Origin of the sequence: Shewanella sp. SP1S2-4 (genome assembly GCF_031932075.1) — a bacterium.
Lineage (GTDB): Bacteria > Pseudomonadota > Gammaproteobacteria > Enterobacterales > Shewanellaceae > Shewanella > Shewanella baltica.
Map to the genome: position 1 here is coordinate 57672 of NZ_JAUOET010000004.1, position 57671 is coordinate 115342.

44 protein-coding genes (2 of these 44 cut by a window edge) are annotated in these 57671 nt (G+C 43.4%); 10 read left to right on the forward strand and 34 right to left on the reverse strand.

What is annotated here, in order from left to right; all coding sequences use genetic code 11:
- From Q4Q52_RS06330 to pseB, 19 genes are all read right to left on the reverse strand, one after another.
- On the reverse strand, window positions 1–551 hold the 5' portion of the coding sequence (locus tag Q4Q52_RS06330; RefSeq protein ID WP_311990112.1) for a hypothetical protein. The gene continues 457 nt to the left of window position 1, outside the view; only the first 551 of its 1008 coding nucleotides appear in the window; the start codon lies at window positions 549–551; its stop codon lies off the left edge, out of view.
- A complete protein-coding gene (locus tag Q4Q52_RS06335) occupies window positions 548–1282 on the reverse strand; it encodes a sugar phosphate nucleotidyltransferase (RefSeq protein ID WP_311990113.1) in 735 nt (244 codons plus the stop codon). The genes Q4Q52_RS06330 and Q4Q52_RS06335 overlap by 4 nt, the downstream gene beginning before the upstream one ends.
- Window positions 1283–1293: 11 nt before the next feature.
- On the reverse strand, window positions 1294–2766 hold the full coding sequence (locus tag Q4Q52_RS06340; protein ID WP_311990114.1) for a B12-binding domain-containing radical SAM protein: 1473 nt from the start codon (window positions 2764–2766) through the stop codon (window positions 1294–1296).
- Window positions 2766–3827, reverse strand: coding sequence for a transketolase C-terminal domain-containing protein (locus Q4Q52_RS06345; RefSeq protein WP_311990115.1), 1062 nt, complete (start codon window positions 3825–3827; stop codon window positions 2766–2768). Before Q4Q52_RS06345 ends, Q4Q52_RS06340 begins: the two co-directional genes overlap by 1 nt.
- On the reverse strand, window positions 3814–4764 hold the full coding sequence (locus tag Q4Q52_RS06350) for a thiamine pyrophosphate-dependent dehydrogenase E1 component subunit alpha (protein WP_311990116.1): 951 nt from the start codon (window positions 4762–4764) through the stop codon (window positions 3814–3816). Before Q4Q52_RS06350 ends, Q4Q52_RS06345 begins: the two co-directional genes overlap by 14 nt.
- The gene (locus Q4Q52_RS06355; protein ID WP_311990117.1) at window positions 4757–6109 is read right to left on the reverse strand and encodes a glycosyltransferase; all 1353 of its coding nucleotides are present in this window, start codon (window positions 6107–6109) and stop codon (window positions 4757–4759) included. Before Q4Q52_RS06355 ends, Q4Q52_RS06350 begins: the two co-directional genes overlap by 8 nt.
- A gap of 14 nt (window positions 6110–6123) precedes the next feature.
- Window positions 6124–7119, reverse strand: a complete 996-nt coding sequence (locus Q4Q52_RS06360; RefSeq protein WP_311990118.1) for a GDP-mannose 4,6-dehydratase — start codon at window positions 7117–7119, stop codon at window positions 6124–6126.
- Window positions 7116–8060 (reverse strand): NAD(P)-dependent oxidoreductase, encoded by a 945-nt coding sequence (locus Q4Q52_RS06365; protein WP_311990119.1) that lies wholly within the window; start codon window positions 8058–8060, stop codon window positions 7116–7118. The genes Q4Q52_RS06360 and Q4Q52_RS06365 overlap by 4 nt, the downstream gene beginning before the upstream one ends.
- Window positions 8057–9220, reverse strand: coding sequence for a DegT/DnrJ/EryC1/StrS family aminotransferase (locus Q4Q52_RS06370; RefSeq protein ID WP_311990120.1), 1164 nt, complete (start codon window positions 9218–9220; stop codon window positions 8057–8059). Before Q4Q52_RS06370 ends, Q4Q52_RS06365 begins: the two co-directional genes overlap by 4 nt.
- Before the next feature lie 87 nt (window positions 9221–9307).
- Window positions 9308–10369, reverse strand: a complete 1062-nt coding sequence (locus tag Q4Q52_RS06375) for a putative sugar O-methyltransferase (protein WP_311990121.1) — start codon at window positions 10367–10369, stop codon at window positions 9308–9310.
- A gap of 7 nt (window positions 10370–10376) precedes the next feature.
- Window positions 10377–11480 (reverse strand): FkbM family methyltransferase, encoded by a 1104-nt coding sequence (locus tag Q4Q52_RS06380; RefSeq protein ID WP_311990122.1) that lies wholly within the window; start codon window positions 11478–11480, stop codon window positions 10377–10379.
- Window positions 11480–13072, reverse strand: a complete 1593-nt coding sequence (locus Q4Q52_RS06385) for a class I adenylate-forming enzyme family protein (protein WP_311890033.1) — start codon at window positions 13070–13072, stop codon at window positions 11480–11482. The genes Q4Q52_RS06380 and Q4Q52_RS06385 overlap by 1 nt, the downstream gene beginning before the upstream one ends.
- Window positions 13072–13329, reverse strand: coding sequence for an acyl carrier protein (locus Q4Q52_RS06390; RefSeq protein WP_311890034.1), 258 nt, complete (start codon window positions 13327–13329; stop codon window positions 13072–13074). Before Q4Q52_RS06390 ends, Q4Q52_RS06385 begins: the two co-directional genes overlap by 1 nt.
- A 35-nt stretch (window positions 13330–13364) precedes the next feature.
- Window positions 13365–14414 carry a pseudaminic acid synthase gene (gene pseI, locus Q4Q52_RS06395; RefSeq protein ID WP_311990123.1) on the reverse strand — a complete coding sequence of 350 codons (1050 nt, stop codon included), beginning with the start codon at window positions 14412–14414 and terminating at the stop codon, window positions 13365–13367.
- A gap of 13 nt (window positions 14415–14427) precedes the next feature.
- Window positions 14428–15549 carry a Gfo/Idh/MocA family oxidoreductase gene (locus tag Q4Q52_RS06400; RefSeq protein ID WP_311990124.1) on the reverse strand — a complete coding sequence of 374 codons (1122 nt, stop codon included), beginning with the start codon at window positions 15547–15549 and terminating at the stop codon, window positions 14428–14430.
- A gap of 5 nt (window positions 15550–15554) precedes the next feature.
- Window positions 15555–17189, reverse strand: coding sequence for a UDP-2,4-diacetamido-2,4,6-trideoxy-beta-L-altropyranose hydrolase (gene pseG / locus Q4Q52_RS06405; protein WP_311990125.1), 1635 nt, complete (start codon window positions 17187–17189; stop codon window positions 15555–15557).
- A gap of 1 nt (window position 17190) precedes the next feature.
- Entirely contained in the window at window positions 17191–17889 is a 699-nt protein-coding gene (pseF, locus tag Q4Q52_RS06410; RefSeq protein ID WP_311890038.1) for a pseudaminic acid cytidylyltransferase, read from the reverse strand.
- Window positions 17889–19034 carry a UDP-4-amino-4,6-dideoxy-N-acetyl-beta-L-altrosamine transaminase gene (gene pseC, locus Q4Q52_RS06415; RefSeq protein WP_311990126.1) on the reverse strand — a complete coding sequence of 382 codons (1146 nt, stop codon included), beginning with the start codon at window positions 19032–19034 and terminating at the stop codon, window positions 17889–17891. The genes pseF and pseC overlap by 1 nt, the downstream gene beginning before the upstream one ends.
- Window positions 19034–20029, reverse strand: coding sequence for a UDP-N-acetylglucosamine 4,6-dehydratase (inverting) (gene pseB, locus Q4Q52_RS06420; RefSeq protein WP_311990127.1), 996 nt, complete (start codon window positions 20027–20029; stop codon window positions 19034–19036). The genes pseC and pseB overlap by 1 nt, the downstream gene beginning before the upstream one ends.
- A gap of 540 nt (window positions 20030–20569) precedes the next feature.
- On the opposite strand from pseB, the gene Q4Q52_RS06425 reads away from it, so the two are divergent.
- The 3 genes from Q4Q52_RS06425 to Q4Q52_RS06435 all read left to right on the forward strand — a co-directional run bounded on the left by Q4Q52_RS06425 (window position 20570) and on the right by Q4Q52_RS06435 (window position 24497).
- Complete coding sequence (locus Q4Q52_RS06425; protein ID WP_311990128.1) at window positions 20570–23071, forward strand: 6-hydroxymethylpterin diphosphokinase MptE-like protein; 2502 nt, start codon at window positions 20570–20572, stop codon at window positions 23069–23071.
- Between the two features lie 82 nt (window positions 23072–23153).
- Window positions 23154–23633, forward strand: a complete 480-nt coding sequence (locus Q4Q52_RS06430) for a DUF2947 domain-containing protein (RefSeq protein WP_311990129.1) — start codon at window positions 23154–23156, stop codon at window positions 23631–23633.
- Between the two features lie 303 nt (window positions 23634–23936).
- A complete protein-coding gene (locus Q4Q52_RS06435; protein WP_311990130.1) occupies window positions 23937–24497 on the forward strand; it encodes a chalcone isomerase family protein in 561 nt (186 codons plus the stop codon).
- Between the two features lie 12 nt (window positions 24498–24509).
- On the opposite strand, the gene Q4Q52_RS06440 is transcribed toward Q4Q52_RS06435, so the two are convergent.
- Together Q4Q52_RS06440 and Q4Q52_RS06445 are read right to left on the reverse strand one after the other, a co-directional pair.
- Window positions 24510–25454 (reverse strand): DUF6268 family outer membrane beta-barrel protein, encoded by a 945-nt coding sequence (locus Q4Q52_RS06440; protein WP_006082463.1) that lies wholly within the window; start codon window positions 25452–25454, stop codon window positions 24510–24512.
- Window positions 25455–25577: 123 nt separating this feature from the next.
- A complete protein-coding gene (locus Q4Q52_RS06445) occupies window positions 25578–26204 on the reverse strand; it encodes a TetR/AcrR family transcriptional regulator (protein ID WP_006082464.1) in 627 nt (208 codons plus the stop codon).
- 139 nt (window positions 26205–26343) lie between these two features.
- On the opposite strand from Q4Q52_RS06445, the gene Q4Q52_RS06450 reads away from it, so the two are divergent.
- Together Q4Q52_RS06450 and Q4Q52_RS06455 are read left to right on the forward strand one after the other, a co-directional pair.
- Window positions 26344–27450, forward strand: a complete 1107-nt coding sequence (locus Q4Q52_RS06450; protein WP_311990131.1) for an efflux RND transporter periplasmic adaptor subunit — start codon at window positions 26344–26346, stop codon at window positions 27448–27450.
- Between the two features lie 2 nt (window positions 27451–27452).
- Window positions 27453–30521, forward strand: a complete 3069-nt coding sequence (locus Q4Q52_RS06455; protein ID WP_311990132.1) for an efflux RND transporter permease subunit — start codon at window positions 27453–27455, stop codon at window positions 30519–30521.
- On the opposite strand, the gene Q4Q52_RS06460 is transcribed toward Q4Q52_RS06455, so the two are convergent.
- Window positions 30518–30763: a YdcH family protein gene (locus Q4Q52_RS06460; protein ID WP_311990133.1), complete on the reverse strand. Its 246-nt coding sequence runs from the start codon at window positions 30761–30763 to the stop codon at window positions 30518–30520. The two genes, Q4Q52_RS06455 and Q4Q52_RS06460, sit on opposite strands and share 4 nt — an antisense overlap.
- Window positions 30764–31022: 259 nt before the next feature.
- On the opposite strand from Q4Q52_RS06460, the gene Q4Q52_RS06465 reads away from it, so the two are divergent.
- On the forward strand, window positions 31023–33026 hold the full coding sequence (locus Q4Q52_RS06465) for a methyl-accepting chemotaxis protein (RefSeq protein WP_311990134.1): 2004 nt from the start codon (window positions 31023–31025) through the stop codon (window positions 33024–33026).
- Between the two features lie 652 nt (window positions 33027–33678).
- Here Q4Q52_RS06465 and cydX read toward each other — a convergent pair.
- The 4 genes from cydX to purL form a co-directional block, all read right to left on the reverse strand.
- Window positions 33679–33795, reverse strand: a complete 117-nt coding sequence (cydX, locus tag Q4Q52_RS06470) for a cytochrome bd-I oxidase subunit CydX (RefSeq protein WP_006082469.1) — start codon at window positions 33793–33795, stop codon at window positions 33679–33681.
- Window positions 33796–33814: 19 nt separating this feature from the next.
- Window positions 33815–34954, reverse strand: coding sequence for a cytochrome d ubiquinol oxidase subunit II (gene cydB / locus Q4Q52_RS06475; protein WP_106651105.1), 1140 nt, complete (start codon window positions 34952–34954; stop codon window positions 33815–33817).
- 15 nt (window positions 34955–34969) lie between these two features.
- Entirely contained in the window at window positions 34970–36526 is a 1557-nt protein-coding gene (locus tag Q4Q52_RS06480; protein WP_106651106.1) for a cytochrome ubiquinol oxidase subunit I, read from the reverse strand.
- A 1272-nt stretch (window positions 36527–37798) separates the two neighbouring features.
- Window positions 37799–41680, reverse strand: a complete 3882-nt coding sequence (gene purL, locus Q4Q52_RS06485) for a phosphoribosylformylglycinamidine synthase (protein ID WP_311990195.1) — start codon at window positions 41678–41680, stop codon at window positions 37799–37801.
- A 280-nt stretch (window positions 41681–41960) separates the two neighbouring features.
- Between purL and mltF the strand changes: the two genes are divergently transcribed.
- On the forward strand, window positions 41961–43391 hold the full coding sequence (gene mltF / locus Q4Q52_RS06490) for a membrane-bound lytic murein transglycosylase MltF (protein WP_311990135.1): 1431 nt from the start codon (window positions 41961–41963) through the stop codon (window positions 43389–43391).
- Between the two features lie 445 nt (window positions 43392–43836).
- Here the strand turns inward: mltF and tadA are convergent, their stop codons facing one another.
- The 3 genes from tadA to guaB all read right to left on the reverse strand — a co-directional run bounded on the left by tadA (window position 43837) and on the right by guaB (window position 47680).
- Window positions 43837–44364 carry a tRNA adenosine(34) deaminase TadA gene (gene tadA, locus Q4Q52_RS06495; protein WP_311990136.1) on the reverse strand — a complete coding sequence of 176 codons (528 nt, stop codon included), beginning with the start codon at window positions 44362–44364 and terminating at the stop codon, window positions 43837–43839.
- Window positions 44365–44516: 152 nt separating this feature from the next.
- Window positions 44517–46094: a glutamine-hydrolyzing GMP synthase gene (gene guaA, locus Q4Q52_RS06500; protein WP_311990137.1), complete on the reverse strand. Its 1578-nt coding sequence runs from the start codon at window positions 46092–46094 to the stop codon at window positions 44517–44519.
- A 119-nt stretch (window positions 46095–46213) separates the two neighbouring features.
- Window positions 46214–47680: an IMP dehydrogenase gene (gene guaB / locus Q4Q52_RS06505; RefSeq protein WP_106651111.1), complete on the reverse strand. Its 1467-nt coding sequence runs from the start codon at window positions 47678–47680 to the stop codon at window positions 46214–46216.
- A gap of 120 nt (window positions 47681–47800) precedes the next feature.
- Here guaB and xseA point away from each other — a divergent pair, with 120 nt between their 5' ends.
- Complete coding sequence (gene xseA / locus Q4Q52_RS06510; protein ID WP_311990138.1) at window positions 47801–49147, forward strand: exodeoxyribonuclease VII large subunit; 1347 nt, start codon at window positions 47801–47803, stop codon at window positions 49145–49147.
- Between the two features lie 153 nt (window positions 49148–49300).
- Here the strand turns inward: xseA and Q4Q52_RS06515 are convergent, their stop codons facing one another.
- Window positions 49301–50974, reverse strand: coding sequence for a diguanylate cyclase (locus tag Q4Q52_RS06515; RefSeq protein WP_311990139.1), 1674 nt, complete (start codon window positions 50972–50974; stop codon window positions 49301–49303).
- A 246-nt stretch (window positions 50975–51220) separates the two neighbouring features.
- Here Q4Q52_RS06515 and Q4Q52_RS06520 point away from each other — a divergent pair, with 246 nt between their 5' ends.
- Window positions 51221–52072 carry a DMT family transporter gene (locus tag Q4Q52_RS06520; protein WP_311890051.1) on the forward strand — a complete coding sequence of 284 codons (852 nt, stop codon included), beginning with the start codon at window positions 51221–51223 and terminating at the stop codon, window positions 52070–52072.
- 60 nt (window positions 52073–52132) lie between these two features.
- Here the strand turns inward: Q4Q52_RS06520 and Q4Q52_RS06525 are convergent, their stop codons facing one another.
- The 3 genes from Q4Q52_RS06525 to Q4Q52_RS06535 all read right to left on the reverse strand — a co-directional run bounded on the left by Q4Q52_RS06525 (window position 52133) and on the right by Q4Q52_RS06535 (window position 54852).
- Complete coding sequence (locus tag Q4Q52_RS06525) at window positions 52133–52672, reverse strand: YfaZ family protein (protein WP_311990140.1); 540 nt, start codon at window positions 52670–52672, stop codon at window positions 52133–52135.
- Window positions 52673–52837: 165 nt separating this feature from the next.
- Window positions 52838–53341 carry a GNAT family N-acetyltransferase gene (locus tag Q4Q52_RS06530; RefSeq protein ID WP_311990141.1) on the reverse strand — a complete coding sequence of 168 codons (504 nt, stop codon included), beginning with the start codon at window positions 53339–53341 and terminating at the stop codon, window positions 52838–52840.
- Window positions 53342–53481: 140 nt separating this feature from the next.
- Complete coding sequence (locus Q4Q52_RS06535; protein ID WP_011846297.1) at window positions 53482–54852, reverse strand: magnesium transporter; 1371 nt, start codon at window positions 54850–54852, stop codon at window positions 53482–53484.
- Between the two features lie 150 nt (window positions 54853–55002).
- Between Q4Q52_RS06535 and Q4Q52_RS06540 the strand changes: the two genes are divergently transcribed.
- Entirely contained in the window at window positions 55003–55488 is a 486-nt protein-coding gene (locus tag Q4Q52_RS06540) for a glutathione peroxidase (RefSeq protein WP_311990142.1), read from the forward strand.
- Window positions 55489–56106: 618 nt separating this feature from the next.
- Here the strand turns inward: Q4Q52_RS06540 and Q4Q52_RS06545 are convergent.
- Window positions 56107–57671, reverse strand: partial view of a M1 family metallopeptidase gene (locus Q4Q52_RS06545; RefSeq protein ID WP_311990143.1) — the 3' portion only. It continues 307 nt past the right edge of the window; only the last 1565 of its 1872 coding nucleotides appear in the window; the start codon falls outside the window, past its right edge; the stop codon is at window positions 56107–56109.

The following is a 57671-nucleotide window of genomic DNA, read 5'->3' on the forward strand; positions in this document are numbered from 1 at the left end:
AGCGAAGTTATTGTTTCATTGTTCATTATTAGAGGATGAATGTTTATTTCACCGTTATTTTTAAATTCAATAAAGTTAGTACCGCCATACGCAGCCCAAACTTGATCTTGAGATCCTACATTTTCTTTAATTACATCTTGCTCTATTCTTATAGCTTCAGAAGCCAAATACTGGGGAGAAGAAATTAATCCTTTTTTAGCTCTAACTGCATTAATCAATCCAACAGTAAAGGAGGAACTTGAACCTAAACCCGAACGAGCAGGCAAATCTGCTTGATGCTGAATCTCTATACCTGAATGCTCATTCATTTCAGATAATACAGCCCTTACTGAAGGATGCTGAATTTCAGCAACAGATGAAGGAAGTTCCACTTTTGAATATACAATTCTATGTTTATGTTCGAAGAAAGGTGGTAAATCTCTTATTGTAAGATAGCAATATTTGTTTATTGCAGTACCGATTACAGCTCCACCATGATGAGAGTACCAACCAGGATAATCAGTCCCCCCACCAAATAGCGAAACCCTAAATGGCGTTCTAGAGATAATCATAAATAACACCCTAATATTTTAAGTGAATTATAAAAACTGCTTGGCGTACCTATATCAATAAAAATATTGCAATCAAACTTTGAATAGCCCAATTTCACATCAACTCTACTAAAATAGTCATGTTCAATACTTCCATTGCTTAAAGACTTTATAATATCAATGGAAGATGATGAGAAATAATAAATTCCGGTATTAACCCAGGGCATTTGAACAGTTGATAAAACCTTCTCCTCAAAATCATCGATGATATTTTCATTCAAAAATGTAACGCTCCCATATCTAGAAGCATCTTCGACTTGAGTAACGATTATTGCAGAATTTGAGCCTAATTTACGATGTTGAGAGACAAATGAAGTTAGATTTACATCAGCAATAGTATCCCCATTAATGACTATACACTCATTCATTTCTTCATTATTTAATACTAAACTTAATCCACCAAGTGTACCGAGAGGAAAATCTTCTACAAAAAAAGATATATCAATTGTCGATTTTTCAGGTAGCATGCTTAATGCTGAGATGACTTGTTCGGCTTGGTAGCCTAAAGAAAAGATTACCCTTACTGCCCCCTGTTCTTTAAGCCACATCATTAAAATAGAAAGAAAAGACTTACCTCCAATCGGCGCAAGTATTTTAGGCAAATTTCCAATTTCACTCTTTAGACGAGTACCTTGCCCTCCAGCTAAAACAACAACTGTTGGTAATTTTTTTTCAACATCAGCAGCATTCATAATATATAACCCTAAACATTATCAAGAAGCAGTCGTTTAAGTCTTTTAGAACTCATTTTCTCAATATGTAATCGAGTCTCTAACCCAAACTTTTTTTCTATGAACGTCAAATAACCTGGAGAGGAAAAAAATTCATGAAATGCATCATCTCTAAACTGCAATACCGTTTTAGCTGTTTCAAATTCAGTTTTCAATGGTAAACAATCATAGCTATGCTGTGAAAAACCACTCCATTTCTCAGGTAACTCGGTTCCATTTTTTAATGCTTCAACATATAATTTTGATCCCGGATAAGCCATTGCAGAATAGAAGTTAGCAAATTCACAATTAAGCGAATGTGCTAAAGACAAGGTATCCCTCATTGTGCTAACAGAATCATGAGGTAATCCAAAAATAAAATTACCAATGACACTAATATCTGCGGCTCGAATCTCACTAACTATATTAATAATATCATTACTGTCTAATGACTTATTGGATCCGTCTCGCACACTTTCATCAGCGGATTCAATCCCTAATGCTAACCATTTTATGCCTGCCTTTCGCATTAAAGTTAATGTATCGACTTTAACAGTGTCGACACGAGCATAGGCCCAAATATTGAGTTCATGCGCATAAGGCTTTTCGGCTAAAAGTTCACAAATAGGGATGTAATGATTTTTCTTTAAAACAAACATTTCGTCTATAATTTTAAAAGTTTTTACCCCATAGGTGTGATACAACATATCTATTTCTGCAACCACATTCTCTGGGCTTCTACAACGATATTTATTATCGACAAATGGGGCATTAATACAGCAAAAAAAACACTTAAAAGGACAGCCAAGCGAAGTATATATTGATGCATAAGGCTGACGCTTTGCAAGGTCACCGAAACACTGCCAGTTATGCGCACGATATTTTTCCATTGGTAATAAATGCCACACATTACCATGCAGATTTTGATCTAAATCATTTATAAGTGGTGGATTGGGATTTCTCTTTATTTGCTTAAATTCATCTTGCCATACTAGCCCAGGAATAGTGCTAAAAGTCTCCCCTAGTGCAAGAGCTCGAATAAGCTGATGACAAGTCTCTGGTCCTTCCCCCGCGCAGACAAATTCTACCGGTTCTTCTGCAATAGTTCTTTCTGGTAAAGCAGCAACATGTCCTCCGACTAATATTATTTTTTGACTCGGATTCACTACTTTTATTTGTTGGCATAGAATTCTTGCAGCCATCATAGTCTGTGTCGAAGCTGAGGGTTGGTGACCATATACAACAATAATAACTAAGGCTGGCTTTACATCGTTAATTATCTCTGCGGTCATTTGTGGAGTAATACACAATGCTTCGGTATCAATAATGTTTATGTGATGATCTCTATCGATAAGATAACCCGCAATTAACCTTGCCCATAAAGGGGGTTCTATTGCAGTAAGCTCTATTCCTAAATCTTGATAGATGTTTTCCCTACCACCTGGGGTAACAATTAGAGCATCCATTAAAAAGGTCCTTTAAACTGCATTTGATATATAAGTGTAATTTCGTCGTCGGTTGGCGGCCAATTATCACTGGCAATCTTTTCTATCAGCAACATAGCTGCCTGAGTAATATTGAGTGGATTAGGATAAAATTCAGCTTCAAGTGTAGGCGTTGTTGGACATGTTGTCGCAGCAAATCCAAGTCTTTTTACTCTTAATCCCGAAATATTAGCTTCGCTTGCCTGCGCAACAATCTCAGCAGATGCACCACAATTCAACCAACCATTATCGACGACCAACAGTCGCTTAGTCTTAGTGATAGAATCAATAATTGTTTGCATATCTAAAGGAGCTAGAGTGACAGGATCAATTACTTCAACACTAATGCCTTGTTTCTCTAATAATTCAGCAGCTCTAAGTGTTTCCATTACCATGTTAGAAATGGCTACAATGGTAATATCAGTTCCTTTGCGTACAATTTTGGCTCTACCTAATTCAACTTTATAAGCTTCTGCTGGTACTTCGGCATAAGTATTGTAAAGAAGACGGTGCTCCATAAAAATAACCGGATTAGGATCATCTATTGCAGCAAGAAGCAACCCCTTAGCGTCGTAAGCATTCGATGGAGCAACAACTTTAAGCCCCGGAATATGCATAAACAGACTATGTAATGCTTGGGAATGCTGTGCGCCTTGTCCCCATGATTTACCGATAATACAGCGCACAACTAAAGGTACATGTACTTGGCCTCCGTACATGTAATGTGCTTTAGCGGCAATATTAATTAGCTGATTCATACACAACAGTAAAAAATCCATTCGAATATGCACATGCACGGGCTTCATTCCCGCCATTGCAGCACCAATTGCAATACCAGTCATAGCATCTTCGGAAAGAGGAGTAGTAAATACTCTATCGGCACCATATCGTTCAGCTAAACCCTTTGTTGTTCCTAAAATGCCTATGTGGTCATCAACATCTAAGCCCATTACAAACACGCTACCATCTGAGCCCAAAGCATGATCTAGACCTTGGTAAATAGCCTGACTAAATGATAATAAGTTTTTATCATCGGTAAACATAATCGTATACCTCACTTGCACTGGGGAACGCGGCATTTTCTGCAAACTTAAAAGCTTCCTCAATTTTCTCATTCATCTCAGTTTGAATCTGTTTGCATAGTTTCATGTCAAGAAAGCCTGCAAGTTTATCTAATGGATCTATAAGCTTTGAATTCTTAATTTGCGACACATCTCTGTAATCAACATCACTCTCATCTAATGGCCCAACATGCTGTAACCAGCGACAGCAACTAACCTCTAATAAAGCAGGACCATGCCCCGATCTAATAGATTCAATAACACGCGTTGCTAATGGAACTAATGTCAACAAATCACCATCACTGTGTTGATAGGCTGATACTCCAAAACTTTCAGCGCGGTTTATCAAGTCTGTATTAGCCCAACGTTTTGATAAAGGCTCATGAATTGCGAAGCCATTATTCTCGACAACAAATAAGATAGGTAATGACTTAAGCGCGGCAAAATTAAGACTTTCATAAAAGCACCCTTCCTCCGTCGCACCATCGCCGATGAAACATACAACAATCTGGGGGGATTTTCTCATTGTCATAGCAAGAGCATGGCCAGTCGCTACAGGTATACCAGTAGCAACGATTGCAGAAGTGCCTAGAAAATTTACATTAGGCTCAATGAGATGCATTGAGCCTCCTCTGCCTTTTGCACACCCCGCTGATTTGCCATAAAGCTCTGCAACAAATGCATTTGCTGAACCGCCTTTTGCTAAATAAGCTGCATGTCCGCGATAAGTAGCACAAACAAGATCATCTTGATTCAATGCTTCACAAACACCGACACTGACAAACTCCTGTCCTACCGACAAATGTACTGGGCTTTTAATATTATCTTTGGGATATTCAGCAGCCACTTTCAACTCAAGCAACCTAATGAACAAAAGTTTCCGATACAGTTTTTCTACATCATACATTTTGTTATTCATCCATTACACTTGATAAAATTCCCAAATAATTCAAAATACTTAGGGTCCAGCTATTAGTATTCAGATTGTTTAAGCGGAAACGCTCTGCATTCTGATAGCAACAATCAAAGTAGCTAGGTTCTGCAAGTAATCGATCAATTTTAGAACAAAGGTTCTCAAAATCATTAAAAAATAAACACGCTTGAGAATCGTTAATAAATAATCTCGTTTCACTATTATCTTCCTCAAGCAATATGGCACCACAAGCGATAGTTTCTCTAACTTTCCCTTTACACTGTTCCCTGAACGAATAGGTTTGCGTATTGACACAAATTCTTGTTTTCCTCATGGCATGAGCATAGTTTTCTATTGATAATATATCACTACCATGCACAAAACCGCCAATATGATGGAACTTGTCCCCGTATTTTTCGTTTAGCTTTTCAATCCAGTACCCTCTATTACCAGCTGCCGTACCAAAAATAGCAATATCGTATTCCTTAGGTGTGGACTTATCCTCGTAGAAGAGGCTTGGATCAAATACGCTCGGTAAAAATTTTACTTTATCTGTGTTCTGGTGTAATTGATAAGGAGCGGCAGCATCATTCATTTTTATTAAGCGGCTACCATTACTATTTTCAATACACAAATCAGCCCATTGCAAACAATCCCTTTCAAACTGTAAATAAGGACTGCCCTGTTCATCTTCATCATAATCCCACCATAAAGTCACATACTTGATATAGGGATACTTCAGTTTAAGCTCGAGCCAGTATGATAAAGGCAAACAGTCATTAGGCTGAGTTGGACTATAAAATAGGACATCAGGCTCAACTTGCTTAATTTTTTTTTCTATATCTTTATATAAATCTTCGAAATAAACAGCTTCACTCTCTTGATCTTCATAAAGCTTAAAAACGTAACTATCTGGATATAATACCGTTAAGCTATCATAAATTTTACGCTCAAACGCCTTACTTGAAATAAGGATATTTTTGCTATATTTTTCAATATCTTTAGGAGATATTACAGGCAAAGAGCAAACCTTTTCGCCCCATAATTTAGGATCTTGGTCAACTATGGCAACTACATTAAAATCTTCAAATAGTGAAAAATTATTTTTAGTATGTAGACCTGCTCCGTAAATGACGCAAGGCTTGTTTCCAACTTGTAGTTTAATTCGCTCAATACTTTTTAAAGCTATCGGCTTAAAATAGCTTTCATAAGTTCTGTCTGAACAGAGAAGATCATACTCGCTTACAAAATTAGAACTCAAAATTGGTTCAACAATTTCTATTCGTGCGCAGCTATCTGCATAATTTTTTAACTCAAAATTTTGTACAATGAATAACCAACGAACAGACATAATCAAACCTCACCTTAACAATTGCTACGTATATTTACTCTTCTACGATAATCCAAGAGATGGTTCAAACTATCTTCAAATAAATATTTAGGCTTCCAACCTGTTTCAAGCAAAAATTTAGATGAGTCAGGTATTTGCAAAGTAATATCAGTCGGCCTTAATAACAATGGGTCCAGCCGAGACTTAATATCCCCACTAGATTTCGACTTAAGAATTTCTAAAATCTCTCCAACCTTATAAATATTTTCACCTCCAATGTTATAAATCTCCCCTATTCGTCCTTTAGTCAGTGCAACCCAATAGGACTCCATCGCATCACGAACATCAATAAGTGTTCTGGTAGAGTCTAAGTTTCCATGAAATAACTCATCTTGCAATCCAAGTTCAATTCTAGAAATCTGATCAGCAAAAGAAGTTGCAAATAAGTCCAATCTTCTAGGATTTATATATGTAAACATTCGAGTACGAATAATTTTCATACCATAACTTAAAAAGTAACTTTGCCCCAAAAGATCTTGAGTTACTTTAGACACAGAATATGGATTTACGGCATTAATAGGACATGATTCATTTATAGGCACATTTTTTGGTTCTACTCTGCCATAAACCTCAGAGGTGCTACATAGTTGAATAACAGGATTTAATTTAGTCAACCGAATAGCTTCGAGTAAATTAGCCGTACCCATTACATTGTTATTAATAACGGAAAGTGGTGTAATAAATGAGTTTTTAACATTTGCATAAGCAGCCATATGAAATATACCATCAGGCTTTATCGTTTCAAGCACACGTATAATTGATGATAAGTCCAAGAGATCGCATTCATGAACATAAACACGCTCTTTGATGTTATTCAAATTATCATGGCTCGCTGTACTATGCCAGCGGCTTATGCCATGCACCTCCACATCAACATGATTATTTACAATATATTCAGCCAGAAAACTTCCACCAGAACCAGAAATCCCTGTAATTAACACACGCTGAAACTTACGATTGATATCATTCATATATTGCTATACTTACTATTAGAAATCATAGAATAGCCTTTAATCAGCTCTTGAATACCATCACCTAAACTAAAGGTTGGCCGAAAGCCTGTAGCTTCGATTTTTCTGTTGGATACAATGTAATCACGTTTGTCAGGGTCTTCGCCTATAGGCGCGTCTAGGTATGTAAATTTTGGTAAAAAACGTTTTATTTCATCACACAATTCACGTTTAGATATATTGGCATCAGACAATCCAACGTTGTATGCTTCATTTTTCATTACTTCGAAGTTATTAAGGCCATGTTCAAATGCTGCTACAACATCACGAATATGAATATAGTTTCGCTTAAAATGCGATTCAAATAAAACCACAGCAGAATCTTTTACTGCACGATAGACAAAGTCATTAACCAAGAGGTCTAACCGCATACGTGGCGACATACCAAACACGGTAGCTAATCGAAAGCTAATAGCATTGCCATGCTCAAGTACAGCTTGCTCTGCTTCTACTTTAGTTTTGCCATAAAGACTGATTGGCTTAAGAGGACTCGTTTCATCACAAAACTTACCTTGCTCACCAATACCATAACCACTGTTGGTAATAGGCATTAAGATTTGTTGCTGCTTACTCAATACTTTTGTTAGCGTAACCACAGCATCACGATTTGTCGATATAGTTCCTAATTCATCTCTACCACACAAAGGCGCACCAACTAATGCAGCAAGCGGGATCACCACATCGACATTTTTAGTTAGACGCTTGATTAATGATTCATCACGGCAATCACCACGCTCAACATTAAACTTTTTGTTAGCACACAAAGTATTAAGTGAGTCTTGGTTAAACATAAAGTTATCTAAAACCGTAACATGATGGCCAAGTTCAATTAACCTAGGTGTGATCATCGAACCTAAATATCCGGCTCCACCTGTTACCAAAATTCGTTTACTATTTGTCATAGTTGTACAATCGCCTGTTTTAATGTGTGTAACTGTTCAGTTAAATCAAAGGGATGATTCCCTACAAAAAAACCAAAATCGTGCACATGATTAGCAGCAGTCATTTCACCAACTTGGCTATATTGATAATGCTTAATGACATCATGCCGTAAAAAGTTACCACCTGTTATCATTCTAAAACCGATGTCCGCAGCCTTAAGTGCGCAGAAAAGCTTATCTCGACAGATGTCCACATCGGGACTAATTATCATAGGAAAACAAAAAGCTGAACTTTTCCCATGTTCTTCTTGAATAATAAAACGCTTGTCATCTGCAAAAAGCTCATTAAATAATTGTAGATTTTTACGTCTTTGCTCAGTAAATTGAGGTAATTTCTTTAGCTGCTCTATCCCTAAAATACCACTCAATTCAATAGGTCTAACATTATAACCAGGCAAAATAAAACGATAAGCTTCAGAAAAAGCATCATCACTCTTATCAAATAACATAGAATCGTCTGGTTGGCCCCGAGTCCAACCATGATTTCTCAACGATAAGGCTAGTTGATATAATTCATCATCATCGGTAATTAACATCCCGCCTTCCATAGTCGATATATGATGAGAAAAAAAGAAACTAAAAGTACCTATATCACCAAATGTACCGGCTTTTCTTCCATTTAATTCAGCATCTAAAGACTCACAGTTATCTTCGAGAAAATATAATGAATGATTATCCGCAAAATCACGTATGACATCTAGCTCTGCAGGATTGCCTAAAATGCTTACCCCTACAATCATCTTAGTTTTATCTGTAATGGCCTGTTCTAATTTAGACACATCCATATTTAAAGTTTGTAAATTAATATCTACAAATTTTAAAACCAACCCATATTGTTGCAACGGATGATAAGTCGTTGCCCAAGAGACAGCAGGTACAATAACTTCATCTCCAGCTTTTAGTGGACAACTTTTCTTATAAAAAAATGCAGCGGTTGCAATTAAATTTGCTGAAGAACCGGAGTTAACCATAACTGCATATTTTTTACTATGATACTTTGCAAACTGTTTTTCAAACTCATTAACATTTTCTCCCATAGTAAATAAACCGCTTTCAATCACTTTATTAAGCGCGGTATATTCTTCGAGGCCAAATGTTGGGCTCGCTAATTCATAAAACATATATCACCACCCAATCTCAGTACAAAAAAATTAATATAGATAAACTTTAGACAGAAAATTAAATACGACATTCAGATTTATATTTAGTTAATTTTCAATACGTTTATACAATCTCAATTCTGAATGAAATTTATCAATTGTTTGAAAACCAAAAGGTAATACGTTTGTGGCAATAAGCTCGTACTCAGGTAAGAATTTATCATAATCATCTCCCAAGATAGGCACTTTAACACCAACATGAGAGTGGTCTTTTGCAACCTGTTTCCCTTCGCGAAGATTACGCAATAACACGTATTTACTTTTTAACCGTGTTACATGTTGCAGATAATTTTGAACTATTTCAGGCTCCATTTCTTGAAAGGAGATAAAATTCACAAAAAGATCAATTTCGCCAGTGAGTTCAGGTAACTGCCAAGGACACATGACTACGGCACTAAACTCAGTACGTAGTGTATCAATATTCAAATCTGGGTAAATTTGTAACTGGGCATAATCTGCCACAAGATGTGCACCCAATACCTGTTTTAAATAATAAATGGAAAAGAGACAGGTCGGAGGAATATCTACGTTTATATAAAAAGTCTCATTTCTGCTATCACTTAGTAGAATCTCACCGAGTGAACCGAAACCACCACCGATTTCTAAGACAGTTTTGACCGAAATATCTTGTATATGTTGCTTAAGAAAATTTAATCCTAGTAGATAATTTAAACTAGAGCGACTATAAAAATGTCCATCAAACTCAAACTGTTCTAATGGGTTGCCTACATGGCTTTCACTGAAATTTTGTGTAAACGGGGCACGTAACTGCTCACTCGCTTTATACACTCGATAGTCACTTTTAGCATGAGTTTCACCCGATAAAAACTCCGTCATTGACATCATGGCGCGCCGGTCATTTTGAAGGACGCCATCACAAACAGTTAACATATTTTGATAACGTTCTGGCTGTAAAACCCAGCCATGAAATAAATATGTTGGAACGAAATAGCCTAGGGCGCTATTTAGCGTTCGAAAATTTTCAATCCCGTAATCGGCTAGATCCTGCTGCAAGCTCTTTGCACCATGTTGCCAGAAGTGACTTGGCTGATAACTGGGATCCGCATTACGCATGTCTGATATCATGGCGTTAACTTGCTCTTTCCACATATATTTATTATTCCTTATCGGGTCCAACATTTTCATTGCGTTTTTTTGGGATACAATACAGCACAGTTTCCAATAACATATCACCATAGACTCTAATGTACATGTCATAGTCTGGAACCATATCGTTGATCATCAAAGGAATATCCCATAAATCGCTAGGATTGTGATAGAGACAAATTGCCAAAACAGGGCGATATGTTTGAATAATATTCTTTGCCCCTAAAAGAGCCGCCTTTTCAGCCCCTTCTATGTCCATTTTGATAAAGTTGGGTGATCCTCCAAAAACCACGTCATCGAGTGCCACACAACTCACCAAATTATCTTGTGATCCCGTGGTTCCGGTTAATCGGCTTGAAGTACTGTGTTCAGCATCAAAAGCTAACAAACAGCACTTACTCCATACGCCAGCAGGGTAAATAAATACTCGCCCCTGATGTTCCAACCCCAATGCTTTAACTCTACAGTTTAATTTATATAGATTAATGGGGTCAGGCTCAAAACTAGCGCAGTATTCTACCGGTAGTGCATGTAATTGCGCAGCGGTAAATAATGAGGTTAACGTATCGCCATTATATGCACCCGCATCAATAAAACGCAGTGCTGACAAATGGTTAAAAACAGGTATATCTTCAGCAAAATATTGAATATGAGGATCGGGGATTGGATAATCTTCAACTCGATGATGTTGACGAAAACGAACTATTTGATCTAATAATTGCCGACTCTTATCATCAAATAACAGACCCCTTACTTTTGCCAATTGCTCGAGTTCCACCATTTCATCAATCACGGCTGAATACCAAAGACTGTGGGGAATTAATTGTTGGATAATAGCAGGACAAGCAAAAATGGACTCTGTAAAGTCATATACTCTAGTAAAGCCCTGTGCCACAAGCTCAGACTTGATACGTCGACTTAATAACCCTACTGATATATATATTTCGGCGTCTTTGTTCTCGATATCTTCTTTGCGTATTATCGGCAAGTCATATAGATGAGTCTGTTGACTATAGGCATCAATAAAACCATCAAGTGTGATCGATGAGAATTGAAAACTTTGAAAAAAAATTTCACCTTGAATGCCTGCACCAAAAATATACCTTTCACTCATTAGCCTTTCCTCCCGTACAACATCGTTTCAAGTACGGCTGTCCAACCATTATTTAAGGAATTATACTGTTCCCTCAACAATTTCTTAGACACTTTTCCCGTTGCCGTTAATGGCAATTTTTCTGGGAAAAAGTATTTTAGAGGACGCTGAAAAGGCGCTAATGAACGGTTCGTTAAGGCTCGAAGCTGTGGCTCTAAACGATCTGCATCTTTTACAATACAGATGGCGACGATAACTTCACCTAGCAACTGGTCATCTACACCGATAACAGCCACTTCTAACACTCTTTCATGCGTGGAGAGTACAGCCTCAATATCCTTCGGATATATATTGATGCCCCCCGAAATAATAACGTCTTTTTTACGACCAACGTAAGTTAAAAAACCTTCGCTATCGAGTTTACCGAGATCGCCAGTTAGAAAATAATCTCCATGCCACGCAGCCAATGTTAATTCAGGTTTATGGTAATAACCGCTAAACGCTAGTGGAGACCTTACTGCTATTTCCCCAACCTCATTGATCCCACAGACGCATAGATTTGAATTGAGTATTCGAACATCGATCGCTTCACATGGGTAGCCGACAGTATTAAATTTAAATTTTGCATCACAGGGCGCTAAATTGGTTGCGACGGCAATTTCTGTCGCGCCATAAATTTCGTGAAAATCACAGCCAATTGCGTCAAAAATTTTCTCTTTAAAAGCCGCATCTATAGGAGCTGATGACGTCACTATAGTTTTCAGTGACTTTAATGCTATCGCGTTATCGAGTAGTTCATCTTTTAAGGCATACAGGTGCGACGAGACACTGATCACAAAACTCACCGCATGTTGCTCAACTAACACTAACCACTGTTTTGGCGTAAAGGGGGCCAATCTCACTAAAGTGGCTCCCAATAATAAGGGTACAAAACTAAGTCGCTGACCTAAAGAATGAAAAAATGGTGAAGCACATAGCACTACATCGTCAGACGTTAAATGATACAGATCCCAAGTCTGTTGCGCTCTTGCAAGTTTGACACTTTGTGACACCACAATAGGTTTAGGATCACCGGTTGAGCCAGATGAAAGGGTGATCAAAAAGTCGTTATCTATGGCTTCTTGGACCAACGAGCTAAGCGCTTCTGACGCATGGCAATCATCTTGAGTAAATTCAATATTATTAGCGTAAGTATTGTGATTGGAAGGAATATTCCCCGTAGGTATCGCCAATGCATCAGTGGCTATAATACCAAACGGCAAGGCTAAAGAATGCACTTTTGCGCTAACACTACGATCGTAAACCACAAGATTAACATCTGTCGCGTTCCATCCGGCCAACAACTGTGGTGCCAGCATTTGTGCATTCGTAGGTATACATGCACCATCTAATTTTGCGATCGCAACAGAGACAGTAAAAGAATGTAATAGAGAGTCAGTTAACAGCGCTACTCGCGGTCTTTGAGTTTGGCAAATCAGTACAATCTGCTTGCACCATAATTCAATGAGTGACAACAGCTGGCCATAGGTATAACACTCATCGCCATCGATCAACGCAGTTTTATCATGAAACTGCTGGGCAACCAGCCTAAATCTCTCATATAAGCAAGACATCAGTCTCTACCCGCAATTTTATTCACCACCACTTGCGCTAAATTACCTATGACTTGGAGCTCAGACTCTGCGAGTTCACTTGGCGCGAACTTAATCTCGTATTGACTTTCTAATGTCATGATAAGACTCAAAATAGCAAATGAGTCTAAGTAGCCAGTTGAAACAAAATTGCAATTTTCATCAATAATCTGACTGTCATCTTCTAAATGTTGCCGCACATAATCGATGATAAAATTTGTCACGTCATTTATTGTCATTACTACTCACCCATTTTTAAATGAAACATTTCAGACTATTGAATAACATCCCAGCTTAATCTGTCGCCAGCGATGAGATCTTTACCCGCTTTGCGCCCCAAAATTAGTGACTTATATTGTGGGTCAAGACCGAAACCTGGCCGCACAGATTTAACATTCAGCTCAGTAAAAATATCACCCTGCTGCATCGGTGCCGAAATATACAGTGAGCGTCGTCCATTTCGATTCTTATTCGCACCGGGCGTTAAGCTGTAATCTACTTTGCCAACCGCCAATTCCGCTCGACGGATCTCTGCCAGCATCGTTTGAAATTCAGCGACTGTTAGTGAGAAGAAGCTATCGACAGTTTCTTCTCCATCATCCAATTTTATATGTTTTTCAATTACATTTGCGCCTAACGCAACAGCTGCAATCGATACGCCTATACCAACTGTATGGTCAGAAAGTCCAGCAGGACATTGGAATGTGTCTTTTAAATGCTGTATCGTTTTTAGGTTAACTTCTGCTGGAGGTGTAGGATAGGCTGTTGTGCATTTGAGTAAAATTATTTGCTCACAACCGTGTTGCTTAAGACAAGTTACCGCACGACAAATATCTTCTAAGCTTGCCAGCCCAGTAGAGACTATGACTGACTTACCTGTCTTGGCGACTTTTTCTAGCAATGCTAGATCGACAATTTCGGGAGACGCTATTTTATAAGCCTTTACAGCAAATTTTTCTAGCTCGTCGACTGACGTCTCGTCGAAGACAGAACCAAATAACTCAACCCCAAGTTTCGCGGCCTCGGCAAATAATTCAGGTAGCCATTCCCAAGGAGTATGAGCATATTCATATAATTCATAAAGGTTTTTATAAGCTGCCCATGCGTTATCCATTGGGATAGCAAAATCACCATGATCCACATTTAGCGTAATAGTATCAGGACGATATACTTGCAGTTTAATGGCATCGGCTCCCGCATCGGCAGCGGCTTTAAGTAGGGTAACTGCTTTACGGATATCTCCGCCATGATTTCCCGATAACTCAGCAATCACATAACAGGGCTCTTCGTCACCAATCCCGCGCTCACCAATATTAATCTTCATTTGCACATAACCTTTAATTTATCTCAACCCATCTCTCAGTTTTATTTGACTGTACAACAGCGTCTAACATAACGAGACCATCATGGGCATGCTGCCAACCAAATACATAAGGCGACTGAAATTGCCCCTTTTTACGGAACATAACTAGTGCATCGGCAATATCGTTATAAAGATTAGCAAAAGCTTCAACAAAGCCAGCGGGATGTCCAGGTTTAAAGCGTTCGCGGACTTCTTCTTTAAAATGACAATTGCCTCTATCATAAGTCATCCGAACAGAGTCTTTACCGTAGATATGCAGACGCTCCGGCTCCTCCTGATACCACTCTGCACTCGCCTGTTCACCAAATAATCTGACTCTAAGCCCATTACGATGGCCTAAAGCTGTCTTACTAACCCAATAGGAAGCCCGCATCCCCTTTTCAAATTTTGCCCACAAATAGGCGTCATCGACTATGCCATCAAAAATCGAGAAATGATGAAAATCGGCATTTACGCTCAAGGGAATTTTTCCAGTAATAAACTCACTCAGATGCTGCACATGCACGGCAAGATCTAATAAAATCGTAGGGATTGCACCATCCACCAAACGCCAAGCTTGAGGATGCATTTTTTCTGGTGCTTGAATAAAACCATCTGAGTGAAACTCAATTTGGATCTGTTTAAGCTCCCCAAAAGTGCCTTCTTGTACATGCCGGCGTAACACTCGCACCATAGGATAACCGCTGTAGTTAAAGGTCACAGCGAGGAATCCTTTAGTCTCATCGAGGACTTTTTGGATCGCTATCGATTGCTGTAAATCCGCCGCCATTGCTTTTTCACATATAACAGCGACTCCTGCTTGCAGCAAGGCACATACGACATCAACGTGACTTGGTGTTGGAGTTAGCACGACAACGGCATCGAGCAACGCCGCCTCTTTGGCAATATATTGCTGCCAATCGGAATACACACGATCTGCAGGAAGATGCCATGTCGCGCCCGTTTTTAAACTGGTATCTATATCGCGTGAAAAGCATCCAGAAACTAATTGCCAACGCCCGTCCAACTGACTAGCTGCACCATGGGCGTAACCCACGGCCGAAGTATAAGAACCGCCAATAAATCCCAACTTCAACGGTTGTGGGGTTACTTCCATAGCGATCATTTTGCCACCACCTGTATATTGTGTAGCTGCGGATCTGGCTTAGTCGTCCGAGTTACAAAGAAAAACTGACTATAATGTGCATCAGCAAATACCGTGCCAATGGCTGAAGCATAGGGATGAATTTCGTCTATTGTCTCAAAGCCAAGATAATCATTCATCAGCTTCACATACTTGTTCTCACGATGAATAACCGCAATCCAAGGAATACCAGAATATTTTTTATCACAATGAGTTAACTGCCAATTAAGTGCAAGTAGCGCATCTTGGAATCCCGTGTCATCGTCACAAACAAACCAACCGCCAATTAAAAAATGCAGTTGTGCAACTTGTCTCACTTGATGCCAAATATACAAGCAAGCTTGTCCGTTTTTTGACAGTAAATAAGACTCACGTTGTGTGTTGAACCACCATGCATAGTGCGCTAAACGCGGAATGGGCTGCACATTAATCATATTTTGCGCATTAGCTACTAAGTTACGGCTATCAAGGTAATGATTAATATCTCGATCGCTAACAGGACGTAAACTATGATGTTTCGAGAGGATCAACTCAACACACGGTGCAGAATGTTTCACTTTCTCCTCAGGTGTTAATTCGCCCATCATGGCTTTGACGACTCTTTGGACCCCTAGCCCATCTAAATGAAATCGAGATGAATTAAGCAAACCTTGGACTCGGCCATTATGCCTTATAACCGCATCCACAAATTCAGGAAGACAAGCAACATCTTGCTCACTCCATTGGTCAAGATGGAAGAAGTGGCCGATATCTTCTAACTGATCTATTGGCGTGACTTGGTTCTCTGACGTTGAAAAGGTCAATGCTGGTTTATTGAGCGCAAGCAATTGATATAAAATTCCGCCTGCTGCACCTATATATAAATCGCACGCCTTTAGGTAAGGGTACAATTCTTTAATACCAATGAGCGGCTCAACCCAAGGAGTGTCCGCACATTCAGTGATAAAAGTAAGAGGGTCATCAAACAGAGGCCCAAGGATAACCTGAATCTTTATCTGATTTCGTTTCGCTAACGGTTCTAAATTCTCTATTAACTTGCGAATAGTAACAATATCTCCGCCACCACCAAGACCTACTAAGAGAGTATAAGGCAGTTCTGCAGGCTGCGAATGTATAACGGCTTGTTGATAATGTTCAGATAACAGCACAAACTCTGGGCCAAGTAAGGCCATACAGTGTGAAGGTAATTTACCTTGGTAAAAAAGAGACGTATTGTCCCCACGCCAACGTACATCTAACAAGATGTCGCACTCATGGGGGCGACAAAGATCATCAATAGACAATACTTGATAGCCATGTGCTTTAATCAATAACTCCCATTCTCGACCCAAATAATAGTCATCCACGACAACCCAGTCTGCGTAAAAATTATTCGCCACGCTCAGAAATAACACAGCATCATGTGACTCATCTGGGCAAGTTGGCGATACTAAATTGAGTGAAATATAATCGAGTCCTTCAACAAATGCAGATAACTCCTGCTCGACCGCTCCCAATACCAAAAGGCATTTATGACCTTGTTGAATCAATTCTCTTGCAAGCACGGCACAACGGACTAAGTGACCAATCCCGATCCCCTGCCCAGCATTGACTCTAAAAACGATCCTCTTCATCTTAGGCACTTTGCTTGAGCATCACTTGATATAGTGCCTCGGCTCTTACCCAATCGTCTGGAGTGTCAATATCTTGAACTTGGTGGCGAGGTAATGGATATGGTATAGAATCACTCGAAAACATCCCCTTACTCTCCAAGAAGCCTTCTGTCGTGCCCCAATAGAACTGACCGGCATCATGGTAAGCTTTTTCAAGATCTTGAGAGCGAGTATTAAAATACTCAGGTTGAAACATCTCAACATCTCCGTTAGTCGTTATTTTAAAGGCACGTTGAATTGAAGAGGGAAATTCTGCTACGCCAAAGCAAAACTTTTTATGCTTGTTTTGCTTTAATATCGCATATGCGTCTTTTAATATTTCCGCTCGAATAAAGGGGGCCGTGGCATACATAACGCAAGCAAACGAAGGCTTAGAGTGAGACTCTATTAACCAGTTAAGCGCATGCGTCACCACCACACCTGTCGTCGCAAAATCATCGGCTAATGCTAAGGGACGGACAAAGGGAACTTCAGCACCATATTGTAGTGCAACAGCGGCAATTTCATCATCGTCAGTTGATACTATAACACGATCGAAACAACCGCTAATTAATGCAGCTTCAATTGTATAAGCAATAATGGGTTTGCCATTAAATGCCTTAATATTTTTTCTCGGTATACGTTTACTGCCACCACGGGCGGGAATTATTGCTATGTTCACTACAATAATCCTTTTAATGTTTCAGTAATAAAAACTAACTGTTCGTCACTAAGATCGGGATAAAGCGGCAAGGTTAAGCAATGGCGATAAAAGTGCTCAGCTTGAGGGAAATCATGCTCAGCAAAACCTAGATTTAAATAATACGGTTGTAAATGCACAGGGAAATAATGAACATGCACACAAATACCTGCCGCTCTCATCGCATCAAAAACCACTTTACGGGCGATATTCTCAGGCAATAAAATCATCATAAGATGGTAAGCACTAAGTGTATTATCTAACGGAGAGACAAATTCAACCCCAGTGTCTTTCAATAGAAAATGATATTGAAGAGCTAATTGATTACGTTTAGCTACAAACTCATCTAGACGTGTAATTTGGCTGTTTCCTAACGCAGCTTGTAAGTCAGTCATACGATAATTGAAGCCCAAAAAATGCTGTTCATAGTACCAATCCCCTTCATCAGGTCTTAGCATCATCTCTTTATCCCGTGTCACTCCGTGGCTGCGATAAAAAACCATCGCCTTGGCAAGTTCTGCACAATTAGTTGTAGCGACACCACCTTCAGCAGTAGTGATAATTTTAACAGGATGAAAACTAAATACCGTAATGTCGCTATACTGACACTGACCAATATATTGATCCTGATATTGCCCACCTATAGCATGTGAGGCATCTTCGATAACCCTTACACCATACTGCTTTGCAAGCGCTCCTATTACATCCATATTACAGCTATGGCCGCATAAATGAACGGGTATGATGACCTTAGGAAGACAACCTTGTTTTTGTGCTTCTTGCAGTTTGTTAGAGAGAGCAATTGCACACATGTTACCCGTGAGGGGATCAACATCAACAAAATCAACCTTCGCACCACAATAGAGAGCACAATTAGCTGATGCTACAAAAGTGATAGGAGAAGTCCAAACTATATCTTGTTGTAAAACACCCAGAGATAAACAAGCCACATGTAACATAGAGGTCGCACTGTTACCCGCTACGGCATACTCTGCCCTAGTTACAGTTGCAACTGCCGACTCGAACATGGGCACTTGGGGACCTTGGGTCAGATAGTCAGAAGTCAAAACAGTCGTAACTGCATCAATGTCTGTTTGACTTATTGATTGATGTCCATAAGGAATCATTATGCTTCCTCATCGAGTAACTTTATTTGCTCAATAGATAAGAAATGAGGATTATTACCCGAATGATACTCAAATCCTTGTTCGACTAAGGTGCCTGTTTCACCTAACATATTAGTAGAATAGTTATTATTCTTACCAAAAAATGAAATGCTCGGTGTAATAACAAAATGGTCATCGAACTCAAGTGTATGATGCGAATCATCCCCAAGACACATAATTTCATGCATTTTCTCACCTGGGCGTATACCTACAATTTCACGCTTTAATCCTGCACCATAGGCATCAGCTAAGTCAGTGATGCGAACAGACGGAATTTTAGGGACAAAAATCTCACCACCTTGCATCCGGGAAAAATTCTTAAGCACAAAGTCCACCCCATCTTGCAAGGTAATCCAAAAGCGAGTCATATCGGGATGAGTGATAGGTAAAGAAACGGCACCGTTATTCACTAATGATTTGAAAAAAGGTACTACTGAACCACGAGAACCAACAACATTACCGTATCGCACCACTGAAAACCGGGTATTACCTTCACCCACAATATTATTTCCAGCAACAAACAATTTGTCAGAAGCCAACTTAGTCGCTCCATATAAATTGATCGGATTCGCAGCTTTATCTGTTGATAATGCAATAACCCGCCTGACTTTATTCGCGATTGCTGCTTTGATCACATTCTCAGCACCATGAATGTTGGTTTTAATACACTCCAGAGGATTGTACTCGGCGGCAGGTACTTGTTTTAACGCAGCGGCATGAATCACGTAATCAACATCTTTCAACGCTTGGACAAGTCTATCAGCATCACGTACATCACCGATGAAATAACGCATACAAGACGCGTTATAAACTTGCTGCATTTCGTATTGTTTTAGCTCATCACGTGAAAAAATAATCAACCGTTTTGGTTTATATTTCGCCAATATCATTTTGGTATATTTTTGACCAAAAGAACCTGTTCCACCTGTTATGAGAATCGATTTATTGTCAAACATATACGCTCCGAATGATCACTGTAGTGCCAACACTATCTGACTAGGTATATCACAACCTACTAAGGTTGAAACATTAGTTATAAAGCAAAAAACATACCAAAAATCACTGACGGTAAGGCCAAAACGATGATTCCCATAGGTAAAAACATGAAAGCTACTAAACCACAACCATGCATAAATTTATATAATTTTAGTAACTTAATTTGAATTGTCGACCGTTTTTAGAATTTTTACGACAATCTATTCCAAACTGTGGTTTTAATCATCAATATGACTACAGTAAAAGTCTAATCCAGAGCAATTTGACTTATTTCCCCTAAATTAGCAAAACCATCAAAAGCAAAAAACGAGCGTTTTTTATACAAACTTTGATATTAAGTCCCAGAGATACAATAACTATTTGTGAGGCAATCGTGCTAAAGTTTACAAAATCAATTTGATTTCATTATGTTATCAGCATGAAAATATGCGAAAATTGTCCACACATATTCAGTGTTTGCCAAAAATTTGACTCTAACGAGATAACAAGGTGCACAACAGATGATGACAGTAAACGAACCCATTCTCTCCGCTGTTTTCTCGGTTAGTCAATTCAATGAGTACTATCTACCGAGCATTAATCGCAACACCTTTGAGCAATGCGACTCGAAAACGCTATTTAATAATAGGTATAAGGCCGAGTTTTCCCATAAAGATACCCTACACATAGTCATAGGTCTGGATTCTGGTTTACTTGCTAACTATGTCATGGAGCTAGCTATTCCCGATGGCAGTAAATTTATTTTTGTAGACTTTAATGCAGTACTGAACTTACTAACAATTGAAGTCCCAGACGAACTATCTGAATCAATTGAAATATGTTCGCCAGAGATGTTTGATGCATTATTAAAAGAAACTCGTAATAATATTTTTATTGCTAAAGATCAATTTAAAGTTCATCGTTCAATTGCAGTTTCAGGGAACTACATTGATGAATATGCACAATTAAATTATTTAGTTGAAAAAAAAATAGAACACGAGCACTTCGAAAGCAATATCGGATTTTCCCAGAAAATATTTATTAAAAAGCAACTAATTAATTTAAGTGAAACTCTTCAGCCCGCATCCATACTAAAACAAAAATTCATGGGTAAAACCTGCATAGTTTTAGGCGGAGGCCCTTCTTTAGATGAGCATATCGACTGGATAAAAAGTCATCGAGAACAGTTAGTTATTTTCGCTGTATCGAGAGTAGCGTATAAACTGACTATTGCAGGGATTCCTGTAGACATCATAGTTTCGGTCGACCCCCAAGATCATGCGTTGACAGTAAATAAAGAAATGATGGCCTTGTACGAAAACAGTCTATTTATTTGCTCATATCATGTTAGTCCCCTATTACTCGGACAGTGGGCTGGCAGCGTGCTATACACTGGTCCACGAATACCTTGGGATTCTCGAGATAGCGATAATATTTTGCCAAAAGGCCCTACCGTAACTAATGCCGCTGTGCAAATTGCCGAAGAAATGGGATTTGAACAAATATTACTTTGTGGCTCTGATTTTTGTCATTCTCAGTCTGGTGCAACCCATGCAAAGAATACATTCGGTGCAGATATTGGCCCTAATTTAGGAGTCATGTTCGAGTGGGTAGAAACCTATTCAGGTGAAATGGCAGAAACTCCAATACAACTCCTTCAAGCCATGCAATCTTTACAAGAAGAAGTGATTTGTTACCATGCAAAGTGTATCAATTTATCAGCAAACGCTGCAAGAATTGAGGGTATACAACAGCTTTCACCAGAACAACTGGTGCTAGCAACAATTACACCTGAAGATAGAGCTATACTTCAACCAAGTAAGCACAAACTATCTATCGAACAAAGACGTAAGCTATTAGCAAATACCCTAACTGATCTCTCTTTAACCTCAAACACTTTTAATGCCTTAATAAAATTGCTCAAAAAGGCCCTGCATTATTCAAATATCATGCTAAAAATAGAGGGTACCACACACACCGTTGTTGAACTACACAGAAAAATAGACAAGATTGAAAAAACACTCAATCGAAAATACCACCATTTTGGAAGCTTAATTAAATTTTACGGCTACTACGAATTCTCACATTTCCTATCGACAAAACAGAGCGAACATTGGTCACAATTAGATCTCAGTACAAATAATAACATTTACTATAAGGCATATTTAAACATAGCCACTGAACTTAGCGTCTTAATCAATGATGCCGCATCCAGAGTGGAAATAAGATTAGCTGAACTCACTGTGCCAACAGATATACCGGCGATTGCTAGACAGTGGCGGCAGGATAATCAACTAGGCCGAGCATTAATTTGGAAACAAAACTATATGCCCGACCATCAGAAGTTGAATGATGCAGATATAGCTCTACTCGATGAGATTGAACAGGAATACTTACAGTATCTTAGCCAAAATAATCACAGTACCAGTGTAAAAGAGGCTACTGTCAATAATGTGGAAGATGCATTTAAAAAACTGGCTATCTTAATGCAAAATCAGCACTTACTTGGGATCAGTAAAATGATTCAATACATCAGTCCATTTATCAAAAATAACCCAGAGTTAACCCGTTTATATTATTTAGCCTCGAGTTACCAATTTTTACTTCTGCACGAAGAGTCCGCAGCACTAGAGTCTATACTTAATATCTCAGAAGAGTATCGTACGGAAACTGAACTAAAACAAATTATATTACTCTCTCTGAAGCTCAAGGATATTACGCTGGCTGAAAACACTTATAGTAAAATTATTGTATTTAGTGACGATTACTTACCTCACTATGCTCAGATACTTAAGCTTCAAGGTAAGTACCAACAAGCGTTAGACTATTATCTAAACTATTTAGAAAAATACCCAACTGATATTCCGGTGCTTCTCAAATTTGGGCTTTTTTGGAAGGATATAGGCCAACCCGAACAAGCCGTGAGCGTATTAACAGAAATATTAACATTAGATCCGAACAACTTTGCAGCACAAACACATTTACAACAGCTCTACGGTAATTTAGAACTGAAGTCAAATTGACAAATTATGTAAGCTTAAGATCCACAAATCCGCTAACCTTAGGTATAATTGGGCATAATTAACTATGTAATAAAGAGCTAATGTGGCCAACACTTATATCCCGCTAGATCAATACCGCCGTAAGTGGATTTTCAACCACAAGGACTTGCCTGTCACTGACGAGGACAAGGCGCATATCCTGCCGTTAACAGATAAAAGTGCGATGGAAATCTGGAACCAATGGATTAGCAACAAGAGTAGTCGTGCGGAACAATTCACTAAGGGAGATTGGGCGGCGAAGGCTGATGCTTGGGTGGAAACAGATCATTGGCAGAGTGCTTGGGATAGTGAAGAGAGCAGTTTACCCGCCATGTTAGCCGAGTTTATACAATGGCCAGATGAGACAACCGTCTATTTTTGCTATGAAAAATATCAGATTATTGAAACTCGTTGGGATGTGTTCGTCCGTAATTGGAAGTGTTTTCTCTTCTTCGACGACGGTCCAATTTTGATCTCACCAAAACATAAACAAGCGGTGATGTTCGAACAGAGTGGTCAGTACAAGCTAGGCACTCGCGGATAATTTTCACGCAGAAAGTGTAACGTTGATGATTTGCCGCCGATAGTTTTACGCCAATACCGTTACGTCAATACTTTTACGCGATAAGTCATCTTGTTGGCATGCTCATACTTAATGACGAGTATGTCATATTTAACCATTTTCGAATGATGCTTTGGCACAATTAGCCTATCTCTCCCCTCTTCTTTAGATTAACATCCATTTTCGGTGCCGAGTATTTGAGAAGTTGGGGTCAACTTTCTGCTGTAAATACTCATAAAGCTTTACTTAAAACCCAATAATTAAAATAGAAAAATGAGGTGTATTATGAAGTTACTCTCCACTCTTACCCTAGCAAGCGCGCTGTTATTACCCCACACATTAATAGCCAAAGAAGTATCAGGTGTGCAAGTCGCCGATACTGTGACGTTAGATAGCCAAGCATTACAGCTCAATGGCGCGGGCGTTCGCAGTAAGTTCTTTATGGATTTATATGTGGGCAGTCTGTATTTGCCAGCAGCCTTGAGTAGCACAGCAGCGGTTATCGATGCTCCGATTGCGGCAATCCGCCTTAATATTACCTCTGGCATGATCACCTCAGAAAAAATGCGCGATGCGATCACTGAAGGTTTTGAGCACGCGACCGCAGAAAACACCGCCGATATTCAACCGCAAATCGATGCCTTTATGGCGCTGTTTAACGAAGAAATTAAAGAAGGTGACCAATTTACCTTAGTCGCCAATAAAGCCCGCGGCGTGACGGCCTATAAAAATGGTCAGGAACAAGCCACCATCGAAGGTGAAATGTTCCGTCAAGCACTGTTAAAAATTTGGCTAGGTGACAAGCCTGCCCAGAAAAGCCTCAAAGAGGCCATGCTAGGCAAATAACTGACATTAACGTTAGAATTTGAATTCGATATCCAAGGCCGCAGCGCCTTGGCTATCCATTTCAAGTGCGGCTTGGTCGGTCACTTCTAACTCACCATCAAAGTAATAACCGGCGTAAAGATTCACTGTTAATGCTGGGGTTGCTTGCCAACCGCCACGTAAATAACTCACCCATTCGTTCGTTTCTACCACAGTGTCATCATCTTCGATAAGGAATCGCTCAGTACGACGCGAACTACCAAAGCCGACATTCCAATCGGAATTAAATCGATAACTCAGCTCTAATCCTGCAGGACCACTAAAACCAGCTTGGAAAGGATTGGCGAGTGCCCAATGTTCATCTATCTGCCAGCGCATGGCGAGATATGGTACTGTGCGAACTTCATCGATATCATTAAGATACGCGACGCCAAAGCCAATCATATTCCCCGAATCAAATGCATACATGGCAGACGCCACAATACCGTAACTCTGGGCTTCGCTGGCCGATGCAGTGTCGGCGTAGGCATATTGGATCTGCGGCGCTAAAAAGAAGGTCCAATGTTTATCCATGCGATAATTTAACGACACTCCGGCACGGTAACGATTGATATGATCCCAATTCTGCCCGTCGGTACCAAAAAGCGGTGCGACATTGTTAGCACCAGTGAGCGTGATATTGCGCCAATCATAATCCAGCCTGTCGTAACCCACACGAAAGCCCAAAGACCATTGCTGATTTAACGGAACATTCATCCCTGCACTCAGTAATAAACTGTCCCTTTGTAGCTCAGTATTACCATTGGCAACCTCGGCACTCTGGGTGCTGATCTGCGCGACACTTAATCTAAAAGGCTTATATTCCTGCGAAGGTTTATCCGCTGCAATAGCAGCACAGCTCATTAACGGCAACAGTAATACAGCGCTTTTCAGCAGGCGCAGTTTTGCGCTCGATGGTGAGAGTTCTCGATTAGCCACGTCAGCTCCTTGCATTTAAAATGATTAACAGATTTTTTGCGCATAATACGCGCTATCAAGCTAAAAGGTTCATGCTTTCAATATTGAGATACAAAATGATACTTTTATATTGTGCAAGTTTTATTAAACCCGATGCGCCTTCAGGAACATGTCTGCACAACCCAAAATATACTCATTTCTATCGCCAACGAGTTCATCGGCCGCCAAGCCCAATTCTAATTTGAGTTTTAGCTCACCAAACAACATTAAACATAAACGCACCGCACTATGGTGCGCATTACCGAAGCGATATTGCCCTAGGGCCTCTACTGTCACTAAATAATCCGCCAATAATCCCACTATATGTTTCGGGCCCGCGTCGAAGAACAACTGCGACACTTCAGGATGGCTTTCGGATTGCGCCACACAGGCTTTGAATACCGTAATAGCTTCAGGGCTGACAATCATCTCTCCAAATTGCAGGGCAAACTGAGTCAATGCCGATTCAGGCTTAGTGGGATCGCTTAACAAATCATCATTAAGATTATGGCCGACACACTTAGATTCGATTGCCGCAACAAATAATTCATCTTTGCTGCCGTAATGGGAATAGACGGTTTGTTTAGACACGCCCGCAAGCTTGGCAACCTCATCCATACTGGTATGGGGAAACCCTTGACGACAAAATAAATCAATAGCAGCCACAAGCACTTGCTGACGTTTTTGTTCGCTACGGCTCAGAGGTAACTGCATCTCAGAGGAATGCGTCATATCGACTCTCGAATAGATAGACATAATAAATTGGCATTAGTTAAGCACAAAATAGACTAGACAGTCTAGTTCCGCGCAACTAGACTAGCAAGTCTAGTTACATAGCATTAACGTTTAACTTACAGCGGAAGCACTTAAAATGGATCGAACTGCCCGACGTTCTTGGCGCACTATTAGCGTCTGCGTGTTTGCTTTAGTCACATTATCCGCCTGTCAAAAGGAAGTTACTGAACACGCCACGACAACCGTACTGCCCACAGTCACGAGCCAAGCGTTGATCCTGACCCCAAGCTATCAGCACGAGCAGACCTTCACGGGGACTATCCGTGCGGGCAACACAACTGGCGTCGGCTTTGAACTGGCTGGTAAGTTAAACGAACTACAGGCCGATTCCGGCATCAAAGTGAAGCAAGGCCAAATACTGGCAATCCTCGATACCCGACTACTCGAAGCCGAGCGTCAAGAGATCCAAGCGAGTCTGGCGCAAACCCAAGCCGATGTTGATCTGGCCACCAGCACTCTAAAACGTAATCAAGAATTGAAAAAATCGGGTTATGTCTCTGAGCAGCTATTAGATGAAAACCGCTCACAATTAAATAGCTTAGCCGCGGCGAAAAACCGCCTACTTGCCTCACAGCATGCCAATCAACTTAAGCTCGATAAATCCATCTTAGTGGCGCCTTTCGACGGCACCATCAGCCAAAAACTGCATAACTTAGGCGAAGTGGTTGCCGCGGGTAGCCCCATTTTCACCTTAGTGGGCAATATCAATCCTGAAGCCTACATTGGCGTACCTGTCGCGTTAGCGGAGCAGTTTCACGTCGGACAGCAAGTACAAGTCAGCGTGCAAGACCAAACCTTTACCGCCGAAATTGCCGGTATCAGCGCCGAAGTGAATCCCATCAGTCGCACCCTACAACTTAGGATCAGCCTGCCCCAAGATGCCCGTGTGATTAACGGTGAAATTGCGTATCTGCATCAACAGCAGCAAATTGAGCAAGCTGGGTATTGGGTGCCAATTTCAGCGCTGACGGATGGCATTCGCGGATTATGGAATCTGTATGTCATCGCAAATGATGAACAGCAATCCATCATAGAGCGTCGAGATGTGGAAATTCTCTACACAACCCAAGACATGGCCTACATTCAAGGCGCGATTCAGCCCAATGAAATCTATGTCAGCCAAGGACTCCATAAGCTGGTCGTAGGCCAAGCTGTGTCTCCCATTGCCGCAGCCACGAGGTAGTTATGATTAAAGCCTTTGTTGAAAACGGCCGCTTAGTCAGCCTCGTTATTGCACTATTACTGGTCGCGGGCTTTGGCGCTATCTCGAGTCTGCCGCGTACTGAAGATCCACACATAACCAACCGTTTCGCCTCTGTGATCACCCCGTACCCAGGGGCCTCAGCTGAACGGGTCGAAGCCTTAGTCACGGAAGTGCTCGAAAATCAGCTCAGACGCTTAGAAGAAATCAAGCTGATCCAATCGACCTCTCGCCCGGGGATTTCAGTCATACAGTTAGAATTAAAAGACACAGTCATGGAGACAGATCCCGTGTGGTCTCGGGCGCGGGATTTATTAGCCGATGCGAAAATCAATCTGCCCGAGGGCATACCATCCCCGACACTCGATGATCAAATTGGTTATGCCTATACCGCCATTTTAAGCTTAGTGTGGAATAGCAATACGCCCGTTCGAGTCGATATGCTCAACCGCTACGCGAAGGAATTACAGAGCAGGCTCAGGCTGTTATCGGGCACGGATTTTGTCAAACTCTACGGCGCACCGACCGAAGAAATGCTAGTGCAGCTCGATGGCAACAAGATGAGCCAGTTACAACTCACTCCCGCTTCCATCGCCCATATTCTCAGCGGCGCCGACAGTAAAATTGCCGCGGGTGAAATCAACAATCGTGAGTTTCGCGCCTTAGTCGAAGTCTCGGGCGAACTCGACTCATTAACACGCATTCGCCAAGTGCCACTCAAAATTGATAACCAAGGCCAAATTATTCGCCTTGGGGATATTGCCCTTGTCACTCGCCAAGCCAAAACGCCCGCGGATAGCATAGCGTTAGTCGATGGTGAACAAGGCGTTTTTGTCGCCGCGCGCATGCTTAACAATAGCCGTGTCGATCTCTGGCAAGCACAAGTGAATAGCGTCGTCGATGAACTTAATCGCGAAGTGCCCGCCAATATCCAGATCCAATGGCTATTCGAGCAAAACAGTTACACCAGCGATCGCCTTGGCGGACTCGTGGTAAACCTGCTGCAAGGGTTTGTGATCATCTTGCTGGTATTGCTACTCACCCTAGGACTAAGAAACGCCATCATAGTGGCGATTTCATTACCCCTCACGGCACTGTTTACCTTGGCCTGCATGAAATATATCGGCCTGCCCATACATCAAATGTCGGTGACAGGACTCGTCGTCGCCCTTGGGATCATGGTGGATAATGCGATTGTGATTGTTGATGCTATATCACAACGACGCCAACAAGGCATGAGCCGCCTCGCCGCAGTGAGCGAAACCATACACCACCTTTGGCTGCCCTTAGCGGGTTCAACAATTACCACGATTTTAGCCTTTGCGCCCATAGTGCTGATGCCCGGCGCCGCTGGGGAGTTTGTCGGTGGCATTGCCATGTCAGTAATGTTTGCGCTGCTGGGCTCTTACCTGATTTCCCACACGATAATTGCGGGACTCGCGGGACGATTTAGCCATGAAGGCAAACATGATGTCTGGTATCAACACGGAATAAATCTCCCGCTTGTGAGCCAATATTTTCAAACCAGCCTCAGAATCGCCCTTAAGCGCCCTATTCTCAGTGCGCTGCTTATCGGCATTACGCCAGTATTAGGTTTTTACGCCTCGGGCAAAATGACAGAGCAATTCTTTCCGCCATCGGACAGGGACATGTTCCAAATTGAAGTCTATCTTGCGCCCCATGTGAGTTTAGACAACAGCTTGAATCAAGTGCAGCTCATGGATAAAAAACTCCATGCCGTCAATGGGATCACCCAAGTCGATTGGGTGGTGGGCGGCAATACGCCCTCATTTTATTACAACCTGACACAGCGCCAACAGGGCGCGACTAACTATGCACAGGCCATGGTGAAAGTGACCGACTTTGAACGTGCCAATGAGCTGATCCCCGAATTACAACAGCAGTTCGACAGTGCTTTCTCCGAAGCACAAGTGCTAGTTCGCAAACTCGAGCAAGGTCCGCCCTTTAATGCGCCGGTAGAGTTGATGATCTTCGGTCCGAATCTCGATACGTTACGGACGCTGGGCGATGAAGTCCGCAATATCCTTGCGCAAACGCCGGATGTGCTCCATACCCGAGCCACTTTAAGTGCCGGTGCGCCTAAGCTGTGGCTGCAAGTGAATGAAGATGCCAGCTTAATGAGTGGTTTAAGTCTGACGGATATTGCCAAGCAGATCCAAATGTCGACCACGGGCGTTATCGGGGGCAGCGTGCTTGAGCAAACGGAGTCATTACCCGTTCGAGTGCGACTCGGTGATGGCAGTCGCGAACAAGTCACCCGCCTTTCAGAAATTCAATTAGTGACACCTTCGGGTGAGTCGGTCGCGCTCTCTGCCCTCGCCTACAACGAAGTGCAAGTGAGTCGCGGCGCCATTCCAAGACGTAACGGCCAAAGGGTGAATACCATAGAAGCCTATATTGTCAGTGGTGTATTACCCGCCCAAGTGCTGAACGATGTCAAAGATAAAGTGGCACAACTCGCGCTGCCATCGGGATATCGCATTGAAATCGGCGGTGAAAGCGCGAAACGTAACGAAGCGGTCGGCAATTTACTGTCCAATGTGATGTTAGTCGTCACCTTGCTATTGGCCACTGTGGTGTTGTCGTTCAACTCCTTTAGGCTCACGGCGATTATTCTATTGAGCGCGATACAATCGGCAGGGCTTGGCCTATTAGCCGTGTTTGTGTTCGGCTATCCCTTTGGATTCCCTGTCATCATAGGGTTGCTAGGCTTAATGGGACTGGCCATTAACGCCGCCATAGTGATCTTGGCTGAACTTGAGGATATGCCAAGTGCCAGACTCGGCGATATGGAAACCATAGTCTCAACCGTCAGCAGTTGTGGCCGCCATATCAGCTCAACAACCATCACCACAGTGGGCGGGTTTATCCCGCTTATCATTGCTGGCGGCGGATTTTGGCCTCCCTTTGCCATTGCTATCGCGGGCGGCACGCTGCTGACGACTTTGCTCTCTCTGGTTTGGGTACCGACTATGTATCTACTGTTGATGAAAACCCGTATGGCGAACAATCAGTCCGCCATTCCAGCTTAAATCGCATCGTGGACTAGGTATTGATACAGTTTATCTTTGAGGTTTAACCGCTCTAATTTTAACGCTAAAAAGTGCTCATCGGCGGTGGGCACTTTAGTTAACTCCAGTGCCCTAATTTTATTGTCGAGCTCATGGTAACGACTGGCCATAGTCGCAAAGGCGCTATTATTGACTTTTAGATGCATAATTTGATCGACAAAATCAGGAAACTCATAAACTAACGCATGATTCTCACCTAGCATATACACTTCCCCTATAATGGTTCTGACACTATGAACTCCATTCACCTTAAGCAGCTTAGTCCATGCCATCACAATACGGCCAGTTAGCAGGACTTTTTATCTGCCGACATGTCTGTGGAATGAATCCATTAACTCAAGTCTAAAACTGGTAAAATATCAAAGAATTGACTATACAATTGCTTAAATACTAGACCCATATCAAGACCATGGAGTGAGACTTAGGCTACATTGATGTAACCGTTACCTATAGGATCGTACGATGAATTATAAAAATTGGCCTATTGCAAAACAAATAGGTGCCCTCGCGTTTATTCTCACACTCACCATTTTCGGCATACTCAGTACCGTTTCCTACAAAGCCGCTTCAAATGTATTAGAAGATAAAGGCATGAGTGCCATGAAGTCCGAAATGCGAGCCGTTTCAGACATGTTAGAACTGCAATACGATAGCCTTTTGCAGCTTGCAAGGCGCAACGCCGATGTGTTTAAGGAAATGTATCCAGGGCAATTTAGTAAACCAAATAAAACCGTCAATGTGATGGGAGTCAGCTCCCCCGCCCTCATGCACGAACAAGAACAAATTAACTCCTCAAAAAGTAAAGTCGATCGTTTTGCTAACCTGACAGGCGGCACGGCAACGGTATTCGTGCGTGATGGCGATGATTTTATGCGGGTGTCGACCTCACTCAAAAAAGCCGATGGTAGCCGTGCACTAGGCACCTTCCTCGGCAAAACGCATCCAGGCTATAAAGCGCTGATCAGCGGCCAAGAATACGAAGGCTACGCCAAACTCTTCGGCAAAGACTATATGACAGTCTATCGCCCAGTAAAGGACGTCCAAGGCCAAGTCATTGGTATCTTATATATTGGCTTTGACATCACCAGCTCGTTAAAACAATTAAAAGATGCAGTAAACAGACTCACCCTAGAAGAAAGCGGCCGTTTTCTGTTAGTGCGTAAAGCGGACAATGTACTAGTCGCGCATCCTCAGTTTAATGCTGGCGACGTTATCACCGAGAGTATGCTCGATGGGTTAAGTGTGGCTGAGGCCACGAAAGATGATTCTGAGTACAGTTATAGCAATAGTAAAAATGAGCCTATGTTTGCCTATAGCCAAACCGTAACCGGCTGGAATTGGATGTTGGTAGGCCAAGTTAAGGCAAGTGAACTCAATGAAGAAAGTATGCAGTTACTCACTATCAACGCTATCGTTGCCCTCACAGGGATTGCGCTGATCACAGCACTGCTTTCAGTAGTATTAATCCGTGCACTTAAACCGTTACATGCCCTACAAGTGCATATGGAAAGGCTAGGGAGTGGCGATTTTAGTCATCACTTAGCGCCATCGGAACCACAGAGTCAAAACGAAGTTGATCGCATCACCACCAGCGTATCGACCATGTCCTCAGAGTTAAGGCAGTTGATCATTGCCCTGCAGGATTCGGTGATGAGTTTAGAGCAGCAGGCTTCTAAGGCACAAAGTATCGCCAAACAGAATGGCGAAGAAGCTCAGGCCTTAATGCTACAAACGGATCAAATTGCTACTGCCATTGAAGAAATGTCGACCTCTATCCGTGATGTGGCGAATCATGCCCAAGACGGCGCAGTTCAGAGTCAACAAGTTGATGCCGCGGCGAAAGAAGGCCAAGATCAACAAGTTAAAGTAGTGCAAGATTTACTCAAGCTCAGTGAACAGCTCAGTAACAGTCATCAGTCGGTTGAAAAAGTCAGTCACGAAAGTGAAGCCATCAGTAAAGTCACCGAAGTGATTAACAGCATTGCCGAGCAGACAAACTTACTGGCACTCAATGCGGCGATTGAAGCGGCGCGCGCAGGCGATCAAGGTCGAGGCTTTGCGGTCGTTGCCGATGAGGTGAGAACCTTAGCCCAGCGCACCCAATCATCCATTTTAGAAATTGGCCAAACGATTGGAAAGCTACAAACCCAAGTGAAAAGCACCACAGAGCAAATGGGTCAGAGTCATCAATTAGGTATGGAATCCGCAGCACAGGGCGAAGCAACCGGCGAGCAGCTAAAGGAAATCACCCGCCGGATTGGCGAACTCGCCATTAGTTCACGTAATATCGCCTCGGCAACTGAACAGCAAAGCAGTGTTGCAGAGGAAATCACCCACAATTTGCATCAGATCAGTGAACTAGCAAATGAGGGCGAGCACCGTGCCACTGAAACGGTGCATTCAGCCAATGAACTGTCTTCCTTAGCCGCGGCTTTAAAACGCCAAATAAGCCAGTTTAAGGCCTAATTAGACTAGCGCGACGGGTTCAATTAGCTCGACTCACTCAAATGTCTAATAAGTTGTTTATCAAATGCCACCCACACTGGGTGGCATTTTTTATGGCCGCGATTCCAACAGTTTTGGGGCATCATTCAAGAAAGCGACTTGAGGAGACAGTTATTGAGGATAGCTTTTTTAGAAGAGCGACTTAAAGGAATAAGGGAGTAAATATTTTAGATAATACGGAGCAACGCCTGTATCTATCGCCATCAAAAAGCGATGAAGTGATAAAGTCTAAATGGGTGAATCCCTTTTAATAAGGAGTCTTCAGAGTTCGTCACTTGGTGACGTGTCTTTAATGGAATGCTTCACTTATTCATGCTGCCCCATTCAGCCTCAGTAATAACTGCACTTAGGCATTCAGCCCTGATAATCCACACTCTTTATCACAACCTCTCAATCTTAGACGCCACATATGTCAGGCATCACACTCACGACAAAACGGATATCAGGCGCATCTGCTGCGATTGCATCAGCACACTGCTACCTTTTATGGAGTTAGATATGCTGGCTAATAGGATAGTTCTGCTGCAACACAGGCTAAACCTTGCCTCACCCAGCAAATAAATCCCAATAAAAAACCCCGCTAGTGCGAGGTTTTTTAAATCGAGTTTAGACGTTACTCGGCATCATCTGCCGATCTGTCCATGTTCTCAGTATTCTCAAGCCACAGGGCATTGATAATCCCGAAAGAACAGGCCAACAAAACCCCTAATATCCACGTAAAATACCACATAGCAGATGCTCCTTAATGCCTAATAGAGTGAGGCTTTGTTATCTTCAATATGTTTACGACCGATACGGCCAAACATTTTGAAATAAGTCCAAACAGTGTAGCTCAATACTATAGGGACGAAAATCGCAGCGGCAGCAGTCATCACCCCTAAGGTAGTTTTACTGGCTGTTGCATCCCACATAGTCAAACTGACGTTAGGGTCTAATGATGATGGCATAACGAATGGGAACATAGCTGCACCGCACGTCAAAATCACCATAGCGACAGTCAGCGAACTGAATAGGAACGCAAAACCTGAACGGTTAAAGCGGCTCACCAGAATCACTAACAGCGGCAATAGCACACCTAAGAAAGGGAACAACATAGTGATGGGGTATTTGTCATAGTTGGCAAGCCAAGCACCCGCTTCAATCGCGACTGTTTTCATTGCTGGGTTAGACACCGCATTATGGTCAAGGACTGATGTCACGACATAACCATCAATACCATTGGCTAACCACACGCCTGCTGCTGCAAACAACACAGCCACTAATAGTGCGAAGAATTGCGTGGCTTTCGCAGCACGAACTCGCAGCTCGCTATCAGTCTTCATTTGTAGCCAAGAAGCGCCTTGCATCATAAACATGCTCACGCTCACAAGACCTGCCAGTAGACCGAAAGGATTCAACAGACCGAATAGACCACCGTGGTAAGTCGCACGTAGGAACTCATCGAATTCAAACGGTACGCCTTGTAACAAGTTGCCAAAGGCTACGCCTATGATCAGTGGAGGTACAAAACCGCCGGCAAACAAGGCCCAGTCCCACGACTTACGCCACTTTGGATTTTCAATTTTAGAACGGTAATCGAATCCGACTGGACGCATGTAAAGGGCAAACAGCACTAACATCATGGCGACATAGAAGCCAGAGAAAGACACTGCATACACCATAGGCCAAGCGGCAAATAACGCACCACCTGCTGTGATTAACCACACTTGGTTGCCGTCCCAATGGGGAGCAATAGTGTTGACCATGATACGGCGTTCAGTATCGTCTTTGCCTATGATTGGCAGTAACGCACCGACACCCATGTCAAAACCGTCAGTAACCGCAAATCCGATGAACAGTACGCCGATCAGAGCCCACCAGATAACTCTTAATATTTCATAATCAAACATAATGAAATCCTCTGCTTAGGCTTCTAGGTTCTCGAAATGATAACGACCAGTTTTTAAACTGCTCGGACCAATGCGGGCAAACTTAAACATCAAGAACATCTCAATCACCAGCAGCACAGTGTAGAACAGGGTGATAGAAAGGATACTGAACCATAAGTCGCCAGTCGTTAAACTCGATGCAGACATAAAGGTCGGTAGTACCTCAGAAATCGTCCAAGGTTGACGACCATACTCAGCCACAAACCAACCACACTCAATCGCGATCCAAGGTAATGGCAAGCTATAAAGTGCAGCTTTAAGTACCCATTTCTTCTCAGCGATTTGATGACGTGTGCTTTGCCAGAAAGCCGCAGCAAATACGAACAACATGATAAAGCCTAGACCCACCATCACACGGAAGCTCCAGAAAATCGGTGCTACGTTCGGGATAGAATCTTTAGCTGCTGCTTTAATTTGCTCTTCAGTGGCATCAACCACTTTGTCTGTGTAGCGTTTCAGTAAGAAACCATAGCCTAAGTCGACTTTTGCTTCTTCAAAGGCCGCACGCAGTTCAGGGGTTTCTTCACCCGCACGCAGCTTCACTAACATGGCATAAGCTTTCATACCGTTACGGATACGCACTTCATGCTCAGCAATCAAATCACGGATCCCCGTGACTTCTTCATCCAATGAACGTGTTGCCACAATGCCCATCGCATAAGGAATTTTGATCGCATAATCCGTGTGCATGGTTTCTTGATTTGGGAAACCAACTGCAGTAAAGGCCGCAGGAGCAGGTTCTGTGTGCCATTCAGCTTCAATTGCCGCTAACTTAACACGCTGTGCTTCACCGACTTTATAACCAGATTCATCACCTAAGACGATAACCGATAAAATCGCCGCCATACCAAAGCTTGCCGCAATCGCAAATGAGCGACGGGCAAAAGGTAAGTCACGTTTCTTGAGGATGTAATAAGCACTGATCGCCAGCACAAACATGGCACCCGCCACATAACCCGAAGCCACAGTGTGAACAAACTTCACCTGCGCAACAGGGTTAAACACCACTTCTGCGAAGCTGGTCATTTCCATGCGCATGGTTTCGTAGTTGAACACAGAACCCACAGGGTTTTGCATCCAACCGTTTGCCACTAAAATCCACAATGCCGACATGTTAGAGCCAAAGGCCACTAACCAAGTCACCACTAAATGTTGACGTTTAGTGAAACGATCCCAACCGAAGAAGAACATACCGACGAAGGTAGATTCGAGGAAGAAGGCCATTAAACCTTCAATAGCCAGAGGCGCACCAAAGATGTCCCCTACGTAATGCGAATAGTAAGACCAGTTAGTACCAAACTGGAATTCCATTGCCAAACCTGTGGTAACCCCCAAGGCAAAGTTAATACCAAATAACTTACCCCAGAACTTAGTCATATCTTTATAAATTTGTTTATCTGTCATCACATACAGTGATTCCATGATAGCCAGCAAAAATGCCAACCCCAAGGTCAAGGGAACAAACAGGAAGTGATACATGGCTGTCAGCGCAAACTGCAACCGCGATAGCTCAACAACCTCTTCAACAATCATCGGTGACTCCTTACTTGGTGCGTCCAATTGCTATGACAAAACCCGCGTCAATCACAGCAAGTGCCTTTGTAGGATAGTGAGTTTTCATTTTGTGTTTATATCTGAACATCAGTATAAACCGTTAAATTTAATCTTTTTCATTAGTTCGAAGCAGCAAGGGTTAAAAAGTACCAATATCCGTCGCATATTGAGACGCGAGTCACACTATCGCAAGTAACTGAGACCAACACCCTACCACTTAATCAATCAAATGATCTCATCGATATAAATATCAGATAGTTAAGATATTTATTCGCTTTCATTTGTGGCTATTTTATACCACCTCGCTTTGATGCAAATCAATCAAACTCAGTGGTTTAGGTGGGTTTTGCGGTGAGGCACACACTTCCCCATTGAGAGGGATTGACAACCACACAAAACAGGAGTAGTAAGCACGCATTAATTAGTGTAAACACCTACTTTTATTGATTAGCCACCACAAATCAGCTCCAGCTGCCAAAAAACTAACAAACAAATAATGTTGCAACAAATTAACTAAAAAAACATAAAAATATTTTCAGCGAAAATTAATTTAAAACCTTTAAAATCAATATATAAATACATACATAGAAATGAGAATATAAAAACAGCATCAAAATTCATTAGTTTTAATAATGAATAATTGTATTTTTTCTCGTTTGAGAAGCTAACCTGAGTTGTTTAATATATGTCCTGTGTTAAGGAGACAATTTGGTAGAACTGGTGTCGTAGCCCAGTCAATGCCAACTTCGCGCACATAGGTATTAACTTTTGGTGTGGAGATATCGATATGACTAAATTATTTGAACGTCTGGTTAACAGCTACAAGCGTGTTTTTGTTGAACTTTATACAGCTAATGAGCTGAAATAATCCCCAGAATTACTCGTGAAATTTATTGCCTTAATTTGAAGTTTTGTTAGCGCAAAACGAGCCCCACCTCTCTTTGAGAGTGGGGGCTTTTTCTATTCTAAAGCCACAAAATCTGCCTTCAACTCTAGAACCCCATAAAACCTCACTCTCAGTATCAAGTACGCAACATACCTATTAATAGGTATTTACCGTAAAAAGATGCTGTTTTATCACTTTGGTCCATTAGATTATTTGCAACAAGTGTTAATGATTTGAAATGCAAGATATTTCATAAAAGTGCATTTTAAATATAAAAAAAGGAGCGAAATTATCGCTCCTTTTTTACGATTAACTAAATCCACTTTTACCCATCAATACAGGTAAAAGCCGCTGAGTTTACTCGCTTAACCTAAGGTCACTCGCGCATTACGGAACATACGCATCCAAGGGCTATCTTCACCCCAAGCATCTGGATGCCAAGAGTTAGCGACCGTTCTGAACACACGTTCAGGATGCGGCATCATCAAAGTAACGCGTCCGTCAGTGGTACAAATGCCCGTTAGGCCATTTGGAGAACCGTTCGGGTTTTGTGGATACTGAGTCGCGATATCGCCCTTGCCATTGACAAAGCGCAGCGCAATTGTGCCTGACGCTTCGGCCATCGCCAACGCTTCTGGGCTGGCAAACTCAGCCAAACCTTCACCGTGTGATACGGCGATAGGCATACGCGAACCCGCCATACCTTGGAAGAATAACGACGGGCTCTGTTGCACTTCAACTAAGCTGAAACGCGCTTCGAAACGCTCTGAGCGGTTACGCACAAAACGCGGCCAATGTTCGCTTCCTGGAATAATTTCTTTCAGGTTTGACAGCATTTGGCAACCGTTACACACGCCAAGGGCAAAACTTGAGTCACGTTCGAAGAAACGCGAAAACTCATCGCGCGCACGCTCGTTAAACAGAATCGACTTAGCCCAACCTTCACCTGCGCCTAATACGTCACCATAAGAGAAGCCACCACAGGCCACAAGACCTTGGAAATCTTCTAGGCTAATACGGCCAGATAAAATGTCCGACATGTGCACGTCGCGGCTTTCAAATCCTGCGCGGTCAAAGGCAGCTGCCATTTCCACGTGGGAGTTAACGCCCTGCTCACGTAAAATCGCCATCTTAGGTGCAGCGCCTTTAAGAATATAAGGCGCGGCAACGTCAGTGCTTGGATCGAAGCTTAAGTTAACCGTTAAGCCCAAATCGGTTTCGTCTTGCTTAAGTTTGAACTCTTCCAGTGCACACGCTGGGTTATCACGCATGGCTTGCATACGATAAGTGGTTTCTGACCACAAGGTACGCAGCGCAACACGGGTATCACTGAAAATTTCACGCGTGCCATCGTTAATGGTGATGCGTTGATCGTCAGCTAACGTCCCAATAACATGGCAAGGTACGCCTGCGATAGCAAACTGAGCGGCAATTTTCGCAGCGTTGTCGCGACTTACTTGTAGCACAGCGCCGAGCTCTTCATTAAAGAGTCGCTCTAAATCCGTGCCCTGCAAGTCTTCTACATCTATGTCTAAGCCAGTATTACCGGCAAAGGCCATTTCCACTAAGGTGGTGAATAAACCACCGTCGCTTCGGTCGTGGTAAGCAATAACGGATTTCTTAGCCACTAGATTTTGCATGGTTTCAAAGAAACCGCGCAGCAGTGCAGCATCGTCAAGATCCGGCGCAATATCACCTAGCTCACCAAACACTTGGGCTAAACAAGAACCGCCTAAACGATTTTTGCCCGCACCTAAATCCACTAACAGTAAAGACGTTTCGCCCTTATCTGTGCGCAGCTCTGGCGTTACTGTATTGCGAATATCTTGCACCACACCAAAGGCAGTGATAACCAATGACATAGGCGATGTCACGGTTTTATCCGCGCCATCTTGCTGCCATGCGGTCTTCATCGACATAGAGTCTTTACCGACAGGAATGGTCAGACTCAGTTCTGGACACAGCTCTTCACCCACAGCCTTAACTGCTTCATAAAGACCCGCATCTTCGCCAGGGTGACCCGCGGCAGACATCCAGTTGGCAGAAAGCTTGATACGCTTAAATGAACCGATATCGGCACCGGCGATGTTCATGATGGATTCAGCCACCGCCATACGGGCAGAGGCGCCAAAATCAAGCAGTGCCAGCGGTGTACGCTCGCCCAGAGACATAGCTTCACCAGCGTAGGTATCAAAGCTTGCCGCTGTGACCGCGCAATCGGCCACAGGTACTTGCCATGGACCCACCATTTGGTCACGGTTAACTAAACCCGTAACAGTGCGGTCACCAATGGTGATAAGGAAGGTTTTATCCGCAACGGTAGGCAAGCTCAGTACGCGTTTAACCGCTTCTTTAACTTCAATATTATCTTGCGCTAACGCGGGTGATACCGCTTTAGCCGATACCACATCGCGGCTCATCTTAGGCGCTTTGCCTAATAAGACTTCAAGCGGTAAATCGATAGGATTATTATCGAAATGGCTGTCGCTAAGCGTTAAATGTTTCTCAGCTGTTGCTTCACCCACAACCGCAAACGGGGCACGCTCACGCTCACAAATTGCAGTAAATAGTGCGAGGTTTTCAGGGGCAACGGACATCACATAACGTTCTTGTGATTCGTTACACCAGATTTCCAGCGGGCTCATGCCAGGCTCATCTGAAGGCACGTTACGCAGATTGAATAAACCGCCGCGCTCGCCGTCATTCACAAGTTCAGGGAAAGCGTTCGACAAACCGCCCGCGCCCACATCGTGGATAAATTGGATAGGGTTTTTATCGCCAAGCTGCCAACAGCGGTCAATCACTTCCTGACAACGACGTTCCATTTCGGGGTTTTCACGTTGCACAGAAGCAAAATCTAAGTCTTCACTCGATTGACCCGATGCCATAGATGAAGCAGCGCCGCCGCCCAAACCAATGTTCATCGCAGGGCCACCCAGCACAATCAGCTTAGCGCCGACAGTGATTTCGCCCTTCTGTACATGCTCTTCGCGAATGTTACCTAAACCACCGGCTAACATAATTGGCTTGTGGTAACCACGGACTTCTACGCCGTTATGGCTGCTGACTTCCTGCTCGTAGGTACGGAAATAACCGACCAGCGCAGGACGACCAAACTCGTTGTTAAATGCCGCGCCGCCCAGTGGGCCTTCGGTCATAATGTCCAGCGCATTGACGATGCGCTCTGGCTTGCCATAGTTACCTTCCCATGGCTGAACAAAACCCGGGATTTTTAAATTGGATACGCTAAAGCCCGTTAAACCGGCTTTAGGTTTAGAACCGCGGCCCGTTGCGCCTTCATCACGGATTTCACCACCTGAACCGGTTGCAGCGCCAGGATAGGGGCTGATGGCGGTTGGATGGTTGTGGGTTTCCACTTTCATCAGGATGTGCATCGGTTCAGTGTGGTAGTTGTACACCCCATCTGGATCGGGGAAGAAACGACCGGCAACCGAGCCTTCCATCACAGCGGCGTTATCTTTGTAGGCAGATAACACGTGATCAGGCGTGGATTCAAAGGTGTTCTTGATCATTTTGAACAATGACTTAGGCTGAACTTCACCGTCAATGGTCCAATCTGCGTTAAAAATCTTATGACGACAATGCTCAGAGTTCGCCTGAGCAAACATCATCAATTCGATGTCATGGGGATTACGGCCTAAACGGACGAAGTTTTCGACTAAATAGTCGATTTCATCTTCGGCTAAGGCAAGGCCCAATGCTGTGTTAGCCACTTCAAGTGCGCGGCGACCTTCCCCAAGAATATTGACGCTTTTAAACGGCGCAGGCTCAGTGCGTTTGAATAACACATCGGCTTTGGCAAAATCATCAAGCATGATTTCAACCATGCGATCGTGCAACAGCGCATTTAAGGCTTGTTGCTGCGCTACTGTCAGTGCATCTGACTCGACATAATACGCAACGCCTCGCTCCAAACGCTTCACTTTACCAAGGCCACAATTGTGTGCGATGTCAGTGGCTTTTGAAGACCAAGGAGAAATAGTACCGGGGCGAGGAGTGACAAACAGGAGTGAACCTTGGGGGATATGAGCTTCTATCGCAGGTCCATAGGTGAGAATTTTTTCAAGTTGCTGGCGTTCATTTGTATCGAGCAACTCGCTCAAATCCGCTAAATGGACATACTCAGCATAGATTTGGCGTACCGGAAGCGCAGCGTTTTCGCAGGCCTCCATCAGCTTTTGCACCCTAAACGTCGAGAGTGCAGGGGCTCCGCGGATGATCTCCATCACGTCTATTCACCTTATTATTTATTATTGCAGGGGTCAGAGGTGGCGCTATTATAAGGAAATGTCTGCCACAAATCACCTGTGACCTTACGCAAAACAGTGTTTCCTGTGATATAAAAAACACGACCATTTTAAGTCGCCATTTTCCCCCACGAATGATTTTTTTACGTTATCGCAGACAAACGGATATAATCCCACCAATGTCGGCCAGTTCACCCCATATGCCCCACTGTTAACTCGCTATCTATAATATTGATTTTATTTACTATAAGTACATTTAATGACTCGATTCCTGTTCGCTCTTATCTTAGGTTTCTTACTGACTGCCTGTCAGCAGGTGACCGTGGACGACACAGAATTCGTGCCGAAAAAAATAACTGAGTTAAGAGTCGGCACACTTTACGGCCCACAGATTTATATGACATCGGGCCAAGGTGATAGCGGTTTCGATTACGATATGGCGGTATTGTTTGCCGAATACTTAGATGTGCCCTTGAAAATGGTGCCCTACACTAACCGCACCGAACTGTACGAAGCCCTTAAAAAGAATGAAATCGACCTGATTGCTGCCGGCATGACAGAAACACCCGCAAGGCGTGAACAGTTCCGCCTAGGACCGCCGCTGTACCGCGTCAATCAAGTATTGGTGTATCGCGAAGGCATGCCAGCGCCCAAAGACATCAGCGACCTAAAAGGTAAGATCACTGTCATCGCCGACTCTTCCTTCGTCGAGACATTAACTCAATTGCAAAAGCATTATCCAACGCTGGTGTGGGATCAAATTACCGACAAAGACAGCGAAGAATTGCTGGCGATGATCGCCAACAAAGAAATTGACTACACCATAGCCGACTCCAGCAGCGTACAAATCAACCGCCGCTACTTACCCGATCTGCGCTCAGGCCCCGTACTTGAAGAAAAGCTCGATGTGGTCTGGCTGTTGCCGCCGACCCGCAGTGATGAACTCATGAGTCAGTTGCTGGCCTTTTGGCACCAAGAAAAGCTGGCTGGCACGCTCGATCATCTCAACGAGAAATACTTTGGCCATGTGAAGCGCTTCGATTATGTCGATACTCGGGCATTTATCCGCGCCATCGAAACCGTCTTACCCCGCTATCGTCAGTTATTTGAAACCCATGCCGGCAATTTAGATTGGCGAAAACTTGCGGCGACTAGCTATCAAGAGTCCCATTGGAATCCGCATGCTCGCTCAGCAACGGGAGTACGCGGCATGATGATGTTGACTCAACCTACAGCAAAAGAAATTGGCATCACCAACCGTTTGGATGCGGAAGAAAGCATCCGCGGCGGCGCGGCCTATTTGAACGATATGATCAATCGTCTGCCGGAATCCATTCCCGAGAGTCAACGTATGTGGTTTGCACTGGCGTCCTATAACATAGGATATGCCCATGTTGAAGATGCGCGTAAGTTGGCTGAATCGATGGAGTTAAACCCCAATGCGTGGCGAGATTTAAAGAAAGTACTACCGCTACTACAAAAGCGTAAATACTATCAAAAAACCCGCTACGGCTACGCCAGAGGCAGTGAAGCTGTCCATTACGTCGACAGTATTCGCCGCTACTACGACACGTTAGTCTGGGTAGATAATCAATCGAAACAGCAAAACCCCGAGGAAGAACCTAGCGATCTTGCGTCGGAAGAACCCGCCACTCCCGCAGGTACATTAAGCCCAGAACCACCTAAGTAATCTGCATCGCCTGAGCCAAGCGTTAGAGCTAGGTTTCTAGACAATGATGTATAGAACCAGCTTCTAGATCTAAGCTCAGTGATCTCAGTGAGCTTAGGTTTAGAAGCTAGAGCTAGAGTCAAAACTAGATCCAAGCTGGCTTAACTGGGCTGGATCCAACTCAGGTTTACGATTAAAACATCACTTAGTTCAGCTTATCTGACCAGTGCTATTGCTGCACTCAAGTGCAACTGCTACTGTCTTGGGGTTATGACCTGTGATACATCTCTGCAGGGCATCGATAATAACAATGAATGGGGTCAATATGAGAAGAAAAACCATCAGCAATACTGTCGCGCGTCGTCGTACTTTACTTAAAGTTCGCCATCGTCGTATTTTGAATCGTCAGAAACTGTTCTTTACTTTTATTCAGTCTCAGGATTAATCCTGTCACTTCTAGCACTGTTTACTCTATCGCTTGCTGCGCCTTTTGAGCCTGTTTCAGGGCTTTTTTTTCCTCTCTACGCCGTTTAAAAAAACGACTCAATTGCGCGCTACAGGCGTCGGCTAATACACCCGATGTCACTTCAACTTGATGATTAAATGCCGGGTGTTGCAGTAAATTCACTACAGTCCCCGCTGCACCGGTTTTTTCATCCCGAGCACCAAAAACCACCCGCGCGATCCGGCTGTGCACCATAGCACCGGCACACATAGCACAAGGTTCAAGCGTGACATATAAAGTCGCGTCTAACAGGCGATAGTTTTCGACCAAACGCCCCGCTTCCCGTAAACATAAAATTTCCGCATGGGCGCTAGGATCGTGTTGGCTAATGGATAAATTGTAACCCGTTGCAATTTGCTGACCGTCTTTGACCAATACCGCACCCACAGGTACTTCGCCCTCAGCTTCAGCTTTCTCGGCCATCAACATAGCCACTTGCATCCATTGCTCATCTTGCTGCGATTGTTCATCTTGCTGCGTTTGATCCACTCACACCCTCTACCGATTAGCCAAAAAATAATGCCGGATTATATCAGTCAAACACAGATATTTCACGGTTGAGCCATTCAACTTAAGTTAATCTATCAAACAACAAAAAAGGCGCACTCGGCGCCTTTTAATCGTTAATTCAAATAATTAACTTATTCCCATTCGATCGTCGCTGGCGGCTTGCCAGAGATATCGTAAACCACGCGGGAAATGCCATCGACTTCGTTAATGATGCGGTTTGATACGCGACCTAAGAAATCATACGGCAGATGTGCCCAATGGGCCGTCATAAAATCAACGGTTTCAACGGCGCGCAGTGACACAACCCAATCATATTTACGGCCATCGCCCATCACGCCAACTGAGCGTACAGGTAAGAACACGGTAAAGGCTTGGCTGACTTTATTGTACAGATCGGCTTTATGCAGTTCTTCGATAAAGATTGCATCGGCGCGGCGCAGCAAGTCACAGTATTCTTTTTTCACTTCACCTAATACACGCACTCCAAGACCTGGTCCTGGGAACGGGTGACGATAAAGCATGTTGTATGGCAGACCTAACTCAAGACCAATTTTGCGCACTTCATCTTTGAACAGTTCGCGCAGTGGCTCAACTAAACCCAGTTCCATATGGTCTGGCAAACCGCCAACGTTATGGTGCGACTTGATCACATGTGCTTTACCTGTGGCGCTGCCAGCAGATTCAATCACGTCTGGATAAATCGTGCCTTGCGCTAACCATTTTGCATTAGCGCATTTTTTCGATTCTTCATCGAAAATTTCCACAAATACACGGCCGATGATCTTGCGCTTAGCTTCTGGATCGGCTTCGCCTTTCATCGCATCGAGGAAGCGATTTTCCGCATCAACATGAATGATATTCAGGCCGAAATGATCGCCAAACATTTCCATCACTTGCTCGGCTTCGTTCAAACGCAATAAACCGTTATCAACGAATACGCAGGTCAGTTTTTTGCCGATAGCGCGGTGCAGCAACATAGCTACAACCGAAGAATCGACACCGCCCGACAAGCCTAAAATCACTTCATCATCACCAATTTGCTTCTTCAAGCGCTCAATTGCATCTTCGATGATAGAAGAAGGTTTCCAGTTCGCCGCACAGCCACAAATGTCTAAGGCAAAGTGCGATAACATGCGCATACCTTGGCGAGTGTGGGTCACTTCTGGGTGGAACTGTACGCCATAGAATTGTTTGGCTTCATTTGCCATAGCGGCAAAGGGACAAGTATCCGTTTTAGCGACCGCCACAAACCCTTCAGGAATGGCCGACACTTTATCGCCGTGGCTCATCCATACGTCGAGTAAGGGTTTACCTTCGCTGCTAACCGCATCTTCGATGCCTTTGAATAGCAACGAATCTGTTAGCATTTCAATTTGAGCGTAACCGAATTCACCTTCGCCCACACCTTGGATAACTTTACCGCCCAGCTGCTCAGACATGGTTTGCATACCGTAGCAAATGCCCAGTACAGGCACGCCTGCGGTAAAGACGTATTCAGGCGCACGCGGCGAGTTTTCAGCCGTGACACTTTCAGGTCCGCCAGCAAGAATAATACCGTTCGGGGCAAATTCGCGGATTTGGGCTTCTGTTACATCCCAAGCCCATAATTCACAGTACACACCGATTTCACGGATACGACGGGCAATCAGTTGAGTGTACTGAGATCCAAAATCGAGGATCAGTATCTTGTGCTCATGAATATCGCTCATGGGTAACCTTTATCTCATCTATTGTTTTAACATTGCTCAACGCGGCGATAGCCAGCCTTGAGTATTGGATCGCACGCTTTACAAAGAGGCGGCTTATCGCCGCCCCTTTTATCAAACGATTAAGAACCTGAACGGTAGTTCGGCGCTTCTTTAGTGATAGTCACATCGTGCACGTGGGACTCACCCATGCCAGCTGAAGTTACTTTCACAAATTGGGCTTTTTCATTCAGTTCTTGAATGGTGGCACAACCGGTTAAGCCCATGCATGAACGCAGGCCACCCATATGTTGATGGATGATTTCCTTCAACTTACCTTTGTAAGGTACGCGACCTTCAATGCCTTCTGGCACGAGTTTGTCGGCAGCATTGTCAGATTGGAAATAACGGTCAGACGAACCTTGAGACATAGCGCCTAATGAACCCATGCCGCGATAAGATTTATACGCACGGCCTTGATAAAGTTCAGTTTCGCCCGGCGCTTCATCGGTACCTGCAAACATTGAACCTGCCATGATGCAAGATGCACCGGCCGCTAATGCTTTAGCTAAGTCGCCAGAGAAACGTACGCCACCGTCGGCAATAACAGGAATACCTAAGCCTTTTACGGCTGCGGCTGCATCTGAAACTGCTGTGATTTGTGGCACACCAACACCGGTTACAATACGCGTCGTACAAATTGAGCCAGGGCCAATACCCACTTTAACTGCGTTAACGCCAGCTTCAACCAGTGCTAATGCACCTTCAGCCGTAGCTACGTTACCACCAATAATTTGCAATGTTGGGTGTTTAGCACGCGTTTCACGAATGCGTTGCAAAACGCCTTCAGAATGGCCGTGGGAAGAATCGATAAGTAATACGTCAACGCCAGCTTTAACGAGTGCATCAACGCGCTCTTCGTTACCAGCACCCGCGCCAACGGCGGCGCCAACACGTAGACGACCTAACTCATCTTTACAGGCGTTAGGTTTACGTTCGGCTTTCTCGAAGTCTTTAACTGTGATCAAACCTTTCAGTTTAAAGTTATCATCGACAACAAGGACTTTTTCGATACGGTGTGAGTGCATCAATTTTTGCACTTCATCTAATTTAGTGCCTTCGGCAACTGTGACTAAACGCGCTTTAGGCGTCATCACTTCTTCTACCGTTTTGCTCCAATCTGTAACGAAACGTACGTCACGGCCAGTAATGATACCAACCAACTCGTTTGCTTCGTTAACCACGGGATAACCAGCAAAACCATTCTTCAGTGTCAATACTTTCAGATCGGCTAAGGTCGTAGATGGCGTCACAGTCACAGGTTGTTGAACCACGCCCGCTTCGTAAATTTTTACTTTACGCACTTCTTCGGCTTGTTTTTCAATGCTCATGTTTTTATGAATAAAACCTAAACCGCCTTCCTGCGCCATAGCGATCGCAAGACGAGCTTCGGTAACTGTGTCCATAGCGGCAGACACAAGTGGGATATTCAATTCAATGGTATTGGTCAGGCGAGTTTTAAGAATGGCGGTATTTGGGAGTACAGTCGAATGCGCAGGAACAAGCAACACATCGTCAAAAGTAAGCGCTTCTTTAATTAAACGTAGCATATGCAACATCTCCCCAGTTGAGTAGGATTTAGAGGTGAAATATTGCGGCGGGATTATACCTTGCATATCGGCACTGGTAAATGGAAAATAGCAAATATCCCCATTTAATTGAGTAATTCGATGCAAGGCGCCAAAAACAATATTTATACTGTCTCGCGACTCAATGGTGAAGTCAGACAAATTCTCGAGGGACAACTGGGTAAAATTTGGCTAAATGGTGAAATATCCAACTTTTCCTCCCCCAGCTCAGGTCATTGGTATCTCACCTTAAAAGACCACTCTTCCCAGATCCGTTGTGCCATGTTTAAAGGCCGTAACCAAACGGTCAGCTTTAAGCCCATCAATGGTCAGCAAGTGTTAGTCAAAGGCGCGATCAGCGTGTATGAACCCAGGGGCGACTATCAATTATTAATTGAGTCCATGCTGCCCGCAGGGGATGGACTACTCGCCCAGCAGTTCGATGCACTCAAAATGAAGCTCGCCGCCGAAGGGTTATTTGCCGCCGATACCAAAAGATTGCTGCCAAAAAACATCCAACGCATTGGCGTTATCACTTCACCAACCGGCGCAGCAATTCGCGACGTCTTACACGTACTCGCAAGGCGCGACCCTTCAATCGAAGTCATTATCTATCCGACTCAAGTTCAAGGTGAAACCGCGGCACAGAGTATTTGTCAGGCAATCAATATCGCCAACCAACGTTTAGAGGTCGACGTATTATTGCTCACCCGTGGTGGCGGTTCGCTTGAAGATTTGTGGTGTTTTAACAGCGAAGCCCTCGCCCACACAATTTATAACAGCGCCCTGCCCGTGGTTAGCGCCGTAGGCCACGAAGTCGACACCACCATCAGTGATTACGTTGCCGATATTCGCGCCCCAACACCATCTGCAGGTGCCGAGTTGTTATCCCAAGATAGCGACAATAAGGCGCAAAAACTCGCAACAGCTTTATCTCGCCTGCAACAAAGTGCGAAACATTATCAACTTAAGCAAGAAAGACGGCTCAGTTTGCTTGAGCACAGACTGCAACGCCAAGATCCCAAACGAACCTTGCAGCAGTTCGAACAAAGTTTCGATGAGATGCAATTAAGGCTGGAGTCGGCACTGTCGAATCGCTTACACCTGCTCAGCCGTCGTCAGCAGTTGCTCGCAAGTCGCCTTGAACAGCAATCTCCCAAGCATAAGCTCACCATTGAGGGGAACCGCCTAAGTTATCTTGCGAGCCGCTTACAGGATGCATTGCAGGACAAGCTCAGCCAAAGTGAGCAACGGATAAAATACGCGGCCCATCAGCTTGAAACCGTCAGTCCGCTTGCGACATTGAGCCGTGGTTACAGCATCACCACTGACATCCACAATCAAGTGGTCGACTCTGCCGATAAACTGACAATCGGTGATAGCCTGCAAACCCGCTTACGCCATGGACAAGTGATATCAACCGTCACTCAAATAAAGCTGCTTGAATAAGTTGATAGCTAGAATACTGATATTTATAGCTTAAATAAGCAATTTTATACTTAAGGTAAAAACAATAAGGCGCAGAATTTATCTGCGCCTTTCTATGTTGTCTAGTTTTGTTCTAGCATCCCATGAAAATGATTTTATTGAATACTGAATTGGCTAGCTTAAATGCAGTCTCACATCGACACCACGGGTATCGGCATACTCTTGGCGACGCTTATCCATTCGCGATTGGTACAAATGAGTATCAGCAGAACGCAGCCATTCATGGGGATCGGCCACCTCAGAGTTTAACGAGAGCCCAAAACTACACTGACAATCCTTAAAGCCTTGGCTAGCTAATTGTTCACCTAACCCATTCAATGTACTCAGTAATAGTGGGATACCCACAGAAGGTGTCACAACTACAAACTCATCACCACTAATACGATAAAGCTTTAAATGCGCGAGATCCGTTGCTTGCAATAATTTCACTATCATTTGCAATAGCCTATCGCCCTCTTGATGGCCGAGCGTTTCGTTAACACTTTTCAGACTATCAATATTCAATAGCGCTAACGCCATTGGCTGCACTACTTTATCGGCGAAGCCTAGTTGCGAATTCATATACTCATCAAAGGCATAGCGATTACCTACTCGGGTCAAACCATCTAAACGTGCCTTTTCCCATGCAATCGCTAACTCTTCAATATGCGCCTTACGTTCCTCCGCCAGTAACTTGAGCTTATTGGCTAACGCCAGGGATAGCAGTAACGCATCGGCCGTGCCACCCATCAGCGTCGCCAGCTCAGCATGTTCAATGAAATCAGGGGTTAGCCCCATATTACCGGGTAAAATAATTACCGCAGGCAAGAGTAAACAAGTAAAGGCGAGAATAAAATAACGCGCAGGAGCAAAGCCTTTCATCAAGCATACATTACCGCAGGTAATCGCTAGGGCAATCCACAGCATAATTAGCACAGAGGCAATAATCGCCGTATAGGACAACAACCAAATACTGGTCGGCAAAGCCACAATACAAGCAAACATTAAATACTGACTAAGGCGCCACAATCGCGGTGAGTAGCTAGGTAACTGCAAGAAGTGCTTGTAAAACATGATATTAAAAATGGGCAAACTGATGAAAAACAGATGATGCAACTCAAGATAATGGAAATTAAACAAGTGCGCTGGCAAATGGAAGGTCAGTGCCCAGCCACCAAAATACGCGAAGACGTAAAGGCCATAATAAAGAAAAGCTTTATCGAGAATAGAGATATAAATCAGAATATTATATAAGGCGATAAATAATAAGCCGCCTAGGCACAGCAGCACGGCCATGGCGAGGCGATCAGACATCAACTGATGATCCGTCACGCTTTGTAGGGCAATCTCGGGAGGCGATGAATAATAACGGCTACTCAGCTTAACTAACAGCCAATAATCCGTACCCATATTTAAGGTAACCTTACGGCCATAATCGAATAAAAATTCGTAGGGGGCGGTGTAACCGCTGTGGGCATGTTGTGTACTGCCATCACTACCGAGTATCCAGTAATCAACAGATTCGATAATTGAATTACTCGCATCCACTACCCAATTCGACTGACGCTGATTGACCATCACAGGCGTGATCATCCAATAGTCACCGCCAGTTAAACTCACAGAATTAGCTTCATCGAGTTGGCCCATCCAATTGGGCACAGCATCAAACTGTTTCGGGGGCTGTTGATCCGCTTGAGCATGGAACAAATACGGCGAATCGAACGCAATTTCAGCGCTTAATACAGAGGGACTTAATGTCCATATAAAAAGTAAAAAACACCAAAATAGGGTTTGTTTAAGTTTGTTCATCGGCTTATTAAGTTAAAGGGCCATAGATCATTTAAACAGCTATGAAGTAAATGCTAATGCTGTCAATCTTAGTCGATAGTTGGAATTGTAGGTTAACTTTATGGCTACATTTAGTTTTTTACAATCAATTAGGCTAAATTAGTCGAATATCCCATGTCGTATGGAGGTATTTTAGTCTCAAAATCCAAACCGTGGTCTGAAATCAAAAATACAACTTAATACTGACTTATTTTTTGCTGGGTTCCTATGCTGCCTCTATTGATGATTTTAGCCGCACAATTACTGATTGCCAGTGGCAACCTGTTAGTGAAGTTGCTTGAAAATGATGTACCCGTGTTCCAACTGGTGCTCTACAGACAACTCTTTGCCACCTTGCTAGTGCTGCCTTTCGTATGGCGCTTACAGGGTAACCTCAAGCTGAGCCCTTATTATAAAGTGCATCTTTCCCGCGCCCTATTGATTGGGCTCGGCAACGCCATTTTTATGCTCGCCATTTTGCATCTTCCCCTCGCAACAGTAACCGCCGTGATTTATACCTCACCTTTGTTACTTCTGGTGCTTTCTGCGTTATTTTTACATGAACGCATCGGCTATCGACGCTCAGTTGCGGGAATCATTGGCTTTACTGGCATTTTACTCATCAGCCAACCAACAGAGTTTAACCTGTATATAGGTTTAGCCATTTTCGGTGCCATGACGTCGGCATTGAATAGTTTGATTTTAAAGGCCTATTCGACCCATGAACATCCTTTCTCTATGCTCTTTTGGTCTAATGCCTTTGCGATGATATTTCTGATACCAGCGACCTTATACGAAGGCGCGGATTTTAGTTTGCCAGTAGCACAGGTGGGATTAACGTTGGGACTATTTTATATTGGCATGACCTATCTCATCATTCACGCCTATCGACGTGCCGATGCGAGCCAAATGGCGCCAGTAGAATATACCGGATTGATTTTTGCGGCCTTGTTCGGCTGGTGGATACTGGATGAAGAACTCAGCCTAGTGATGTTAATCGGTATCGGATTAGTCATTTTTTCATCCATATTGCCCAGCTACAGCGAGCTAAAAGCAAAATGGAAAAGCCGGCGAAGTTGACCTCGGCCGGCTCTTTACATCGACTGCTAAGTTAACGCAGCGAGATCAAAACGATTTGTTTTAGAAGCGGAATTTACCGCCAATATACACGCCATCTTCGAAAGTGAAATCGCGCGCATCATCGTACTCATAGGCAATCTTGCGATAACCAACATAAAACGCCATGTTTGGCGTTACGCGGTATTGCACTTTTGAATCGAGCTCATATTGACCATCAACATTACCAAACGATAAGACTGACGGTGCGTAGTAAGCGGCGGCGTGTAATGAAATATTAGGTCCCATAGATAGCGCATAACGGCCACCAACAGAAATGGCGCTACCATTTGGAGAATAATCAGACCAAAGCTGGCTTAACTTAGCGCCAACTTCAAAGTGATGCACGCCCACATCATGGGTCATGTGCATTGCACCTTGGGCAATATGGCCGCTCTCGTCAGCATAGATATAACCTAACACTGCGTTAGTATCTTTGCTCAATTGCAGTTCTAACTCAGTAGAAACCACATCGTTATTCAACCCAAGATTAAATTCTGACGCATTCACTTGCAGCGCTGCTGCACTCAATAATAAAACACTTGCTACTCTGAACTTAGCCATAAAAACACCTCAATAAATGACTGTGGGTAATAGCCGCGGATCATACCGAATAAATAAAGAAAATCAGCCTATTTGCGTATAAATGGGGATAATTTGCGAGGGATATACAAATGTAAAACAAACTCGAAACAGCTGAAGATCTAAGTCTTTTCACTTACGGCACAATTACACCGCTTGAATGCGATCACCCACTAAAGACAGCATTATCGCTTCAGCGTCGACATTGGCACTTAAGGCTAAGTAATACCAACCCACAGTGTTGCCCGTGCCGCGGATACTCAAATAATCACGCCAAAACTGAAAGCCAGCCTTCAACAAATTGGCTTGGCTCGAGGTGTTCTCGGCGCGAATAGTGGCGTATAAAATCAAGATCCCTAAAGCCTTCGCCACTTCGATACGTTTTTGCGTTAAACCTTGGGCGATGCCTTGACGCCGATAATGGGACGACACCACCAAATAACCTAGCTCACCCACTGTACCTTTGCCGGCTTTTATCGCAGCGCAACCGACTATCTCACCCTCAAAAGTTTTCGCTAAGATCACCGAACGAGAATCGAAAAATACCTGATGATCTAGCGGATGGGCGTTATCATCACGCCCATCAATCAATTGTGCCGCCAGCGCTAATTCCTCTGGCTGTTCACTTATTACAAACTGAATGTCACTCATATCCAGATTAAACCGTTAATGTTGCCAACATACGGGAAATGCACGCCAGTTAGCTGTGCACTCATATCCCACTTCGCTTTCACTCTCACACTACAAATCTAACAGAGCACTATTGATATAACTGTTTATATACCAATGCACTACAGATACAAGAGGGTCGCCATACCTAAGAAAGTAAAGAAGCCCACCACATCCGTCACTGTGGTCAAGATCACTGAACCCGACAGCGCCGCATCTTGATTAAACTTCTGCAGCACCATAGGCACGACCACGCCAGCAATTGCTGCCACGGCCATGTTAATCAAAATTGCGCAGCCAATCACTATGCCTATGGTCGCTTCACCGAACCACCAGCCCGCGACTAAACCTATAACTATCGCCCACAAAAATCCGTTAACTATGCCAATACCGAGTTCGTTCTTCATTAACGAAAACAAGTTACCCGCTGAAATCTGTCCCATGGCCATACCGCGGATCATCAGCGTCAACGACTGACTACCCGCAATGCCGCCCATAGAAGCCACAATCGGCATTAACACTGCTAACGCGACCACTTGGGATAACACATTTTCAAATAAGCCAATCGTCGCCGAAGCGAGGAAAGCCGTCAGTAAATTGATCCCGAGCCACACAGCGCGGCGCTGGGCGCCCTTCATAATAGGCGCGAACAAGTCGTCGGACTCATCCATACCCGCAGTCGCCATCAATTGCGCTTCATAATGTTCACGCACTAAAGCGGTCGCAGTTCGCAGCGTCACGCGACCAATTAACTCTCCAGACTCATCGATCACAGGCAATTCGATTTCGCGGCTGTGCTCTATCGCTTCGGCCGCTTCCAATAAACTCGTGTCAGCGGATAACGCACGGCTATCCTCGGACAAGAGTGAAATCAATAATTCATCGGGATTATGTTTAAAAATGTCATACCGACGCACTGTGCCTTGATACTTATCCTGATCATCAACGATAAACAAATTGTCGTTACAATCGAGTTCAATACGGCGGAAAAAGCGCTGTGCCTGCGCAACGCTCGCCTTATCACTGAGCACCAACATTTGATGATCGGTATAACGGCCGATTTCATTCTCAGAGTACTGATCGTAGAGTTCGAATCGTTGTCGCTGACGCTCGCCCATCTGAGCCAAGGCGCGATCGGTAAAACTTTCAGGGAGATAATCACTCCACTCAATTAAATCTTCTGGGCTTAACTGAGCAAATAGCAAGTCCACTTCATTGTCGGGCATCCGTTTGAGGATCCCCATGCGCGGATCGGCACGCATTAAACTCAACACTGTCACTCGGTCAGCAAATTCAACTTGCTGCCAACGCTCGTAACGCTCATCCAAGGGCAAGGATTCAAGCGCTAAGGCTATGGTTCCAGGTTCTGAGTCATTCAGAATTTCGCTAAACACTTCAGCTTGTTCTTCGCCTTCAACTTCAGTGAGTTGTTGAACAACCTGCCCCACGTCCGCTTGCATGTTTGTTTCGTATTCTGCGTCATTTTCTGTCACACAGATGCCCTTTTCTTTAGCTACAAAATTGCTGTAACTATATTGATAATTAAGTAAATTAGCAAACCCACAAAATGAATTGCACACAACTATATTGCTGAAAATCATTTTTAGGTTTATGCTGTTGACTAAGATCCTATGGAGGTGAACATGACTACGAATATATACAGCCAATCAGCGACAGACATTCAAGGCAACACAGTAAGTTTAGAGCAGTATCGAGGCAAAGTACTCTTGATCGTCAACACCGCCAGTGAATGTGGATTTACACCGCAATACAAGGGATTAGAAGCGTTATATCAAGAATATAAAGATCAAGGATTAGTGATTTTGGGCTTTCCTTGCAATCAATTTGGCGCCCAAGAAAAAGCCGATGAGCAAGGCATTCAAGCCTTTTGTGAATTGAATTTTGGCGTGACGTTTCCGCTATTTTCTAAAATAGAAGTGAATGGCGAACATACTCATACACTTTATCAATACCTTAAGAAAGCTGCTCCCGGTGTATTAGGTACTCAAGGTATCAAATGGAATTTCACCAAATTTTTAGTTAATCGCCAAGGCGAAGCGATTGAACGATTTGCATCGACCACGAAACCCGAAGCGTTAGAAAGTAAAATTGCCGCTTTGCTAAAATAATTTACTCGCTATCTATTTGAAATTTTGCGTTTTATAAAAATTTAGATTTATTTTAACTTTTTTATGGAACTTTAACCGTACAAGCCCCCTCAAATGTATTGAACAGTGAATGTCTTTTTCATGTTCATCATCTCCCTGGGGCTTCTAGCGCGGCCCCCTTGACCTAGGAATAGGTCACTAGGCAACCATTGGGTTGCCTTTTTTTATCCCAATGATTTATATGTACAATAAATGTAATAGCACATTTCAACTGCTTTCTATCTCTCAGAAAATCTTTTTTAAACTTTTTGGAATTTTTTTGCGATATCGATGAACTTAATTAAAAATGGCGACTCTGAGTATAGGTAAGGATTAACGGATAAGATTAAATGCAGCTTGAGAATGAAATATGTGAAGTCGCAGTTTCATTCACTCAAATGATACAGTTTCTGTTTTATCGCATTGAGTCTAATTAGTTGGTCGTTCATCATCATCTCCCTTTTGGGACACAATAGAAAACACGCTAGCGCACTGAATTCTACTTGTATCCCGCACTGATTTCCTTGTGGCAACCTTAGGTTGCCATTTTTTTTGCCTAAATTTCTATACGCACCTAAATCGCTATAATCGCCTAAATGTCTATAATATTAGCGACTTGTCTAATTGAACTTGAATCGAAGGGTGATAGCCTGCGCGAGCCTTTGTATAGATATCTTTTAATTCAGTGTGATATCCCGCGATTTGCAGCTCAGCATAAAGTGGCCGCACAAATTTACCGCGTCCAATACGCACTAAATAAGCACTTAAAGCCTGCAACACAGGGTCGTAATGATTGCGAATCGCCACCCTAAACCAATCACAGGCAATTTCCGCATTGGTCGATTGGGTGAATTGGAATGTTTCATCCAGATCCATCAGTTGTACTTGGCTGACGACTTCCGGTAATTGGGTCAGAAAATACTGCCAATGATGTACTCGCCAATCTTTCACGCTTAATCGACTCGCGGTCGTTCCCTGTAAAAAACACGCCAACGCATCATCGACTTTATCTAAACTCATGGATGTTGGTCCGCAATATCCCTCGGGCAAACCTTCGCCATAAATCCACGTTAGCAGCTCGGCTTCGGTAATCTTATCTGAGTGTAATGGCAGTAAGGTTTGCTGCGCGTATTCAACAAACACTTCGGTGGTAATCGCCTTAAAGGCAAAATGATCCACATAGTTGCGTAAAAATTTATCGAACGCCACTCGCCCTAGCCTGCGCTCGAGATCATGGACAAACATCGAGGCTTTATCATAGGTAAAACGATTAAAGGCAAGGTTGGGATCGCCCTGCTGCACATTGGCGGGCAAGGTTTGTTTATCCTTAGGTAAAGACGCCATTTCTTCTGTTAAGCGACCAAACTCTATCACCCACTCCAACTCTGCCTGTTCTTTACCGTAAACCGCTTCCACGATACGGTTAGTAAAGTAAGTCGTGAAACCTTCGTTTAACCAGAGATCTCGCCAGGTTGCATTACTAACTAAATTGCCCGTCCACGAATGCGCTAACTCATGGGCAACGGTTGACACTAAGCTTTTATCGCCGGCGATGAGTGTGGGCGTTAAAAAGGCTAACCGCGGATTTTCCATCCCGCCAAAAGGGAAACTCGGCGGCAAGATAATCATGTCATAACGGCCCCACACATAAGGACCTAACAATGACTCGGCAACCTCGAGCATATATTCGGTATCTTCAAACTCTTTTGCGGCGGCGACCAACATACTTGGCTCGGTATAAACCCCGCATCTTGGGCCTATCGCTTGAAAGGCAATATCACCGACGGCCAGCGCCATTAAATGGGTCGGGATAGGTCGTTCCATCTCAAAGTGAAACACACCATTAAGCGGTGTGTCGGGATGATTCATCGCACTCATCACTGCTCGCATGCCTTTGGGCACTTGCACTTTAGCATCAAAGGTCACTCTCGCCTTAGGCGTGTCCTGCAGTGGGATCCAACTGCGGGCATTGATCGGTTGCGATTGACTGAAGAGATAAGGTAACTGTTTACCTGCAGTTTGCTCAGGTGCTAGCCACTGTAATCCTTGGGCGGCTGGAGAGGTTTGATAGTGAATGCAAACCTGTTTGCAAGGTGACGTTGGCAAACTGATACATAATTTTTGCCCGAGAATGGAATTGGCTTCACTCAGTACAAATTCGAGCG

What these genes read in the sequence shown, in the direction of transcription:
- Q4Q52_RS06335 (WP_311990113.1), bottom strand. Translation starts at nt 1,282, where the DNA reads ATGAATGCTGCTGATGTTGAAAAAAAATTACCAACAGTTGTTGTTTTA.
- Q4Q52_RS06340 (WP_311990114.1), bottom strand. Translation starts at nt 2,766, where the DNA reads ATGGATGCTCTAATTGTTACCCCAGGTGGTAGGGAAAACATCTATCAA.
- Q4Q52_RS06345 (WP_311990115.1), bottom strand. Translation starts at nt 3,827, where the DNA reads ATGTTTACCGATGATAAAAACTTATTATCATTTAGTCAGGCTATTTAC.
- Q4Q52_RS06350 (WP_311990116.1), bottom strand. Translation starts at nt 4,764, where the DNA reads ATGAATAACAAAATGTATGATGTAGAAAAACTGTATCGGAAACTTTTG.
- Q4Q52_RS06355 (WP_311990117.1), bottom strand. Translation starts at nt 6,109, where the DNA reads ATGTCTGTTCGTTGGTTATTCATTGTACAAAATTTTGAGTTAAAAAAT.
- Q4Q52_RS06360 (WP_311990118.1), bottom strand. Translation starts at nt 7,119, where the DNA reads ATGAATGATATCAATCGTAAGTTTCAGCGTGTGTTAATTACAGGGATT.
- Q4Q52_RS06365 (WP_311990119.1), bottom strand. Translation starts at nt 8,060, where the DNA reads ATGACAAATAGTAAACGAATTTTGGTAACAGGTGGAGCCGGATATTTA.
- Q4Q52_RS06370 (WP_311990120.1), bottom strand. Translation starts at nt 9,220, where the DNA reads ATGTTTTATGAATTAGCGAGCCCAACATTTGGCCTCGAAGAATATACC.
- Q4Q52_RS06375 (WP_311990121.1), bottom strand. Translation starts at nt 10,369, where the DNA reads ATGTGGAAAGAGCAAGTTAACGCCATGATATCAGACATGCGTAATGCG.
- Q4Q52_RS06380 (WP_311990122.1), bottom strand. Translation starts at nt 11,480, where the DNA reads ATGAGTGAAAGGTATATTTTTGGTGCAGGCATTCAAGGTGAAATTTTT.
- Q4Q52_RS06385 (WP_311890033.1), bottom strand. Translation starts at nt 13,072, where the DNA reads ATGTCTTGCTTATATGAGAGATTTAGGCTGGTTGCCCAGCAGTTTCAT.
- Q4Q52_RS06390 (WP_311890034.1), bottom strand. Translation starts at nt 13,329, where the DNA reads ATGACAATAAATGACGTGACAAATTTTATCATCGATTATGTGCGGCAA.
- pseI (WP_311990123.1), bottom strand. Translation starts at nt 14,414, where the DNA reads ATGAAGATTAATATTGGTGAGCGCGGGATTGGTGACGAAGAGCCCTGT.
- Q4Q52_RS06400 (WP_311990124.1), bottom strand. Translation starts at nt 15,549, where the DNA reads ATGGAAGTAACCCCACAACCGTTGAAGTTGGGATTTATTGGCGGTTCT.
- pseG (WP_311990125.1), bottom strand. Translation starts at nt 17,189, where the DNA reads ATGAAGAGGATCGTTTTTAGAGTCAATGCTGGGCAGGGGATCGGGATT.
- pseC (WP_311990126.1), bottom strand. Translation starts at nt 19,034, where the DNA reads ATGATTCCTTATGGACATCAATCAATAAGTCAAACAGACATTGATGCA.
- pseB (WP_311990127.1), bottom strand. Translation starts at nt 20,029, where the DNA reads ATGTTTGACAATAAATCGATTCTCATAACAGGTGGAACAGGTTCTTTT.
- Q4Q52_RS06425 (WP_311990128.1), top strand. Translation starts at nt 20,570, where the DNA reads ATGATGACAGTAAACGAACCCATTCTCTCCGCTGTTTTCTCGGTTAGT.
- Q4Q52_RS06435 (WP_311990130.1), top strand. Translation starts at nt 23,937, where the DNA reads ATGAAGTTACTCTCCACTCTTACCCTAGCAAGCGCGCTGTTATTACCC.
- Q4Q52_RS06445 (WP_006082464.1), bottom strand. Translation starts at nt 26,204, where the DNA reads ATGACGCATTCCTCTGAGATGCAGTTACCTCTGAGCCGTAGCGAACAA.
- Q4Q52_RS06450 (WP_311990131.1), top strand. Translation starts at nt 26,344, where the DNA reads ATGGATCGAACTGCCCGACGTTCTTGGCGCACTATTAGCGTCTGCGTG.
- Q4Q52_RS06455 (WP_311990132.1), top strand. Translation starts at nt 27,453, where the DNA reads ATGATTAAAGCCTTTGTTGAAAACGGCCGCTTAGTCAGCCTCGTTATT.
- Q4Q52_RS06460 (WP_311990133.1), bottom strand. Translation starts at nt 30,763, where the DNA reads ATGCTAGGTGAGAATCATGCGTTAGTTTATGAGTTTCCTGATTTTGTC.
- Q4Q52_RS06465 (WP_311990134.1), top strand. Translation starts at nt 31,023, where the DNA reads ATGAATTATAAAAATTGGCCTATTGCAAAACAAATAGGTGCCCTCGCG.
- cydX (WP_006082469.1), bottom strand. Translation starts at nt 33,795, where the DNA reads ATGTGGTATTTTACGTGGATATTAGGGGTTTTGTTGGCCTGTTCTTTC.
- cydB (WP_106651105.1), bottom strand. Translation starts at nt 34,954, where the DNA reads ATGTTTGATTATGAAATATTAAGAGTTATCTGGTGGGCTCTGATCGGC.
- Q4Q52_RS06480 (WP_106651106.1), bottom strand. Translation starts at nt 36,526, where the DNA reads ATGATTGTTGAAGAGGTTGTTGAGCTATCGCGGTTGCAGTTTGCGCTG.
- purL (WP_311990195.1), bottom strand. Translation starts at nt 41,680, where the DNA reads ATGGAGATCATCCGCGGAGCCCCTGCACTCTCGACGTTTAGGGTGCAA.
- mltF (WP_311990135.1), top strand. Translation starts at nt 41,961, where the DNA reads ATGACTCGATTCCTGTTCGCTCTTATCTTAGGTTTCTTACTGACTGCC.
- guaA (WP_311990137.1), bottom strand. Translation starts at nt 46,094, where the DNA reads ATGAGCGATATTCATGAGCACAAGATACTGATCCTCGATTTTGGATCT.
- guaB (WP_106651111.1), bottom strand. Translation starts at nt 47,680, where the DNA reads ATGCTACGTTTAATTAAAGAAGCGCTTACTTTTGACGATGTGTTGCTT.
- xseA (WP_311990138.1), top strand. Translation starts at nt 47,801, where the DNA reads ATGCAAGGCGCCAAAAACAATATTTATACTGTCTCGCGACTCAATGGT.
- Q4Q52_RS06515 (WP_311990139.1), bottom strand. Translation starts at nt 50,974, where the DNA reads ATGAACAAACTTAAACAAACCCTATTTTGGTGTTTTTTACTTTTTATA.
- Q4Q52_RS06520 (WP_311890051.1), top strand. Translation starts at nt 51,221, where the DNA reads ATGCTGCCTCTATTGATGATTTTAGCCGCACAATTACTGATTGCCAGT.
- Q4Q52_RS06525 (WP_311990140.1), bottom strand. Translation starts at nt 52,672, where the DNA reads ATGGCTAAGTTCAGAGTAGCAAGTGTTTTATTATTGAGTGCAGCAGCG.
- Q4Q52_RS06530 (WP_311990141.1), bottom strand. Translation starts at nt 53,341, where the DNA reads ATGAGTGACATTCAGTTTGTAATAAGTGAACAGCCAGAGGAATTAGCG.
- Q4Q52_RS06540 (WP_311990142.1), top strand. Translation starts at nt 55,003, where the DNA reads ATGACTACGAATATATACAGCCAATCAGCGACAGACATTCAAGGCAAC.